Below are 57,671 nucleotides of genomic sequence, written 5' to 3'. Positions count from 1 at the left end.
TGAACGGATTTGACCATGGAAAACGATAAATTACTCGAGGATTCTTTTGGTCGCAAACACGATTATTTGCGTATTTCAATCACAGAGCATTGTAATTTACGGTGTACCTATTGTATGCCCGAAGAAGGGATAACCCTTACACCGAAACCCCATCTGATGACTGCAGATGAAATCATTGCGATTGCAAAAACTTTTGTGGAATTGGGAGTAAAAAAAATCAGGTTAACGGGAGGAGAACCTTTGGTCAGAAAAGATGCCAGAGAAATTATTTTGGCCTTGGGAAAACTAGCCATAAACTTGACCATTACAACCAACGGCATTTTGGTACACCATTTCACCGAAACGTTCAAAACAGCCGGAATCAGAACGATAAATATCAGCATAGACAGTTTAGTCAAAGATAAATTTAACACGATAACACGCCGTCATTATTTTGAAACAGTTCAGCAAAATATTGATTTATTGCTTCGGGAAGGTTTTCGGGTGAAGCTCAATATCGTTTTAATTAAAGGATTTAACGATGTTGAGATTATTGATTTTATTGCGCTCACGCAACACAAAAACATTCAGGTTCGCTTTATAGAATTCATGCCGTTTAATGGAAATCAATGGGACAAATCCAAATTAGTAAGCTATGCCGAAGTGTTGGAAACCATCCAAACACAATATAAAATCAGTAGTATAGAACGTTTGATAGATTCCGCGAATGACACCGCCAAAAACTTTAAAATAAAAGACTTTAAAGGCAGTTTTGCCATTGTTAGTTCGGTAACCAATCCATTCTGTAGTACTTGTAACCGCATTCGATTGACCGCAGACGGGAAGTTGAAGAATTGTTTGTTTTCCAATACGGAAACCGCTTTACTGGAGACTTTGCGCGCGGGCGAATCAATCCTTCCTTTGATTCATCAAAATTTGTCAAGCAAAAATGCCGTTCGCGGCGGAATGGATGACGATTTGAAATTTCAAAATCCGACACTTTTTTCACAAAATCGCAGCATGATTGCCATAGGTGGGTAATTGATTGTTTTTCTAGTTTAGAACCTTGTTAATAAGTTTGTTACGTCCAATTTGTGATTGGTGTTTTTCCTCGTAATTTTAAATGACTAACCAATCATGGTCATCCATGGTTTAAATCAAATCGTATGAGAAAACTATTCGCAGAATTTTTTGGGACTTACTGGCTTGTTTTTGGCGGCTGTGGCAGTGCTTTGTTTGCCGCCGGAATCCCCAACTTAGGTATTGGGTTTATGGGCGTTTCTTTAGCTTTTGGATTAACAGTTTTGACCATGGCTTATGCTGTGGGACACATTTCGGGCGGGCATTTTAACCCGTCTGTTTCTTTTGGACTTTGGGCTAGCGGTCGATTTTCGGGTAAAGATTTACTGCCTTACATTATCTCACAGTGTTTGGGTGGGATTGCCGCTGCCGGTACTTTGCTCTTCATTCTTACAGGAAAAGGTGTGGTGATTGATAATACCAAAGCCGGAGCCTTTGCGACCAACGGCTATGGGGCCTTTTCCCCTGATGGGTATTCGATGACTTCGGCTTTTGCGGCCGAATTTGTTTTGACCATGTTTTTCTTGCTAATCATTATTGGTGCTACAGATAAAATGGCGAATGGTAAATTTGCCGGTGTGGCCATTGGTTTAGGACTGACTCTAATCCACCTGATTAGCATCCCAATTACAAATACTTCGGTAAATCCGGCCCGTTCTACTTCGCAGGCCTTGTTTGCCCAAGGCGAGCCGTTGTCACAGCTTTGGCTGTTCTGGGTAGCCCCGATTGCCGGTGCTTTGGTTGGCGGATTTATTTATAAAATGCTTCTGAGCAACAAGGAAGTGTAATAAAATAACCGAACATTTTTTATAAAGAGAAAAGAGTGAAACATTCGTTTTTTTCTCTTTATTTTTGAAGAATGAATTCACTGTTTCCCAAAGAAAAAATAACTTTCAACCTTCCCGATGCGGATATTGAGTATTATCCCAGTTTTTTTGATGGCCTTCGTGCTGCTGAGTTTTTTGATAAACTGAAAAATGAAATTCCCTGGCAGCAAGATGAAATAACAGTTTATGGAAAGACCCATCCTCAACCGCGTTTGACGGCTTTGTTTGGTAATGAAGGGAATCCTTATAGCTATTCAAACATTGTAATGCAGCCCCATCATTGGACTCCGTTACTCATGTTTATTAAAAATGAAATTGAAGAGATTTGCCAAGAAAATTTCACCACAGTTTTACTCAATTTTTATCGTGACGGTAAAGACAGTAATGGTTGGCATGCCGATAACGAGAGAGAACTGGGCCGTAATCCTGTAATTGCTTCGGTGAGTTTTGGTGCGGAGAGAAGTTTTCAATTGCAGCACAATTCAATCAAAGATCAAAAACTGAAAATCAATCTGGAACACGGAAGTTTGTTGATAATGAAAGGAACTACTCAACATTTTTGGAAGCATCAGATTCCGAAAACCGCCAAGCCTGTTGGCCCACGAATAAATCTTACATTTCGGATAATCAAATAATTTCTTTCTTATATTAGAGATAAAATTGAACGAATGAACGATATAATTCAGTATTTCTCAACGATTCCTTCCTCGCACCGAGCTTTGATTTTGGCCGGAGGAATAGCTTTTTTCTGGTTGATTGAAACGGCTGTTCCTTTCATTAAATTCGGTTATAACAAATGGCAACATGCTGGAATCAATATTTTTTTTACAATAACCACAATGATTGTCAATTTTTGTTTGGCTCTGATTTTAATATCGACAGCCAATTGGACCAATGAAAATCGATTTGGAATTTTATATTGGTTACCCGTCAGAAATTTGTGGTTGCATACCATTCTGGGGCTCTTACTGATGGATTTAATCGGAGCCTATTTGGTTCATCTGATTGAGCACAAAGTACGTTTCTTATGGCGTTTTCATTTGATCCATCATACCGATACTTATATTGATACAACTTCTGCCAACAGGCACCATCCGGGCGAAAGTGTGCTCCGTTTTATTTTTACCACTTTGGGTGTTTTAGTTATCGGAACTCCAATGTGGATGGTGTTTTTGTATCAAACGCTTTCCGTAGTGGCTACACAATTCAATCATGCCAATATAGTATTGCCTAAACAATTGGATACTTTTCTGAGTTACTTTATAGTATCGCCCGACATGCATAAAGTTCACCATCACTATGTGTTGCCCTATACGGATAGTAATTACGGTAATATATTTGCTGTTTGGGACCGGCTTTTCGGGACCTTCAAAACCTTAGACCGAGACCAACTGATTTATGGTGTTGATACCCATATGAAGCCTGAAGAAAATAATCGATTGGGAAATTTACTGTCAATTCCTTTCCAGAAATACCGTTCGCCCAAATCGTAGGATTAAAAAAATAAGAGCCTGATTTGGGAACTAATTATTTTTTTTATTAATATTGAAATACAAATAAGTCAGTTGAAATCTATTTATTAAAATGCTTTTACAGAAATGAAAAAAAGTAAGCTAGCAGAATTTGACAACGAACAAATTGAAAGAGTTGTCAGCATGGCACAAGAGGAAAGAAAACCTTTTGAAGTGATTAAGGAAGAATTTGGGTTAACCGAGAATGAAGTGACCGAATTGATGCGAAAAAGATTGTCTAAAGATAATTTTGAACTTTGGAAAAAGAAAGCTGCCGGAAGCAAACCCAAACCCAAACCTATAATTGACGATTTCGATGATGAGTTAGATAGTAAATATTACATCAAAAATAAATTTGACTAAAAAGCGAAACTCCTGGAAACAGGAGTTTTTTATTGTACAATGTTAATCAAACCTCAAAAAAATAGGCCGATTGTAACTATTGGTTACATTTGTTGACTTATTTGAAAATTCAAACCTTTAGAAATGAAAAAACTAATTCTTAGTGCCTTTTTTGCTTTATCTGTTTTCAGTTTTAATGCAACTGCACAAAAAAAAGCTCCGGCTGCTGCCGAAGAAGTTAAAGTAGCTATTGACTTAAATCAGGTGAAAGACGATAAGGTAATGGTAACAGTAACGCCGCCAAAGTTGACGTCTAATGATATCGTATTTCATATTCCCAAAACAGTTCCGGGAACCTATTCTACCGATAATTACGGAAAACTGGTAGACGATTTAAAGGCCTTTGACAAAAGCGGAAAAGAATTAACGACTTCCAAAACCGATGATAATTCTTGGAAAATTAATAATGCTAAAACTTTAGCCAAAGTGACTTATTGGGTTAATGATACTTATGATGTTGAGGGAGGAGCCGGTTTCGGAAAAGAAATATTTTCACCGGCAGGGAGCAACATTTTAGAAGGCGCCAATTTTATGTTGAACAATCACTGTTTTGTCGGATACTTTGACAATAAAAAAGAAATTAAATACAATGTTACTATAAAACACCCAGCCACACTTTTCGGGGCTACTTCGATGGTAGATACAGACAAAAGTGATACTTCTGATAATTTTGTAGCGAATCGTTATTTTGACTTGGTGGATAATCCCATCATGTACTCCAAACCCGACTATCAAACTTTTACTGTGGACGGAATGGAGATTTTATTCAGTGTGTATTCTCCAACCGGGAAACATTCAGCCAAAACCTTGTTGCCTTATTTGGAAAAAACCATGCGGGCTCAAAAAGCTTTTTTAGGGTCGATTAATACCAATAAGCGTTATAGCGTTTTGTTGTATTTGTCTGATATGGAAAAGCCGGATGCGAAAGGGTTTGGGGCTTTAGAACACCATACTTCAACTACTGTTTGTTTCCCTGAAGCTATGCCGGAAGAATCTTTAGGCGAGCAAATCAAAGACGTGGTTTCTCATGAGTTTTTCCACACCGTAACCCCTTTGAGTATTCATGCCAAAGAGATTCAGTACTTTGATTATAACAACCCTAAAATGTCCAAACATTTGTGGATGTACGAAGGGGTTACCGAATATTTTGCCAATTTGTTTCAGGTTAACCAAGGTTTGATAGATGCAGATGAGTTTTATCAAAGAATGGCGGGTAAAATTAATAACGCTTCCAGCATGAACGATACCATGCCGTTTACTGAAATGAGCGCCAATGTTTTGGTTCAACCTTATAAAGATCAATACTTAAATGTGTATGAAAAGGGAGCTTTGATAGGCATGTGTATTGATATCATTATTCGTGAAAAAAGCAACGGAGCCCGAGGCGTTTTAGATTTAATGAAAAAATTATCCAAAGAATACGGCCCAAGTAAACCATTCAATGACGATGAACTTTTTGCCAAAATTACGGCACTTACTTATCCTGAAGTGGGCGAATTTTTGAACAAGTATGTAGCCGGAAAAGAGCCGATTCCGTATGACGTTTATTTTGCTAAAATGGGAGTGACTAAAGCTAAAATTGAAGTGCCGGGAATCCCGTTTCTCAAAGACCAGTCAACACCTTACATCTATGTAGACCAAAATAATAAGGAAATTAAAGTTCGCCCGGATATGGATTTGAACGCTTTCTTTACCACTTTGGGGTTGAAAGGAAATGATACTATTTTAGCCATCAATGATAAAGCCTATAATTTAGATAATATCTATGAAATGATTACCGAAAGTCAAGGTTGGAAAGACGGTGATGCCATTAGTGTCAAAATCAGAAGAGCCGGTGCAGAGCAAACACTCAATGGTACTGTAAAAACTACAACTATGGAAGTTGAAGGATACAAAATGACAGATACTTCTAAAGAAAAATTAAACACGGCTTGGTTGAAAGGCTAAACCGGTAAATAAACCTTTTTAAATCCTCAATTTGCCCGTCAGATTGAGGATTTTTTTAGTATTATTGCCAAAAAATTAACCATGTACAAATCATTGCTCGCTGTTTTTACAGTCCTTGTTCTAGCTTCTTGTTCCGAAAAAAAATCAACTAAAAATTTCGTGGTAACCGGAAACATCAAAGGATTGAAAAAAGGAACCTTATACATTCAACGTATAAAAGACACCACTTTAGTGGCAATTGATACAATCAAAATCAATGGGGATTCCCACTTTACCAGTGAGTTTAACTTACAATCGCCTGAGATGCTCTATCTGTTTTTAGATCGGGGTGTTACCAATTCTTTAGACAATAACATCTCTTTCTTTGCTGAAAAAGGGAAAATGAACATAGAAACTTCTTTAGACTTTTTTACTGCCGATGCCAAAATCACCGGTTCTAAAAATCAGGAATTGTATGATGAATATAAAAAAGTGATGTCTCGTTTTAATGATACCCAGTTGGAACTTATTGAAAAAAGAATAAAAGCCTACCAGTCCAAAAAGACCGACGAGCTTCCCAAATTAGAAGCACAGCAGGACAACAATCAAAAAAGAAAATACCTTTATACGATCAATTTTGCTGTAAACCATGGTGATTACGAAGTGTCTCCCTATGTGACTTTGTCTGATATATATGATGTCAATTTAAAATACCTGGATACCATCCAAAAAACAATGTCACCTAAAGTAGCTAAGTCTTTGTATGGTAAAAAACTAACAGCCTATTTTAACGCAAGAAAACAAGCCGGGAAATAATGTATTTTTGTTTATTAGCTGAAATAAATGAAAGACATTCTATTAATAACGCCTCCCTTTACCCAACTCAATACACCTTATCCGGCTACAGCATACCTGAAGGGTTTTTTGAATACCAAAAACATTTCGGCTTTTCAAATGGATTTGGGCATAGAAGTGATACTACAATTGTTCTCCAAACAAGGTTTGACGGATTTGTTTCAAACTACTGCAGCTAAAACCGAATCATTTTCTGAGAATGCGGCACGTATTCAGGCACTACAAAATGATTACATTAAATCCATAGAAGCTGTTGTCGAATTTCTTCAGGGAAAAAACCAAACCTTAGCACGCCAGATTTGCAGCGGAAACCTTCTTCCCGAAGCTTCCCGTTTCGAACAACTAGAGGATATGGAATGGGCTTTTGGTTCTATGGGGATGCAGGACAAAGCCAAGCATCTTGCCACACTTTATCTTGAAGACCTCTCTGATTTTATCGTTGAATGTGTTGACGAAAACTTCGGATTCAGCCGCTACGCTGAGCGTCTTGGCAGAAGTGCCAATTCTTTTGACGAGTTGTACGCTTTCCTCCAAAATCAAGCTACTTACATTGACCATATTACATTAAAAGTTCTTCGGAATCGTTTGGAGGAAGTACAACCCAAACTCGTATGTTTCTCAGTTCCGTTTCCCGGTAATTTATACAGTGCTTTCCGTTGTGCTCAATACATAAAAATGCATTATCCAAACATAAGAGTAGCTATGGGTGGTGGTTTCCCAAACACAGAACTCCGAAGTCTTAAAGACCCCAGAGTTTTTGAATTCTTTGATTTCATCACATTGGATGATGGCGAATTACCCATAGAATTACTATGGAAAACCGTTTGCCAAACGGATGCTGCAGAAACACTTTTTAAAAGAACGTTTCTTTTGGAAAAAGATAGAGTGATTTATCGCAATGATTCACCAAAACCGGATTACAAACAAATTGAAGTTGGTACACCCGATTATTCCGATTTGTATTTAGATCAATATATTTCAGTCATAGAAGTGGCAAACCCAATGCATTCTTTGTGGAGTGATGGTCGCTGGAATAAATTAACCATGGCTCACGGCTGTTATTGGGGAAAGTGTACTTTTTGTGATATTTCTCTAGATTATATCAAATTGTACGAACCTGTAGCAGCCAAGACTTTAGTGGATAGGATGGAAGAAATGATAGCGCAGACAGGTGAATCCGGCTTTCATTTTGTAGACGAAGCGGCACCACCGGCTTTGATGCGTGAAGTGGCTCTTGAAATTCTCCGTCGAAAACTGACAGTGACTTGGTGGACGAACATCCGTTTTGAAAAAAGTTTTACCCGCGATTTATGTCTGTTGTTACAGGCTTCAGGTTGTATTGCTGTTTCCGGAGGATTGGAAGTGGCTTCGGACAGGTTATTGGACTTAATCAAAAAAGGAGTTACCGTAGAACAGGTCGCTCAGGTGACCCGAAATTTTACGGAAAGCGGCATCATGGTGCATGCGTATCTGATGTACGGATATCCAACACAAACCGTTCAGGAAACAGTGGATAGTTTGGAAATGGTTCGACAACTTTTTGAGGCAGGGGTTTTGCAATCCGGATTTTGGCATCAGTTTGCCATGACGGCACACAGTCCGGTTGGGATGTCTCCTGAAGAATTTGGCGTGATTCCACTAATGAACGACATTTTATTTGCGAACAATGACATTGAGTTTAAAGACAAAACCGGAATCAACCATGATAAGTTCAGCTACGGCTTAAAAAAATCGTTATTTAATTACATGCACGGTATTGGTTTTGACTACGACCTGCAAGACTGGTTCGACTTTAAAATTCCAAATACAACTATAGCTCCTAATTTCATAAGTAATTCATTAGAATTCAAAGAAGCTTTAATCAGCAAGCCTTCTGCCAGAATTATTTGGCTTGGTTCCAAACCAAAAGCAACAATATTTAGCAAGTACAAAAAAGGCCACTCTTGGGAAATGATGCAATTTGTATTTCACAACAAAATAACCCCTTTTGAAATTGTCGTAACAAGAGAGAATGGCGAGTGGTTGATGAAGATATTTGATTGGGTAAATGTACAAAATGAAAAAAAAATAACCTTCGCTCAACTTAAAGAAGATTATGAAGTTCAACTTGATGATTTTGAGTTATTTTGGTTTTCAAAACCCATGCAAACTTTGAAGGAACATGGCCTGCTAAGCCTTTAGTTTTGTAGTAAAGCACCGCTGTTTTTTCGATTCTTAAAAAATCTTAAGAATTCTCAGAGTAGGGTTTTTTTATCGTTATTTGTTTTGCCAACATAAAATCGATACAAGATTAGTTGGCTTGTTTAAGGCTAACCATTTGAAACCAAATAAAGATGAAAAAATTTGTAAAAATCTTAGCCGTTGTAATTGTTATAGGAGCTGTTGGTTTTTTCTCCGCTCGTTATTATGCTTACCACGGAGGGAAAAGAGATATTCAATCGGAAACGGCCGCATTTAACATCACTTCAAAAAATATCGTGGCTGAGTTTACTGCTGACGCAGACAAATCCAACAAAAAATATTTAGAAAAACCGGTAGCAGTTTCAGGTACAATAACCTCAGTTAACGGCAAAGAAATAATATTAGATAATTCAGTGAATTGTAATTTCACTACCGCAGATGCCTCTGTAAAAACTGGACAAGATGTTACAGTTAAAGGACGTGTAGTAGGTTATGATGACCTTTTGGGTGAGCTGAAACTAGACCAATGCAACCTTAATCAATAATAAATAAACTCAAATGAAATTAATTAAAATTGCGAGCTCGGCCTTGTTATTATTGGCATTCAACATGAATGCACAAGATAACTTAATGAATGAACTCGATTCCGTGCCCAAAGAAAAACAAGCAGTTTCTGCTGCTTTTAAAGGTTTACAGGTTTGTAACATGCAATCAACCAAACTGGCTGCCAAAAACGAATGGTATTTTTTAGTTTCCCACCGCTTTGGTGATTTGAAACAGGGAATTAATAACTTTTTCGGTTTGGATAATGCATTAACGAAAATTGGAGGGATTTATGGTGTTACCGACTGGCTACAATTGAGTGTCTCCCGCCATACATACAATAAAACATTTGAAACAGCTGTAAAATACAGACTGGCCAATCAAATAGAAGGTGGTTTTCCGGTAACTATCGTAGGATACAATACTATGGATATCAACGCATCAAAATTTGATAAAACATTATATCCTGATTTCAAACAATCTAACCGATTCGCTTATTCAAGTCAATTGCTTATTTCCAGAAAATTTTCCGATGCATTCTCGTTAGAAATCGCCCCGGTTTATATACACAAAAACCTTTATGACTTGGAACCCGGAACCGACAGAAAAGACCAGTTTGTTGTTGGAATGGGAGGACGTTATAAATTATCAAAACGAATCAGTTTCAATTTAGAATATGCTGCCCGTGTCAATGCTATGGAGCATGAATACTATCACAATCCTTTAACAGCTGGTTTTGATATTGAAACCGGAGGCCACGTATTTCAATTGGTATTCTCCAGCGCACAGTCAATGAATGATGTTGCTTATTTTACCAACGGTACCGGTAGATGGGATGCAGGAGGAAGTCTTTATTTTGGGTTTAACATGTACAGATCATTTTAATTATTTATGAAAACAGCAAAGTTTATTTTAGCAATAGTATTGGGAATATTTTTGACCTCTTGTGAATCAAATACATATTCGGAAGTCTTAGGAGCAGTGCCCAATCCAACCTATGAAGCAAATATCAAACCGTTAATGAGCGCAAAATGTACTTCTTGTCATGGAGTCGGAGGCACTGAGGAAGGATCTAAATTGGATACTTATGATGATGTTACCGCTTATTCAGAATCGATTATTTGCAGAATGAATGGGAATAGTTGTGGACTGTTGATGCCAACAGAAGGAAAACTGCCAAGTGCCCAAATCAAGATGTTTGAAGATTGGGTAGCTCAAGGAATGATTCAACAATAATAAAAAGAGATATGAAAAAGTTAGCAATTTTGGTAATGGTACTTTTGGTAAGCAGCATTACATTTTCTCAAAAAATGATTGCCAGAGCCGGTGAAATCAAATTCGATGCTACGGTTCCGGGGGCTATGGATGAAGTTATCGGAACGAATAAAACGGTGTCAAGTATTTTTGATAAAGCCACAGGTGAACTTGTAGTACAGGCTATGGTAAAATCATTCAAGTTCAAATCTCCTTTAATGGAAGAACATTTTAATGAAAATTACATGGAAAGTGATAAGCTTCCTAAGGCTACTTTCAAAGGGAAGGTCATTAATTATGATGCTAAAGCCGGAAGTTATGATGTAGAAGGAGATTTAACGATTCATGGAGTAACCAACAAAGTGAAGACTAAAATGACAATTGCTAATGAAGGAGGGAAAGTTATAATCTCCGGAGTCTTTACGGTAAAACTCTCCGACTATAAACTAGAAGTTCCGGCATTAGCCAAAAAGACTTTAGCGGAAACTGCAAAAATTACAATCAAATTACCTTTAGAAAATAAATAATATCATGAAAAAGACTTTACTGAAAATAACAACTGTATTAATGTTGTTTTGTTTTATAAGCCAAGTGAAAGCACAGACTGCCGGAACACTGACATTTACCTATAATCAGCCACAGCCCACAAGCCCATCTTTAAATCAAGGGGTTAAAAATGTTTATGCGGTTTGGATTGAAAGCAGCACAGGGACTTTTATTAAAACAAAATGTCGTTACACTTCGGTAAGTACAGATGATCATTTACCCACTTGGTCCAGTAAATGTGGTTGTGCCAATACCACTGTGGCAACAGGGAGTGCCTGTAATGTCACAGATGCCTTGACCGGAGCTACCAGAACATCATCAACTACACCAACCGCTTTTGGTGCCAAGTCTATTACTTGGGACGGGAAAAATGTGGTGGGTACCACTAATGGGACTACTGTAGCTGACGGAACGTATAAAGTATGGGTTGAGAGCTCATGGAATGATGGGGCCAATAACATCCACAATGAAATCAACAGCTTTGCATTCACCAAAAGTAATGTAGCTACTCATGCTACTTTCGCAGGGGATACCTATTTAAACACCATTGTGTTGGATTGGGTTCCTTCTGCCCTTGGAGTAGAGGATGTAAAAGATAAAGAACCTGCAGTGATTATCTATCCTGTGCCTTCTTCAGGAATTTTCAATTTGGATTTGAAAAATCAAGTGAGTGATATTAAGGTTTTTAATCTTTTAGGACAGATTATTTATTCGGAAAAGGTTACTAATAGTGTAATTGATACTACGAAACAAATCGATTTGTCAAACTTTGCGAACGGAAGTTATGTAATCAGCTTAACCAATGAGTTTGGAACTTCAAATTACGAAGTGGTTTTACAAAAATAATTTTGTTTCTCTATATTTTTTAAAGCATCTGTGTGAACAGATGCTTTTTTTATTCCTCTTCAACTTCAGTAATTAAGTCCTTTATTCCTGGAGTTTCATAAACGCGGTAATTTCCTTTCTCATCAGAATAAATTAAATAGGCTTGCAATTCAGTGTGCTTTTTTAAAAATTCCTGAGCTTTTTCTAATCCCATAACTAAAATTCCGGTGGCATTAGCATCGGACGAAATACATTCTTTGGAAAAAACAGATGCACTAAGCAGGTTGTTTTTGGTTGGATAGCCGGTTTTAGGATCCAAATGATGTGCATATTTGACACCGTCTTCCACGATAAATCTTCTGTAATTCCCGGAAGTGGCAATAGCCAGATTTTCAAGTTTGGCAACCGCTTTCAACGGATTGTCTGAAGTTTTATTATCAATAGGCTTTTCGATTCCGATTTTCCAATTTTCACCGTTTGGTTTTTTTCCTCGGGCAAATACTTCTCCTCCGATTTCTACAATATATGAGGTTATTCCTTTGGAATTCAAAAACTCGGCAACTACATCAACCGAATATCCTTGGGCAAAGGCATTAAAGTCAAGCGCTACCCTCGGGTCTTTTTTTATTATTTTTTTGCCTTTTAATTCAATCAAATCAAAGCCAACAAACGCCAGTATACTGTCAATTTTTACTTTTTCAATTTTTTGTTTTTTTCCGGGACCAAAACCCCATGCATTGACCAGCGGGTAAACGGTCGGGTCGAATGCACCATTAGTGTTTTTCCAAACTTCTTTGGCTTTTTTAAAACAAGTGATAAAATATTTATCAACTTTTACATATGGTTGATTGGTATTTATTTTGGAAATGATAGAGTTAGGATTATAAGTTGAAACTGATAAATCGAATTTTAGTAAAAGTTCATCAATTTCAGCTTGCAGGTTTCTGTTTTTTTTATCAAAATAAGTGATGTGATAGGTCGTTCCTTGCGCTTTTCCTTCAATCTTAACGGGTTCATTTTGAGCGTTTATCGAAAAGATTCCCGATAAAAGTAAGAGTGTTAAAAAAGGTATTTTGTACATATGGTTTTTATATTTTCATTAAATTTAAAGATACAATATAAATCCCGAAAGCAGTTTGTAATCTGCTCTTTTTTCGAATTTAAAGTGTTATTTAAGAGAACTAATGACTTGATAACTTGTTAATTTCTTTTATATGATATCTGTGAAATAATACTTATTTGGTTTATTTTTAAAAAAATATAATATTCATTGAATGACACTTAAAAAGACATTTCCCAAAATTCTTTGGTTAATTATCTCCTCGAGTATATTTTTTATTATACTTTATTTTGCCTTGTTCTATTACACTAAAAAGGCAGAGAAACAAGTTTATAATAATTCTGTAGAGCAGTTTGAAAATGAGGTTAATAAGTTGCTCGAGGTCAATTCAAAACCAATTTTAGTTGCAATTAACAATGATACGAATTGGGATGAATTCGTTAGCTTCATAAAGACAAAAGACGCACATTGGTACAATGAAACCATAGGGAACGAGTTGAATATTTACGAAGCAGACTATTTAGGAGCTTATGATGCCGATAAAAAATTCATCATCCGCACACCAACACCTAAAATTAAAACGCTTGATTTTATTCCTCAACAGGAAATGGATTTACTTGATAAAAAGGGGATTAACCGCTTTTATATGAAGATTCCGGAAGGATTTGTTGAGGTTACCGGTGCTGCAATTCATCCTTCCAATGATCCGCTGAAAAATAAAACGCCGACCTCAGGCTACTTTTTTGCTGTTAGGTTAATGGATCAGCAGTTTCTAAAAAATCTTGAAAAGCTCACCAGTTCTGAAATTCAGTTGATGGATTCCAATCAGATTTTACCGGGAGAGAAAAATAAAATTCACTCTTTGTTTGATTTAAAAGATTCAGAGGGACGATTTGTAGGAGCGCTTTTATTCAAACGAAATTTTGATGTTTATTTTGAAAATACGACTAACCTGTTGTATGTTATTATTGTTGCTTTTTTTATAAATCTTTTGGTGAATTTAATTTATACCCGTCGATTGGTTTATTATCCGTTGGATTTGGTGAGAAGAGCTCTGGAAACAGGTAATCGTAAGGCTATCAGAGAATTGAAAAAAACTACCGGAGAATTTAGTTATATCGGAAATTTGTTCGAAGAGAACAGCAATCAGAAAATTGAATTAATCAATGCTAAAATCAAGGCGGAAGAAAGCGATCGCTTAAAATCCTCTTTTTTGGCCAATTTATCGCATGAGATTCGAACACCAATGAATGCTATCAATGGTTTTACAGAATTGATTATTAATACAGACGTTAATGAAACAGAGAAATTAGAGTATTTGAACGTGATTGAAAAAAGCGGAAAAAATTTAGTTTCCATCATCGATGATTTGATTGAAATGTCCAAAATTGATTCTAATCAGATTATCCCAAATTATGCAACGGTTAATTTGGAATCTTGTGTCAATGAGCTTTATGAAACCATTAAAATTACCATTAAAAACAAAGCAATTGATTTTAAACTGATAAAATCAAATAAACCGGCAGAGTTTAATATCATCACAGACGATATTAAACTGAAACAGGTAATCATTAATCTGCTTACCAATGCTATCAAATTTACAGATCAGGGAGAAGTAACTTTTGGATATGAAATTGATGAAGCGAATGAGTTAATCAATTTCACAGTAAGGGATACCGGTTTAGGAATTGACGAAGACCATCACAAAAATATTTTTGATCGTTTTAAGCGGGTTGACAGCGATATTTCTGTCAAAGTTGGTGGACTGGGTTTAGGTTTGGCTATTTCTAAGGCATACGTTGAATTGCTTGGCGGTACAATCAGTTTGTCATCAAAAGTAGGAGAGGGCTCTGTGTTTTATTTTTCTATTCCGTTGAAATATGCTAAGGTTGAGCATATTGTTGTAAAACAGGTAAATACCATCGAAACGAACAAGTCGGAAGAGCAAGTAATTTTGATTGCTGAAGATGATAATATTAATTTCTTACTGTTTCAAAAGATGATGCAAAATACTAATTTTAAAATCATCAGAGCTATCAATGGTCGGGAAGCGGTGGATATTTGTCTCAATAATCCCAACATTGATTTGGTATTGATGGATATCAAAATGCCGCTGATGGACGGTTTCGAAGCTTTGGAGCAAATCTTACCTATGCGGCCAACTCTACCAATAATTGCTCAAACTGCTTATTCTTCTTCAGATGATAAATTAAAAATTGAAGAAGCCGGATTTACAGATTATATCACAAAACCGCTTAACAGAGAACGATTGTTTGAATTGATAGATAAATACCTATACAAAGAGAAAAGACATGAAACTTAAAATCAGCACATTTGTTGTGATGATGAGCTTCTTTTCGAGCTTCTGTTTTTCACAGGAAAAAGAGTCAATATCTGACACAACCAATTTGGTTAAGGAAAAAAAGCTCGAATTAACATTGGACGTGGTCAGTCGATATCTTTGGCGGGGTCAGTGTTGGGGTGGTGATTATGTTGCTGTTCAGCCAACAATTCAATATGCCGTTACACCAAAATTGTCGTTAGGCTTTTGGGCAACCACTAATTTTAAGAAAGATTATTTTTATCCTGATGGCGAGACCGCATATAAAGGATATCAGGAAATTGATTTTTACGCGACTTATCAAATCAATGATTATCTGCAATTCCAGCTTTGGGATTACTATTGGCCTTCAGTAAGTAAAGTGGAAGGAGTGAATAACCGTTTTTTTAACTATGGGACAGATGGTGTAAAAACAGTAGATGCTATGCTCTTTTTTGATTTTTCGGAAGGTTATAAATATCCGTTTAACGCTACCATAAGTACATTGATTGCGGGAAATGATTATAGGTATGACAGTAACGGAGAAAACCCCAAACAGAATTTCACGACTTATCTGGAGTTGGGTTATACATTCACATTATTTGAAAAATCATCCGGGAAAGCGTTTCAGAATATCGAATTGTCACCGATTATTGGAGCGGTTCTTAATAATAAAGCCCAGTATTATTCGTATGCTGATACTGACGAAGTTTCCTTTGTGAATTTGGGAATCAAAGTAATGAAAGAAATTGATTTAGGGAAAGGCATCACCATGCCACTGTCTTTAAATTACATACACAATGGAGCCAAACATAATACGGAAACGTTTGGTAAAAACTTTTTAGTTGCCGGGATTAGTTTTTGTTATTAGTAAAAAAGCTCCGAACTTTAGTTCAGAGCTTTCATATTTTATACCGGTTCCCCATAAAGGTCAAACTCCGTAGCGTCCGTTATCTTTACATTGACAAACTCACCTGTTTTGACATAAAATTTAGCGGCATCTATTAATACCTCATTGTCAACATCCGGACTGTCAAATTCTGTTCTTCCAATAAAATGTTGTCCTTCTTTTCGGTCGATAATGCATTTGAAAGTTTGTCCGATTTTTTCCTGATTCAAATCCCATGAAATTTGAGACTGTAAATCCATGATTTCTGCAGCACGGGCTTGTTTTACTTCTTCCGGAACATCGTCTTCTAATGCATAGGCGTGGGTGTTTTCTTCATGAGAATAAGTGAAACAACCCAAGCGCTCAAATTTCATTTCTTGTACCCAATCGCGCATTGTTTCAAAATCTTCCTGAGTTTCTCCGGGATAACCAACGATTAATGTTGTTCTGATAGCCATTCCGGGAACCGCTTTTCTGAAGTCTTGCAATAACTTTGTCGTTTTCGCTTTGGTGGTTCCTCGACGCATTGATTTTAAAATAGTATCTGAAATATGCTGTAATGGAATATCGATATAGTTACAAATCTTTGGCTCTCGTTTCATCAAATCCAACACATCCATAGGGAATCCGGTTGGGAATGCGTAGTGCAATCTAATCCATTCTATACCATCCACTTTTACAAGGTTCTCTAATAATTCAGCCAGATTTCTTTTTTTGTATAAATCCAAGCCGTAGTAAGTCAAATCTTGAGCAATCAATATCAATTCTTTTACTCCGTTTTTGGCCAACCCTTCGGCTTCTTTTACTAATTTTTCAATGGATTGGGATACGTGTTTTCCTCTCATAATAGGAATGGCACAGAAACTGCAAGGGCGGTCACATCCTTCGGCAATTTTTAAATAGGCATAGTTTTTAGGAGTGGTGGTCAATCGTTCTCCAAGCAATTCGTGTTTGTAGTCCGCTCCAAGGGCTTTCAATAAAAGAGGAAGCTCTGTCGTGCCAAAATATTGGTCTACATTAGGAATTTCTTTTTCCAAATCAGGACGGTATCTTTCAGATAAACAGCCGGTAACAAAAACTTTGTCAACAATCCCTTTGTCTTTTTTATCCGCATATTCAAGTATGGTGTTGACCGACTCAGCTTTGGCATTATCAATAAAGCCACAAGTGTTAATCACAACAATGTTTCCTTCTTGTTCATGTACTACATCTTTACCGCTGGCTTTGAGTTGGCCCATTAAAACCTCACTGTCATAAGTGTTTTTGGAGCATCCCAGTGTGATAACATTAATCTTGTTTTTCTTTATGGATTTCGTTCTCATAGAATTGAAAATTGGAGAGCAAAAGTACTGTTTTATTTCAAATGAAATTGATCTCTTGACTATTAAAATAAAAAACCACTTCTTCAGAAGTGGTTTTTTATTTTAGAAATTAATAGAATAACTGATGACAATATTATTGTTATACCTGTTAATTCTCGCCGGATCAGACATTCCTGATGAAACTAGAAGTTGATTCATGGCTCTGTGTTCATAAGAATAAGCCAAGTCTAATTTGCTTTCGCCAAAATTATAACCAACTCCCGCAGAATAGCCGGTTAAGTCACCAAAGATTTGATCTGTTTTGTAGGGGCTTTGGTCAAAATGATACCCGCCTCGTAAAGAAACTTGCTTGATTTTGTATTCGCCGCCCACTCTGACTTCAAGAGCATTATCTAAATAATTGGCCATATATTGGTTGAGACCGTTTGGCCCCCCATAAGGATACTCATTTTTAGGTTTAAATCGCGTTACGCTATAATCCTTGGTAGAAACATCTATGCTTAATAAACCTCTCTTACCAAAAAGATAAGCCATACTTCCGGTCCATTTTGAAGGAGTTTGTACTTTATAAGGAGCATAAACATTAGTGATTTTAGGGTCAGCAACATAAGTATTGGTCACTGAATTATTGGTGTAATCTGCTTCCAAATATTGTGTCAATTCATCTGTCAGACGATACCAGGTTGGTGATTCATAGGATAAACCAACTCGGAACTGAGGGACAATCTTAACAATAGCACCTAAATTGAATGAAAAACCGGAGCCAAAGGTGTGGAGCTCATTGTCAAATCGAATATAGGAAACTCCTGTTGTGGCTTCGCTGTCATTTGACTCACGTAAAGAAGTTCTTTTGGTATAATCGGTAAAATGAGCATTAATGTTTAAACCTAGAAACAATAGGTCTTTGTATTGAGTGGCAAAATTCCCGACAATTTTCCCGTTGTAACCTGTTGAAGTGAGATAACTGTCTTGGTAATAATGGGCTGCAGAAGCATTACTGGTGTAACCATTTTGTCCGGGGTTAAATAAATAGGCAGTATAACCTAAATAGGCTTGTTGAGCCTGGAATCCTCTAACATTAGGATAGCTTGAATCGGGTAAGGTGCCTAAATAATCATACAAGTCATAAAAGCTTTCGCCTGGCTGATTTACCAATAATTCCAAAGGAATTCCGCCGTTTGTATTGGCTTGATTGACAAAATAATTTGCAATGGAATTGTAAGGATTGGCTCCTGCCGCTACCATGCTGTTGTTATAGTTATTTGCATTTTCATAATTGAAAGCAACGGCAATTTTTTTCCAATCAGTATTGCCGTTAGTATCATTAAATACAAAAACAACACCTGCTTGGTTCATGTCTAATGAACTGTCTGTGTCTTTCGTGCGTGATCCCCAATATAATGAGCTGTTTTTGGTATTATTGATGCTTATTGTAGCAGTCGCATAATTGTTGTTGAAGAAAAGTGAGCCGGCTGGGTTTTGATTTAAAGCTGACAAATCGCCTCCCAATGCTCCAAAAGCACCTCCCATTGCCCTGAATCTTGCAGTGCCGGTAATATTGTCAACAGCCAATCGTAAGGCATCTTCCGGAGTTGTCTCTTGGGCATGTAATGATAAAAAAGAGAACCCGGCCAACAGTAGTAAAAAGTTTTTTCTCATGGTTAATTTTAATCTGAATCGAATGCTGCTATTTTTTATCTTCTACCTCCGCCACCTGACGATCTTCCACCACCACCGTAGCTTCCACCTCCGCCACCATAGCTTCCTCCGCCATAATTGGAACGTCCTCCTCCTGAATTTGTGCTTGGAGTATAAGTACGAACCGGTGACGATTCTGTTCTAATTGAACTTCTTGGTGTTGAAGTGCTTTGATTATAAGTTCGGGGAGAAGGGTTTGAATAAGTGCGCACAGAAGAGTTAGAATTACTTCTGGTATTGTTATAATAAGTGTTTTGAGAACTTCTAGGCGAAGAGAATGAGCTGTTTCTTGCACCTGAAAAATTTGTAGAGGTTAGACGACTATTGCTGTATCTATTGCTGGCATATCGGTTGCTTATGCCAAAACCGTTTCCGTAAGCGCCACCTCTTCTTCCTCCGTTATAATAATGGTTGTAGTAGTTACCACACCAATTGTTATATCCATAATAACCGCCATACCAACTTGGTCCGTACCAACCCGGCCCGTACCAACCGCCCCAACCTATACTCCAGCTGGGTCCGTACCAACTGTTCCAACCCCAGCCCCAATAAGGACCCCAGCCCCAATAACTGCCGTACCAATAGTTGTTCCAATAGTTGTAACCCCAATTGTTATCATAAACATTAACGGTTACTGTTTGAGGATTGCTTCCCCAACTTGCATTATTGGCGTTATAACTTTCGGTTTTAGCTACAGTATCGTTTGCGGTGCTGTAGTTGTCAACATTAGTAACTATTTCTGGATTTTGGTTTAAATTGCTAAAGTACTCCTGATACTTATTACTTTGTGCGTTGTCTTTGTTAGAGGTGTTTTGCGCATTGCCATAAACACCATCTCCGTCATAGTAAGAACTGTTTTGATAGGATCCACATGAAGTAATGGCAATGGCAAGAAATCCAAGTAGGGAATAAATGGATAATCTTCTGCTGGAAAAATAATAAGTTTTCATATCTATAGCATTTTTATTGTTGGACTATACAAAAATAGTTAGTTTTGCCGAACTATTTAGTTAAAAAAAGTTAAACAATTTTTATGCCAAACTATTCATTATGAGTAAGAATTTAACAAAGAGAGCGGAAGATTATTCCAAATGGTATAACGAGCTGGTAGTTAAGGCTGATTTAGCCGAAAATTCCGGAGTCAGAGGTTGTATGGTTATCAAACCGTATGGCTATGCTATTTGGGAAAAAATGCAGGCAGAATTAGACAGTATGTTTAAAGAAACAGGACATAGTAATGCCTATTTTCCTCTTTTTGTGCCCAAAAGCATGTTTGAAGCTGAAGAAAAGAATGCAGAAGGATTTGCCAAAGAATGTGCTATTGTCACTCATTATCGTTTGAAAAATGATGAATCCCGTCCCGGAAAATTAATGGTAGATCCTAATGCTAAGTTGGAAGAAGAATTAATTGTTCGTCCCACTAGTGAAGCTATTATTTGGTCAACCTATAAAAATTGGGTGCAATCATACAGAGATTTACCTTTGTTAATCAATCAATGGGCTAACGTGGTGCGTTGGGAAATGCGTACCCGTTTATTTTTGAGAACAGCCGAGTTTTTGTGGCAGGAAGGACATACCGCACATGCCACTAAGGCAGAAGCCATTGAAGAATCGGAAAAAATGATGCAGGTATATGCTGATTTTGTCGAAAACTTTATGGCAATTCCCGTAATAAAAGGATTAAAGACCGAAACCGAGCGTTTTGCCGGAGCGGAAGAAACCTATTGTATCGAAGCATTAATGCAAGATGGTAAAGCATTGCAGGCGGGAACCTCACATTTCTTAGGGCAAAATTTTGCCAAAGCTTTCGATGTGAAATTTGCGAATCAGGAAGGAAAACAAGAGCACGTTTGGGGAACTTCTTGGGGAGTTTCAACCCGATTAATGGGGGCTTTAGTAATGACGCATTCGGATGATAATGGGTTGGTGTTGCCACCAAACTTAGCGCCAATTCAGGTGGTGATAGTGCCGATTTTTAGAACAGATGAAGAATTTGAAGCCATAACGGCTGCGGCTCATGATTTAATAGCTCAGTTTAAGAAGTTGAAAATCTCAGTTAAATTTGATAACAGAACCACACAAAAACCAGGATTCAAGTTTGCGGAATGGGAGTTAAAAGGTGTTCCGGTTCGTATTGCTATTGGTCCTAAAGATTTAGAAAACGGTACTTTTGAAGTGGCTCGTCGTGACACATTGACCAAAGAAGTCATTGCGAAAGAAGGAGCTGTCGCTTATATTAATGATTTGTTGGAACAAATTCAGAAAGATTTATTCAATCGCGCATTGGATTTCAGGAATGAACATGTCACTGAAGTGAATTCATTTGAAGAGTTCAAAGAAGTGCTTGAAAACAAAACGGGATTTGTATCTGCTCATTGGGACGGAACTCCGGAAACAGAAGAGAAAATCAAGGATTTGACCAAGGCTACCATACGTTGTATTCCTTTGAATCAGGTAAAAGAAGAAGGAAAGTGTATTTTTTCAGGAGGCAAATCGACTGGTAGAGTGTTGTTTGCAAAAGCCTATTAATAAAAAAACACAAAAAAATTGTTGCGCTCTTGCGGGATTGAAAAATAGTTGTATTTTTGCAACCGCAATTTTAAGCAAAGATGGCCCGTTCGTCTATCGGTTAGGACGCCAGGTTTTCATCCTGGTAAGAGGGGTTCGATTCCCCTACGGGCTACTAAATATCAAGGCTTAAAATTGGCCCGTTCGTCTATCGGTTAGGACGCCAGGTTTTCATCCTGGTAAGAGGGGTTCGATTCCCCTACGGGCTACAAATTAGTTGTAAATTAGTTTTATAAAATAAAAGTTCAGTGTCTCGGATTTTTGTTTTATTAGTTAAAACCAAAGTGATTATTTTAATTGTGGGAGGTTTTTCTTTTTTAACTAATATTTTATATTAATTACAATTAAATTAAAAGAAAATGGCAAATCATAAGTCAGCTTTAAAAAGAATCAGAAGCAACGAAAAGAAAAGAGTGTTGAACAGATACCAACACAAAACCACTCGTAATGCAATCAAAGCATTAAGAATGGCTACAGATAAATCTGAAGCTTCAGCAAAATTATCTGTTGTTATTTCTATGATTGACAAATTAGCAAAGAAAAATATTATCCATGATAATAAAGCTGCTAACTTAAAATCTAAGTTAACGAAACACGTGGCAAAGTTATAATCTGACTTTGTTTAACTCAATAAAAAAAGCACTCAATATTTGAGTGCTTTTTTATTTTGCGCATATTTCTGTGTTTTAGGCTAATTTTTCTTTGAGTTCTTCGAGCATTTCTTTGGTAATAGGTTTAGACATGAAATCCAGCACTACAGCGTACTTTTTAGCCATGTCTACGTCCTGCGGGTCAATAGTAGAAGAGAGCACAATAAACTTTGCTTCTTTAAAAATATCCGGATAACCGTTTTTCTGGTAGGCTTCTAAGAATTCCCAACCATTCATTATGGGCATGTTTAAATCCAGTAAGGTCAATCGCGGATAGGAATTGTCTGCGGGCTGCTGCTCTGCTAAGGAACTAAAATAGGCAATGGCTTCTTCGCCGTTCTGTGCGGTAATTATTTCTTTGGCAAATTCCACTCGTTCAATTACTTTTTTACAAAGCATGAGCGTTATGGCATCGTCATCTACACAAAAAATCTTATCTAACATTTACTTAATTGTTTTTAAAAATGATGGTGAAAGTGGTTCCTTTTCCTATTTCGCTTTCTACAGTAATGGTACCACCCATGGCTTCTACTTGTGATTTGACCAAATACAATCCCAATCCTTTGCTGTCCGGATGATTGTGAAAGCGTTGATACAAACCGAAAATTTTGTCTTTGTTGCGGTGTAAATCAATTCCAATTCCATTGTCTTTAAAGGTTAGTACCAAGTTATCGTCAACCACTTTTGAAGATATAGTGACTCTCAACTGCCGGTTTTCTGCTCTGTATTTTATGGAGTTGGTCAGTAAATTTAGAAAAATACTTTCTAAATACGATTTGTTGATATTTAAAATAGTGACTTCTTCCAAGTCGATTTTTAAAATTGGTTTGTGCAGGCTAATCAGGAAGCTCAATTGATTAAAGACATTTTCAAAGATCTCTTTGATTAAAACCTTTTCTTTTTCTATAGAAGGATTGTCTTTGATGATGACTACTTTCACCAAATCATTAATCGTCTCATTCAGCAAGTGGGTTGATTTAGAAAAACCACTAATGATTTCTTTCAATTCCGGATCTTCTATCGTCATGTCGTCCAACAGATTCAGCAATCCGGTTAAGTTGGATAGTGGCGCTCTTAGGTTGTGGGATGTGATATAAGAGAATTGTTTTAAATCTTTATTGTTTTGGGTCAGTTCTCGGATAAGTTGTTCTCTTTCTTTGTCTCGTTCCTTCTCTTCCGTAACATCTCGCTGTATCGAAATCCAGTGCGAGTGTTCGCCGTCTTTGTTGGTTACCGGAATCATAGAGAAATTCACCCAAAATTCTTCTTTGTTTTTTTTGTAACTGATGGTTTCTACAAAACATTCTTTGTATTCCTGAATGGCCGTTTTCAGTTTGTCGAATTCCATGATGTCCGATTTTGGACCAAAGAACATGGCCGGCGATTTGCCAATCACTTCCTCTGCCGGATAACCGGTCATATCGGTGAAGGCCGAGTTGACGAAGATGATATTCGGGATTACATTTTCTGAGGTATCAATATCGGTAATCATTACCGCATCTTTCGTTTGGGTAATCACCGTTTCCAACAAACGCAGTCGTTGCTCTTCTTCTTTTTGTTTGGTAACATCTTGAATGGCTCCAATCATACGAATGGGTTTGCCGTCTTTGTCTTTTACCAGAAATCCCCTGTCAAAAACATATTTGTAGGAACCATCGGCACACTGAAAACGGTATTCGTCCTGCCACTTTTCGGTTTTTTGTTCTAAAAACGAATACAGTTTTACCGACATCTTTAAGCTGTCTTCCGGATGGATGCGGTCGAACCACCATTTTGAAGTTTTACCAACATCTTCTTTCGCATAACCAAAAACGCCCTGAATCCCTTTGTTCCATAAAAAACTGTCTTCTTCAATTTTCCAGTCCCAAATAGTGTCACTCGTGGCTTTGGCTACAATATCATAACGTTCATTCGATTCTATAATCTCGTTATTGGTTTCCTGTAGTTTTTCAAATATCGATTTGTTTTTTTTATCGTTGTTGTACAGGATGTACTTGAAAAACAGACTTGAAAACAATATCAGCACTAAATCTTTGATGTAGCTGTATTTTAAAACAATTTTAGTCGTTTCTTCAATGGGAGTATTGGCTGAAAAACTGATTACAAATTTGTGACCTACTACAGCCACGAACAATAGTATAAGTACGTAGGTTAATGTTATTTTATTTGAATTGTTTTTCATCAGTTCAAATATATATATTTTCAAACTACTTTTAAAATTTGAATAAAAACTTATCAAGTATTTTATAAACTTCCATGGCTGCTTTATTAAAGTGTAAACTAATTTGTTATTGGTTTTTTATCTGAAAATAAAGTGTACCTTTGCACCCACAAAAAAGCACACATGGAATCTATCAGAAACATTGCAATTATTGCGCACGTTGACCACGGTAAAACCACCTTGGTTGACAAAATTATGTACCACTGCCAACTCTTTCGCGAAAACGAAAATACAGGTGATTTAATTCTTGACAACAACGACTTAGAGCGTGAAAGAGGAATTACCATTACCTCTAAAAACGTTTCGGTGGTATACAAAGGAACCAAAATCAATATCATCGATACTCCGGGACACGCCGATTTTGGTGGGGAAGTAGAGCGTGTATTGAACATGGCTGACGGAGTGTGTCTTTTGGTTGATGCTTTTGAAGGGCCTATGCCGCAAACGCGTTTCGTATTGCAAAAAGCCATCGACTTGGGATTAAAACCTTGTGTGGTAATTAATAAAGTAGATAAAGAAAACTGTACTCCGGAAGAAGTACACGAAAAAGTATTCGACTTGATGTTTGAATTGGGCGCAGAAGAATGGCAGCTTGATTTTCCTACGGTATACGGTTCGGCCAAAAACAACTGGATGTCTGACCACTGGGAAAATGTAACGACCAATATCGAGCCTTTACTAGATATGGTAGTGGCCAATGTACCGGCTCCTAAAGTATCCGAAGGGACTCCTCAAATGTTGATTACCTCTTTAGATTTCTCTTCCTTCACCGGACGTATCGCCATCGGTCGTTTGGAAAGAGGCGTGTTGAAGGAAGGAATGCCAATCTCATTAGTAAAAAGAGACGGTAAAATATTAAAATCAAGAATCAAAGAACTACATACTTTTGAAGGGTTAGGCCGTAAAAAAGTAACCGAAGTGATTGCCGGAGACATTTGTGCTATCGTAGGAATCGAAGGTTTTGAAATTGGTGATACGGTTGCTGATTTTGAAAATCCGGAAGCCTTGCAAACCATCGCTATTGATGAGCCAACCATGAGTATGTTGTTTACCATCAACGACTCACCGTTCTTTGGGAAAGAAGGTAAGTTTGTAACTTCACGTCACATCAAAGATAGATTAGCTAAAGAATTAGAAAAAAACCTAGCGCTTCGTGTTGCCGATACTGATTCTGCCGATAAGTTTATGGTATTTGGCCGTGGTGTATTGCACTTATCGGTTTTGATTGAAACCATGCGTCGTGAAGGCTATGAATTACAAATTGGGCAGCCACAAGTAATCATTAAGGAAATTGATGGAGTAAAATGTGAGCCAATCGAAGAATTAACCATCGACTTACCGGAGCACGTTTCCGGAAGAGCCGTAGAGTTTGTTTCGGTTCGTAAAGGCGAAATGCTTTCTATGGAAGGGAAAGGCGATCGTATGATTATCAAATTCAACATCCCGTCACGCGGTATCATCGGGTTGCGAAACCAATTGTTGACTGCTACTGCCGGAGAAGCCATCATGGCACACCGTTTTATTGGTTACGAGCCTTTAAAAGGGGACATTGCAGGCCGTATCAACGGATCGTTAATCTCTATGGAAAACGGAAAAGCCATTCCGTATTCTATCAATAAATTACAGGATCGCGGTAAATTCTTTGTTGATCCAAACGAAGACATTTACGAAGGTCAGGTAGTAGGAGAGAACTCCCGTGGCGATGATATGACAATTAATATCACCAAAACCAAGCAGTTGACGAACTTCCGTTCTGCCGGTGCCGACGATAAAAACAAAATCGTTCCGGCCATCAAGTTCTCTTTGGAAGAAGCCTTAGAGTACATCCAAAAAGATGAGTATGTAGAGGTAACGCCTAAGTCGTTGCGTTTGCGTAAAATCTATTTGAACGAAAACGACCGTAAACGTTTTAAAATATAATTGCAGTTGCAATAAAGAAAAAAGCCCCGAATTATCGGGGCTTTTTTCTTTAATTATTATAGTACTGCCGTTGCCATATCTCGGTATTAAAGTTCTTACCCATCATAAAAAAGTAATAGGCAAATACCGCAAACACCGATTTAAAGGCAAACAGAAAAATAATAACTGAAGCCATCGGTACCGATTTGCTCAATTTAGTTTCAGGAACCAATAAGGTTATCAGAATGCTCACTATAATGCTGAACAGTGTGAAATTCCACAAGTTCTTCAGCGGCAATACCAGTAATTTTCGGAACGTATTGATTTCTTTACCCCATTGGTGTACCAAATAGTAATAGTCATTTCCCATTGGTACAAACAGCAAAGGGTCATCGTAATTCAGCAAATGAAAAGCTTTACTTGGCGCAATAATTTTAAAACCTTCCAATGTGGTGTTGTGGTCCCGCTCCATTGCTCTGATTTTTGAAATGGCTTCTTCAGGTATGGTATTTTTAAAGAGATGACTGTCCAGAAACCGCAATCGGTAATCAATACAGATGGTTTTGATTTGTTCCAAATGAAAAATCTTATCGGCTTCCAGGAGTTCCAACTGCAGGACATTAGTATTTGTGGAACTTTTTGAATGTAAAGCCTCGGCAATTTGACGACGCTCGGTTTCATTTTCGGCCAAGATGGCGGCTACTTCTTCCAAAATTGCAGCTTCCGATTTAAATTTTTTACGGGCTGACAATAATTCTTTTTCCAAATGTAACGGATTCTTCAGCATGACTTGATACGGTTTAAGGAGTTGGCATGATGGAGGTTAGGAAGTCTAAAGTACAAAAATATGAGATAAGATAATCAAAACCAGGCTAGAAATTGGGGTGCTACAGTTGTTAAATTTTTATAAAAAAGAAGTGTTCCCAAAACCAAACCCGAAGTCCCGGCGTAAATGGCAATATAACTTTTAAAACACATCATTATGAAAACGAGAAATTTTTTAGCGACAGCCTGTTTTGCCCTGACACTACTTTTAGGAACAGCCTCTTATGCCCAAAAAGCCTCGAGCGTCAGCGAACAGGCGAAGCAAAAAACCGTAACCGTGGGCGGTGCCCCAATGTATCCGTCCAAAAACATTATTGAAAATGCGGTCAATTCCAAAGACCACACCACATTGGTAGCCGCTGTAAAAGCCGCTGATTTGGTAGAAACCCTGCAAGGGAAAGGCCCGTTCACCGTGTTTGCCCCAACCAATGCCGCCTTTGACAAACTGCCCAAAGGCACAGTGGAAACCCTACTGAAACCTGAAAACAAAAAAATGCTGCAAACCATCCTGACCTACCACGTGGTAGCCGGTAAAATGAATGCGGCCGATATCGCTGCCGCTATCAAAAAAGGAGGCGGAAAAGCGGTATTGAAAACGGTAAGCGGTGGTACTTTGACCGCCTGGATGAAAGGCGCTGATTTGTATATTACAGATGAAAACGGAAAAAGTGCCAAAGTAACCATTACCGATGTTAACCAATCCAACGGAGTGATCCATGTGATAGACGCGGTGGTGACGCCAAAGTCCTAATCCATTAGCAGCTTCCCGATTACTTTATATTTAAAAGCCCCACTTCCGGTATTAGGAGTGGGGCTTTTATTTTATCAGACCTGTTTAGGAGGCCTTGTGTTATATTTATCTCAAACTCGCACCGAGTTCGGTTTCCAGCTGCTTTTGCAGTTTGCTCATGATTTTGTCAATCTGCTCATCGGTCAGCGTTTTGGTCGTGTCCTGCAACGTAAAGCTCACGGCATAAGACTTTTTGCCCTCCGGAAGGTTTTTGCCTTGGTACACGTCAAATAGGTTCACGTCTTTCAGTAAGGACTTTTCGGTTTGACGGGCAATGTTGTAAATGGCTTCAAACGCAACTGCATCGTCTACCAAAAGAGCCAAATCTCTGCGCACTTCAGGGTATTTCGGAATATCGGTAAACTTGATTTTGTTCGATAACAATTTCAAGACCAAATTCCAGTTAAAGTCCGCAAAAAACACTTCCTGCTTGATGTCAAAATGTTTCAGGATGGATTTCTTCACAGTACCGAATTCTACCAAGGTATCATTTCCGCAAGCAATGGCTATCCCTTCGGCAAAAACATCCGAGGCTACGGGCTTGCTTTGGGTTTTGCAAACACCCAATCGGTTCAAAACCGAAGTCACATACCCTTTGAACAAAAAGAAATCAGATGGACGGTCGGCTGCTGTCCAGCTCTCAGCCATGCGGTTTCCGGTGGTGAATAAGGTGAGGTGTTTGGGTTCGTCGTATCCCGAAGGCAATTTGTGGTAGGATTTGCCAAACTCAAACAATTTCAAATCGCCGTTTCTGCGGTTGATGTTATAGGATACCGCCTCTAAGCCCGAGAACAACAATGATTGACGCATGGTAGCCAGGTCATTGCTTAAGGGGTTAAGCATGGTTACGTTATATTCTTCTTTGAGCATCGCAGACAGTTTGATATACTCACCAGTCGTCAAAGAGTTGGCCATCATCTCGTGAAAGCCCAGCGAATTCAACTGCGTAGCGATAATGTTTTGTACTTTATAATCTTCGGTACGGGCCGAGTTGGCTACCGTAGCGTTTAATTTTTTGGTGAAATTAATATTGTTGTAGCCGTACACACGGAGAATTTCTTCAACCACATCCACCTCGCGTTGTACATCTACACGGTACGACGGAATCACCAATCCCAAGCCGGCATCGGATACGCTGTTGACTTTAATGTCTAACGAAGCCAAGATTTTCTTGATGGTTTCTTTGGGTAATTCCTGCCCAATCAGTTTGGCAGTTTTATCAAAATGCAAAAACACCGGGAAGTCTTCTATCTTTTTCGGGTAAATATCAATAATGTCCGAAGTGATTTCGCCACCGGCTAATTCTTTAATTAACAAGGCAGCGCGTTTCAGGGCAAATTCGGTAATGTTCACATCAATACCTCTTTCAAAACGGAAGGAAGCATCGGTATTCAACCCATGACGTTTGGCCGATTTACGCACACTCACCGGATTGAAATAGGCACTCTCCAAAAAGATAGCGTTGGTCGTATCGGTAACACCTGATGATTTTCCACCGAAAACACCTGCCAGACAAAGCGGTCCTTTTTCATCGCAAATCATCAAATCTTCAGCGCTCAGGGTGCGTTCCACATCATCCAGAGTGGTGAACTTGGTGCCTTCGGCTACAGTTTTCACGATGATTTTACCACTAATTTTAGAAGCGTCAAAAGCGTGAAGCGGTTGCCCCAAATCATGCAGGATGTAATTGGTAACGTCAACGATATTGTTTTTAGGTGTCAATCCAATGGCTTTCAATCGGTTCTTCAGCCACTCAGGTGATTCTTTTACGGTAATTCCGGAAATGGTTACCCCACAATATCTCGGCGCTAACTTACTGTCTTTAACATCCACATCAATTTTCAACGTTCTTTTGTCTATTCGGAACGTACTTACAGATGGCGTAATCAACTCGATATTGCTGTTTTTTTGCAACAAACTCGCGCGTAAATCACGTGCTACTCCGTAATGCGACATGGCATCGGCACGGTTAGGAGTTAAACCGATTTCAAATACTTCGTCATTCTCTATATTAAAAACTTTGGCCGCCGGAGTCCCGGGTTTCAGTTTGTCGTCTAAAATCATGATACCGTCGTGACTGGTGCCTAAACCTAACTCATCTTCGGCACAAATCATCCCGTGGCTTTCCTGTCCGCGGATTTTTCCTTTTTTGATTTCAAATGCTGCTCCGTCTTTGTCAAACAGCTTGGTCCCGATGGTGGCTACAGGAACTTTTTGTCCGGCTGCTACATTGGCCGCACCGCAAACAATCTGTACCGGAGTCCCGTCACCCAAATCTACTTTAGTTACTTTCAGACGGTCGGCATCAGGATGTTTCTCACAGGTCAATACGTGTCCTACCACTACACCTTCTAAGCCACCGCGCACGGATTGGTATTTTTCCACAACCTCTACTTCCAAACCTAAATCGGTTAAGGCAGCCGCCGTGTCTTCTGATTTTAAATCTATTTTAATGAATTGTTTTAACCAGTTGTATGAAATCTTCATGAGTCTTAATTAAGGTCTGCAAATATAGGGATTGTAGCTTTTAGATTGAAAATTTTTTAGGGCAAAATGTGCGAGGATAATACGGTTATTCCATTGTTATATTCCTGATATTTTGGGGTAATTTTTTGATAATGTTCAATTTGTAACCGTTTAAATTTTCAGATTATCAAATTTGTGCTATAAAATGCGTAAAAAGTGCTACTCTGGGTTTCGGATTGAAATTACATTTGATTCAATCAAAAAATACAATTATGAGTAATTTAATTCAAAGACCGACATTCAAAGATAAGTATGATAATTACATAGGGGGCAAATTTGTGCCACCGGCCTCCGGGCAATACTTTGATGTGGTATCACCGGTAGACGGAAAAGTGTTTACCAAAGCAGCCCATTCCAATAAAGAAGATTTGACCTTAGCGGTTGATGCCGCTTACGAAGCGTTCAAAACATGGGGAAAAGTGTCCGTAACCGATCGCAGCAATATGCTGATTAAAATTGCGCAGGTTATGGAAGATAACCTCGAATACTTAGCAGCCGCTGAAACTGTAGATAACGGAAAAGCGGTACGCGAAACCATGGCGGCCGATTTGCCTTTGGCTATTGATCATTTCCGTTATTTTGCCGGCGTTATTCGTGCTGAAGAAGGTTCGGTGAGTGAGCTGGACGAGACCACAGTATCTTTAATTGTGCATGAGCCTATAGGGGTTATTGCTCAAATTATTCCATGGAACTTTCCTTTGTTGATGGCTGTGTGGAAACTGGCTCCGGCCTTGGCAGCAGGAAACTGCGTGGTTTTGAAACCGGCTGAGAACACTCCGATTTCGATTATGATTCTGATGGAATTGATAGGCGATATCATTCCGGCGGGTGTTGTCAATGTGGTTAATGGTTTTGGTTCTGAATTGGGAAGAGCTTTGGTGACCAATCCTAAAGTAGCCAAAGCAGCCTTTACCGGTTCTACCGCTACCGGAAGAATGGTGATGCAATATGCTACCGAAAATATTGTTCCGGTGACCTTGGAGTTAGGCGGGAAATCACCTAATATTTTCTTCCCTTCAGTAATGGAGGCCGATGATGAGTTTTTAGACAAAGCCATTGAAGGAGCGGTGTTGTACTGTTTGAACCAAGGGGAAGTGTGTACGTGTCCGTCGCGTTTGTTGGTACACGAAGATATCTATGATAAATTCATCGAAAGAGTACTCGAGCGCGTAGCCGCGGTAAAAACCGGAAACCCATTAGATCCTACTGTAATGATGGGGGCGCAGGCCTCTAAAGTGCAGAAAGACAAAATCATGTCGTATATCAACTTGGGGAAAGAAGAAGGTGCTGAGTTGTTGATAGGCGGTGATGAAAACAAACTGGGCGGTGATTTGGATAACGGATATTACATCAAGCCTACCGTTTTTAAAGGCACTAACAAAATGCGTATTTTCCAGGAAGAAATCTTCGGGCCGGTACTGGCCGTAACGACTTTTAAAACCACAGAGGAAGCTATAGAAATTGCCAATGATACGTTGTATGGTTTGGGTGCCGGGGTATGGACCCGTGATGCACACGAGTTGTACCAGGTGCCAAGAGCGATTCATGCCGGTAGGGTATGGGTTAACAGCTATCATGCGTATCCGGCAGGAGCTCCCTTTGGCGGCTACAAACAATCGGGGATAGGCAGAGAAAATCATAAAATGATGTTGGTGCATTACCGTCAAACCAAGAATATGTTGATTTCGTACAACAAAAACAAGTTAGGGTTCTTTTAATTGTCCTAAAACAATTGGTTAATAGTACCGCAAATCAACTTTTACCGGTTGGTTTGCGGTTTTTATTCTTAAAAACAAACATATGAAAAGAGTAACCGCAACAGCAGATGCTTTAGCATTGATACAAATGCTTAAAGAGAAATTCGGGGATTTAATGTTTTACCAGGCGGGAGGCTGCTGTGAAGGCACGCAACCACAGTGTTTTGAAAAAGGAGGCTTCTACATTCGGACGGGTGATGTGTGTATAGGTGAGGTAGATGGTTTTGCGTTTTGGCTCGACAAAGATTTATATGAATACTGGAAGCATGCGCATTTTACCCTGGATGTGACAGACGGTATTGGAGCGGGAGGGTTTTCTTTGGAAACGCCTTATGGTAAAACGTTTATCATTCACTACCGTTTGTTTACACCCGAAGAGTTGGAGCAATTGGAACCGGTTCGCTACAATAGCTACGATTAGTGCGAGGTGAAGTTCATGAGTTGGTATTGTTTCGGGGTGACGCCTTCGTATTTCTTAAATAAGCGGATAAAGTAATTGCAGTCTTCAAACCCGGTGGCATAGGACACTTCATTGACATGAATGTTGGGGTTGCTCAATAGTTTTTTGGCAAATTTTATCTTTTCATTCAGGATGTACTCTATGGGGCTCATGCCCATTTCGCGTTTGAAGTAACGGTAGAATGAGGTGGTGCTCATGCAAGCCTTATCACTCAAGTCTTTGAGGTTGATGGTTTCGCGAATGTTTTTTTTGATGAATTCTATCGATGGGGTGATGGGGCTGTTGCTGTCGATGTATTTTTCGGTGTCAAAACGCTTGGCGGTTTGGGTTTGTATGATGCGGATGATGAGTTCCTGTAGGGTCAAATCGGCAATGGCGTCCTTGGTGATGGAGTCGCCCATGCATTCTTTGATGAGTTTGTTGATGGTGCCTGCCAGTTCGACATTGTTGTAAAAAAAGTAATTCTCGTGGTCGAGTTTCCAAAGGTTGCTTTTGCCTTCTTTGGGGTACTTTTCGTTGAGAAAGTCGAGGGTATCGGTGATTATTTTATGGTCAATGGCCAAGGCAATGCATTGGGTAGGGTTTTCTTTGGAGGCTTCGGGGAAATCTATCTGCATTTCGACATTGGAAGGCACGATGACGGTTTCTCCGGGGAGGTATTCAAACTGTGGTTCGTCAAAAAGATGCATGATCTTTTTGCCGCGCAGCATACTGGTCACGACAAGGTCATTAAACTTTAAGGGCACTAACTCCGACCTTTGATAGGTTTCAAATATGTTCAGTTCGCAGTGGTCGAGTGAAAAAATGGTACGGTTTTCTACCAGTGTTTTCAACGACTTTTCGTGGGTTAGTGCGGGTTTGTTGAGTAAGTTTTTGACTGACATAAAGTATCCAATGGGAAGACTAAAATAGTGTTTTACCAAATAGGAATCAACAATGGGTATTGAATTGGGTTAAAATTAACAGCGTTATAGTATTTCTTCGACATGTTTCTTGATGTTTGACGCTATTTTGGCTGTAGGCAAATCGTTGGCGTCTCCGCCAAACGGGTCTTCAATTTCTTCGGCTATGAGTTCTAAGCTGGCCAGTACATAAAAGATAAAAACGACTACGGGAATGACGTAATAGCCCAGGCTGAAGCAGTAGCCAAAGGGGAGGGTCATGACGTAGAAGAAGATGAACTTTTTGATGAAGGCGCTGTAGGAGTAGGGAATGGGGGTGTTTTTGATGCGTTCGCAGGCGCCGCAGACTTCGGTGAAGGATTGCAGCTCGGTGTTTAGGATGATTAATTGTTCTGCGGAGAGTTTGCCTGATTGGTGCAGGTCGTGTATTTTTTGGAACAGGGCTTTGGCGACCTGATTGGGTTTGTGTTTTTGGAAGTTTATGTTTAATTGAATGTCTTCAAAGAGGAGTTGGCTTACTTCTTCGTCACTGAGGTGCTTGGCTAAGATAGAAGCATAGGTAGGAATGAGGAAGCGGAAGTATTTTCGGTCGTGCTCGTCTTGGAGCATTACGGAGAGTTTGAGTGCCAGGTTGCGGCTGTTGTTGACCAATGCACCCCATAGTTTGCGTCCTTCCCACCAACGGTCGTATGCGGTATTGGTGCGGTAGGCTAACAGTAAGGAGATGACAAAACCCAACATGCCGTGCATGATGGAGATGTTTTTGATGGAACTGTTTTCGGGTAAATGCCAATAGGTCATTTCGAGGTAACAGATTGCTCCTGAGTAGGCGCCGATGAGGAGCATCATGGGGAATAACTGCCTGAATGTGTCTGATTTGTGAAAACGAAAGATAAAGGTAATCCAGTCTTTTGGGTTGTATTGTACCATAATGCTTGTTGTAAACGGTATTCAAAAATAGGATAAAAAGTTGAATATGGTGCTGTGGATTGTTGGAGGTAGTCGTGTCTCCGAAACATGCTTGAAGTTGTTCGAAATGGGTTTGCCGGAGTCAGAAGATAGTTTCACGGATTCCGTTAAGTGATTTAGTGCCTCCGAAGTTGGTTCGCCGGAGTCCGAAGCCAATTTGATTGAGTCCGAAGACCGTTTGATTGAGTCCGAAGCCCGTTTGACGGCTGCGAGGCCTTGGAAATGCTGGGAAGTTGGTTTTCGTGGTTTTTAAAATACCACGCGAAAGATTGACTTGGTCGAACCTTGGGTTTCGCACGGTAGCGGGGGTATGTGAGACATTAATATATGCCGTTTCTTTTAATAAATGCTTCCAATTTTTTATATCCTTTGAATCTACATATTCTATTCCAAATGGTGTCTGAAGTATTATTTCGAATGAATATCATAGTTTCAATGCTTGAACAGCCTCCTTTTTTATTTAATTCACGAAGGTTTGATTCTAAAGTGATTAAATATTCTAATTCTTTATCGTTTACTAATTTTTTCTGATTGGCTCTACTTAAAAAAAAATTCCCATTTAATTTTTGGATTTTAATAGAATCAGCTTCTCCAGAAAAGCATCCGGCATATTCAAATTTAATTTTTAATATTTCTTTTTCTCTTAAATTTAGTATTTCACTTTGTTTAGTTTTCGTATTACTTATGTCTGGATTTAATATCACTTTATAGACTTTAGATTCGTCTATTGATATAGTCTTTGTTATCTTTTGTTCAAAATAATTATAATACTCAAGTTTGTATTTACCTGCAGTCAGTTTTTCTAATTCAATTTCATCTTGCGGATATGGTGGTTTTAGCATTGAGTATTCTTTGAATACTTTTCCGTCTTTATATATTTTCAAATATTCGTTATCAGTATCTTTTCCTTTGATTGTATCTTTTAATTGAAAGTGAATTTTCATTGTAGCCAAAACATTTTTTTTGCAACTAACAAGTGAAAGAAATAAAATTATAATGTAAATTATTTTCATGACGAGGGTTTGAAATTACTTATAATATTTTGCGGCTTTTTGCCAGTAGTTGGGACATAGTAGAGATATAGAAACTTTATTTTGTTCGGTTGTGGGGGATTAGCTTGTTTTTATTGGATTTGGCAGTTCTCTTTCAAATTTTCTATAAATGAAACTAGTACTGAATGTATTTCATTTAGTTGAGCTAAATCTTTAAATTTTTCTTGTTTAACGCAATACAGCATATACTTTCCTTTGCTTGGAACTTCTCCAAAATCTTCTTTATTAGTTATTTCTATTCGAATAGGATTGAACAAAATAATTTTTTCTAAAAGGGATTTGTCTTTTAAAATAGTTATTGTTTTTAATTCTTTATTACTTGTTATAAAAAAGCGTTTGTCAAAATCATTATTGCCAATTTTGATTTCTTTGTTTTTAAAAAATTTCACAATACTAGCAAACCAATCTTCTTTGGATATTTGAAGTTCGAGTTGAGTAGGATGATCAAATTCAGCCATTCCAACCATATAACTGTCACTAAAACCACCTCCTGCATTGGTGTAATTATAATTCTTAACTTTAAAAATGAAGTTTGAGTATTTATATTCTACAAATAAGTCGCCGCTTTCTGATTTGAGCGTTCCATTTTGTTGTTTGGCAAACTCATCCCAAAATGGTCTTTTACTTTTTCCAAACAAAGATTCAAATATTGTCATTTATATATTTTGGTTAAGCTTGCTGTTAACGTTCGAAGGCTTTATGCAGTAGCGGAACGTTACGTGATAGAGGTAAAGATAGGAAATTTCTTTTTTGGTTTTTAGCTATTGATATCAAGTTCTTCAAAGTCTTTGATGGTGGAGAGCTTGATGGGGTTGCCGGGGTTTATACTTTTCCAGGTTTCTTTGTAGCTTTCTTTTCCGTTGGGGCTTACTTTGATTACCTTTTTGATTTGCTTTTTTTTGGTGATGAAGTTGATGCTTGTTTCGTCAAACGTGACGTAGTCAGATTCAAAACTGCTGCGGTAGCCGGCATCGTATCCGATGAGGTCAAAATCGGAATGGTTGAATTTGAAGGTGTAACGCCAGTATCCGTATCGTCCGTGGCCGTAGTGTATGTATAGCTTTCCTTTTTTGATTTCCAGAGATAGCTCGGGGGGCATGTAGACGCCGCCGTCTTCATTTTCGGAGGCGAAGCAGTTGTAGTTTTTGAGGGCTGCTTGGTAGTTTCCTTTTTGGTTGAGCAGGACGATGAGTCCTCTTCGATTGCGGTCTACGATTTGGTCGTAGTCGTTAGTGACTATTTGGGTTTTGTCGGTGGCTTTGATGATGAGGATGCAATCTGTGAGGTGGTCGTTGTTTAGATCTCCGTAGATTTTTTCGAAGAGGACGTAGCCTTTGGGTATAAAGGCGGCTTCTTTTTTGCTTTGTGCCCAAACGGATAGTGTTATAACCAGCATGGTGAATGACAGTAGTGGTTTCATGGGGAGAAAATGGTTGTTATGCGAAGTATTGCTTCGAGCATTTATTTTTTATTAATTTTTATAGAAAAGTAGCCTACTAGGTAAACCAATAATCCTAACATCATAAGTGCTTTGGATAAACTATTGATTTTTAATGTGGATTCCTTTTCTATTACGATCGTAATAAGAAATGATATTGTTGCTATAATGCCTATAATTGCTCCTATGGTTTTTAATATGCCTGAAACTCTCATTTCTGTATTGGGTTGAATTTCCTTTGGATTGTGTTGTTTTACTATTTTGCGTAATATGCTATGGCTTTACGCAATAGCGGTAACGTTATGTGATAGATATAAAGATAGGAAAATTTCTTTTTGTGCTGGAGCGGGAGAAGGTTTTATGGTTTTTTTATTGTGTAAATCAATCCTTTTTGTTCGTCAAAACGGAACTCTTTTTCGTATTTCATGCCGAGTTTTTCCAACACTTTTATTGAAGCACTATTTTCTGCCATGGCTCTGCCTACAATCGTTTTCAGGTTTAGTTTTTCAAATCCGTAGTGTAGACAGGCTTTGGCGCTTTCTGTTGCGAAACCTTGATTCCAATATTCTTCAAAGAATCTGAAACCAATATCTGTTTCGTCGATTTCTGTATTGTATTTAAGTCCGCACCATCCAACAAACTTTCCGCTAGATTTATCAATCACGGCCCAACGCCCGTAACCATTCTTTTCATACTCTTTGTAGTTCCTTAAAAAGTTTTCTGCTTCCATAAGATTTTTGAAAGCTTTGTCTCCGGTAAATTTTATAACGTTTGGATTTAAGTTCAATTCATAGAAACTTTTGCTGTCTTGCATATTCAATTCTCGCAAAATTAATCGTTCAGTTTCCAGTATAATTTTCATTTGTTGCAGGATTTCTAAAAAGCGTACCCGTTACGTGCCGCGGCTTTGCGCAGTAGCGGAAACGCTAAGTGATAGAGGTAAAGATAGGGAAATATCTTTTTGGTTTTCCGTGGGGGTGCTGCTTGCCTTTTATAGCCCCTTGCGGAAATTTGTCAAATCAAGTATGTTTATTTAAGTTCGGAAAGCACTAACTTTTTTTGTTTGAATGTGTTCCTGATTGCTTTTTCTCTGACGATGGGGTCGTCACTGTTTATGAGGTCAAAATACGCAACCGGAACCACCTGCCAGGAGAGTCCGTATTTGTCTTTGCACCAACCGCAAGCGCTTTCCTGTCCTCCGTTTGCAGTTAATGCGTCCCAATAGTAATCGACTTCTGCTTGGTCTTTGCAATTGATCACAAATGAAACGGATTCGTTGAACTTGAAGAATGGCCCTGCCGCCAAAATATTAAATTCAATGCCATTGATTTCAATGGTTGCGGTTTCAAAATTTTCTCCTCCGGCTTCGGGCGGATTTTGGTATTTGCGGTGCTCTTTGAGTTTGCCGTCTTTGAATATGGAGAGGTAATAGTCTGCTACGGCTTTTGCGTCTTTTGTTTCGACCCAAAGGCAGGGTGTTATTTTTTGCGTAATCATCTTTTTAGTTGTTTTAGTGGTGTTGCTGGTATTTTCTCTAACGTTTTGTGGCTTAACGTAAAGAGGTTATTGTAAAGATAGGGAAATTTCGGTAATGAAAATAGATGAGGCGTTGTGGTTGATGGTTCGTAACCACGCTAGAGTACTCGCGCGGTAGCGTAGGGGTTGACTTCGTCGTCACGTGGTAGCGTAGGGAATAAAAAAGGGAGGCGGTTATAAACTCAATGTGCCCGCCAGTTCTTTAAGGCTGATTTCGGAGAGTTTGGCCTGGAATTGCGCATTGGTGTTGCGGACTTTGGCGTTGGTATAATTTAACTGTGCTGTGCGGAACTCTACCGGGGTAATGGTGCCTATTTTGAACTTGGCCAAAGTGATGTCCAAATTTTGTTTGGCTATGGCTTCGTTCTTTTCTTCGAGCTGCATCAGGGTCAAATTGGTTTGATAGGTTTCGTACGCCGTGGCCAATTGCGCCTGTAAGTTGGCTGTTTGTTGGTTGACGGCAAGCTTGGAATTTTCGATTTCTATTTGGGCTATCTTTTCGTTGCGGTGCTGTGCCCAACCGTCAAAGAGGTTGAGGCTGGCGCTGAAGCCATAGTTGAGCCCACGTGAGTAGGATGAGGAGGTGAATCCTAAACTGGATTGGCTTTCGGCAAAGTTGTAGCCGGTATTTACCTTGAGGGTAGGATAGCGGTTGGCTTTGACTTGCTTGAGTTGGAGTTCGGCCACTTTCTTGTTGATGATCTGAGCTTCTAATTCGGGGTTTTGCTTGAGGGCAGCATCGGTGAGTGCCGGCAGCAACAGGTTTTTGTCTACAGCTATGGTTCGGCTTACGGTAAAGGCGGTGGTGGCCTCGCGCGCCAAGAGTTGGTTTAGGAGGATTTTGGTATGGGCGAGGGTTTCTTTTTGTTTGAGTAAAGCGGTTTGGTCGGTATTCCAATCGACTTGCGCATTCAAGACTTCGAGTTTGGAGGCTTTGCCAATGCTGAAACGGTTTTGGGAGAGCGTTAACCGTTGGGTTGAAATAACGATGGCGCTGTCGAGAGCGGCTAACTGCTGCTGCTGTTGTACCAAATCAAAATAGGTGGTGTTGACATCGCTGATTTTGGTAATGATGGCGAGCTTTAGTTTGGCATCGCCCAGTTTTTGTAATTGGTCTAACTGATTCTTTTTGGCAAACATTTTAAAGCCGTCAAAAATGGTCCAATCGAGTCCTACGCCATAGGTGAGGCTGTTGTTTTTGGCATTGTTTAATTCGTTGACGGTACCGTCCTGACGGGTTTGCTTGCTGTATTGTATGCTGTTGTTATCGACTACATTGGCGGTTACTTTGGGCAACATGCCGGCATTTCCGACGGTGGCATTGGCTTGGTCTATTTTGAGATTGTTGGCGGCCATGCGGATGTCAAAATTGTTTTCGAGGGCTATTTTTACGGCGTCTTCGAGTGTAAGGACTTCCTGCGCTCCCATTTTTGGGATGAAGCTCAAACAGCATAGAAGAAGATATAACGATTTCATTTTCATAATCAATGGGTTTAGCTATGGTGCTGTTCGGTTTTTGCTGCCGATTCTAAGGCATCGATGTTGTCAAATTCGGGACGGTGTTTGCGGGCTTTGGACCACATGAGGTAGAAGGCCGGGATGACAAACAGGGTGAGAATTAACGAGAAGATGGTTCCGCCCACAATGACTACTCCCATACCGATACGACTGGTGGCCGCGGCTCCGAGCGATAAGGCAATGGGCAAGGCCCCGAGGGCAATGGCCAAACTGGTCATCAGGATGGGACGTAAGCGCGATTCTGCGGCTTGGATGATGGCGTCGTATTTGGACAATCCCTGCTCGCGAAGCTGGTTGGCAAATTCTACAATCAGGATTCCGTTTTTTGTCACGAGCCCGATGAGCATTACGGTACCGATTTGGCTGAAGATATTCCAGGTTTGGCCAAATAACCAAAGAGAGAATAGGGCTCCGGCCACTGCCATAGGCACGGTGAGGATGATGATGAGCGGGTCGACAAAGCTTTCAAACTGGGCGGCTAAAATTAAATAAATCAGCAGCAAAGCCAAACCAAAGGCAAAAGTGGTGTTGGAGCTACTTTCTACAAAGTCGCGCGATTCTCCGCCCAAATCGGTGGTGAAAGTATCGTCTAATACTTTGGCTTTGATGTCGTTCATGGCTTCGATACCGTCGCCCATGCTTTTGCCGGGTGCCAAACCGGCCGAGATGGTGGCCGACATGTAACGGTTGTTGTGAAATAACTGAGGCGGATTGCTTTGTTCGTCTACCCGAACCACATTGTCTAACTGGATGAGTTCGCCTTTGTTGTTTTTGACAAACATGGAAGTCAGGTCTAAGGGTTCGTCGCGGTCTTTTTTGTCAAACTGTCCAATAACCTGATACTGCTTGCCGTTTTGCATGTAGTAGCCAAAGCGCTGACCGCTTAAGGACAGCTGGAGGGTTTGGGCTACATCGAGTACGGAAATACCGAGGCTTTCCGCTTTTTCTCTGTCAATAGTAACGTTGATTTCGGGTTTGTTGAACTTGAGGTTCACATCGACATTGGAAAAGACGTCGCTCTTGTTGGCTTCTTCCATAAACAGCGGAATCTTTTCGCGCAGCTTTTCAAAGTTGGGTGCCTGTATGATGTACTGAATGGGCAGTCCGCCACGGCGGTTTACCGCTATGGTGGGTTGCTCAGAAACGGTGACTTTGGCCTGAGTGTATTTTTTGGTCCACTTGTTGAGGTTGTCGGCAATTTCCTTTTGGCCGGTGGTGCGGTCTTCGGGGTCTTTGAGTGCCAATCGCACCCTTCCGGTATTGACGGAAGACGACATAAAGCCGGGTGCTGTGATGACCAAAGCGATTTTCTTTTCGGGGACACTGTCGTTGATTAGTTTGGCCAAATCGAGCATGAAGTTATCGGTATACTCGTAGGAAGCGCCCTCGGGAGCGGTAACCCCCATGATGACTAAGCTTCGGTCGTCATAAGGAGCGGTTTCCTTAGGCAGTATTTTAAAGAATAGGACAATCAGCCCAATACAGATGATTACGATGGGGAAACTCAACCATTTTTTGCGCATGAAATTTTCAAGGGATTGCGCATAGCCTTTGTTCAGGGCTTCAAAATAGGGTTCGGTAAAGGTGTAGAATTTGGTTTTCTTTTGTTCTCCGCCTTTCATTAAATAAGCGTTTAACATTGGCGTCAACGTTAAGGACACAAAGGCCGAAACCAGCACCGCTGCCCCGATGACGACTCCGAATTCGCGGAATAAGCGTCCCACAAAGCCTTCTAGGAAGATGATGGGTAAGAACACGGCGGCGAGTGTGATGGAGATGGAAATGACGGCAAAGAAAATTTCGTTGGAGCCTTTGATGGCGGCCTCGATAGGCGTCATGCCTTCCTCTACTTTTTTGAAGATGTTTTCAGTCACTACAATTCCGTCATCGACCACCAAGCCGGTGGCCAGAACGATGGCTAAGAGTGTTAGCACATTGACTGAGAACCCGCAAAGGTACATGATGAAAAAGGTGGCAATCAGTGACACCGGGATGTCAATCAGTGGACGGAATGCGATGGCCCAATCGCGGAAAAACAAGAAGATAATAAGGATTACGAGGATAATTGAGACCAAGAGGGTCTCGGCTACTTCGACTACTGATTTTTTGATGAATACGGTGTTGTCTAAGGCGACATTCAGTTTGATGTCTTTGGGCAGGTCCTTTTTGAGCAGTGCGTATTGTTTGTAAAATTCTTTAGAGATATCGAGGTAGTTGGTTCCCGGTTGAGGTACCAAGGCCAGTGCGACCATGGTTTGGTCATTGGCTTTGAACTGGGTTTCCTGATTTTCAGAATCCAATTGCGCATGGCCGATGTCGCTGAGGCGAACGGTTTTGGCACCGTCAGCTACGATGATGATGTCGTTAAACTCTTTCTCGGTAGAAAGATTCCCCATGGTTTTTACGGTAAGCTCGGTATTTTTACCGGTTAGTTTTCCCGAAGGCAACTCTACGTTTTGTTTTTCGAGGGCGGCTCTGACATCTGAAACGGTCACACCATAGGAAGTGAGTTTGGCCGGGTCAATCCAGAGTCGCATGGAGTATCGTTTTTGTCCCCATATCTGTACGCTGCTGACACCGGGTATGGTTTGCAGGCGTTCGGCGATGACATTTTCGGCATAGTCGCTCAGGGCCAATACATCTTTGGTGTCGCTTTGTACGGTCATTGAAATGATGGCTTCGGAGTCGGCATCTGCTTTGGACACTACCGGCGGGGCATCAATGTCCTGCGGTAAGCTTCTGACGGCTTGCGATACCTTGTCGCGTACATCGTTGGCGGCTTCTTCTAAGTTTTTTTCGAGTTTGAACTCAATGGTAATGTTGCTCGATCCCTGGTTGCTGGAGGAAGTGATATTTCGAATTCCGTCAATGGAATTGATGGCTTTTTCGAGGGGCTCGGTGATTTGCGACTCAATGATGTCTGCATTGGCACCGGTGTAGTTGGTGCGCACCGAAATTTGTGCGGGGTCAATGGAAGGAAACTCACGAACCCCCAAATAGCTGTATCCAATGATTCCGAACAGAATGATGGTCAGATTGATGACAATCGTAAAAACCGGTCGTTTGATGCTTAAGGTCGATAAACTCATGGTCTTATTTTTGTTTTACTTTGATGTCGGCATCGTCTTTGAGCGACATCATGCCGGTCGTAATTAAACTGTCGCCGGCTTTGAGCCCCGAGGTAATCACGATATTTTTGTCGGTGCGGGTAAGGGCTTCGATTTTTACTTCTTTGGCTTTGCCGTTTTGGGCAATGTAGACTACTTTACCCTCTTGTACCGGTACTACTACTTCGGTTGGGATGATGATGGCGTCTTTGATATTTTTTAAAGGCAAGTCGACTGAGGCGAAGGTTCCCGGAAGTAATTTTCCTGCCGAGTTATTGATTAGGGCTCTGATTTTCAGGGTGCGTGTTGTCAATTCGATACCGGGTTCTAAAGCATAGATTTTGGCGGTGAATTTTTCTGTTATATTGGGAACGGTAAAGGTAATTTCGGAACCTTTGGTAATTTCGGTAGCGTATTTTTCGGGAAGCGAAAAAGTGATTTTTAAAGGATTGGTATTGACTAAATTGGCAATAACCGTTGCGGGGGTAACATAGGTTCCCGGTGAGATATTGCGCAAGCCTATTTTACCTGAGAACGGAGCTTTAATGCTGGTTTTCCCGATTTGGGCGTTGATTAATTGGGTTTGGGCTTTGGCCGTACGGTAATCGGCAGTGGCAATGTCGTATTCTTCCTGACTGATTGCTTCTTTTTGCAGTAATAGTTTTGCTCTTCTTTCATTTTCGGCTGCCAGGCTTTCCTTGGTCTTGGCTTGGGCCAATTGGGCGCGCAATTCGATGTCATCCACTTTTACCAATACTTGTCCCTGGCTCACCTGACTGCCTTCTGTAAAAGAAATGCTTTTCACAATTCCCGAAACTTCGCTGTGAATTTCAATTTGTTCATTGGCTTCAATGGAACCGGACAGCGTAATGGCATTGGTAAAACTTTGTGGTTCTACGACCATTGTACTTACGGTAACGGGTGGTTTTTTTCCGTTTTTATCGTTTCCTTTTTCGTTTTCGGCTTTGTTTTTGGTAATTCGGTAGGCTATCATGCCGCCCAGAGCTATAACAAGAATACTGATAATAAGGTGCTTTGATTTCATTTATACGAATGAATTTGGTGCTGTTGCGGTTTTCGGTACAAAACTACTTTTTACGAATGAAAACAGCATTAGGGTTAATTTTTATTTAACACTTGTACATACAACTATCTTTAGCTGATGTAGTTCCAAATGTTTTTCTTTTTTGAAAGTTCAAGGAAAACGGACTTGAGTGTTTGATGCTCGGGCAGGGCCATTGCCGGATCGCGTTTTAATAGTTTAATGGCTTCATTGCGGGCTACCAAAAGGATGTCTTTATCTTTGACCAAATCGGCAATTTGGAGATGGAGAACACCACTTTGCTGTTTGCCCATGATATCTCCGGGGCCGCGCAGTTTCAAATCTACTTCGGCAATTTCAAAGCCATCGTTGGTTTTACACATGGTTTCCAAGCGGATTTTGCTGTCGTTTGACAGTTTGAAGGAAGTCATCAATATGCAGTAACTCTGTTCGGCACCACGACCTACACGCCCGCGGAGCTGATGTAGTTGGGACAGGCCAAAACGCTCGGCGCTTTCAATAATCATGACGCTGGCATTTGGCACATTGACACCCACCTCAATTACAGTGGTGGCTACCATGATGTTGGTTTTTCCTTCGGCAAAGCGCTTCATTTCGGCCTCTTTTTCGGCTGGTTTCATTTTGCCATGCACAATGGAAATGCTGTATTGGGGCAAAGGGAAGTCCCGGGAGATGCTTTCGTACCCGTCCATCAAATCTTTGTAATCCATGGTTTCACTTTCTTTGATGAGCGGATACACGATATAGATTTGCCGCCCTTTGGCGATTTCGTCTCTGATGAATTTCCACACCTTGAGGCGGTTGCTGTCGTAGCGGTGCACTGTTTGGATAGGCTTTCGGCCCGGCGGCAACTCGTCGATGACCGAAATGTCTAAATCGCCATAGAGGCTCATAGCCAATGTACGCGGAATAGGCGTAGCGGTCATGACTAAAATGTGAGGAGGAATGTCATTTTTGGTCCAAAGCTTGGAACGCTGTTCTACACCAAAGCGATGCTGCTCATCAATAATGGCCAAGCCCAGTTTGTGGAACTGTACTTTGTCTTCGAGCAGGGCGTGCGTGCCGATGAGGATGTGTAAAGTGCCATTTTCCAGTTCTTCGTGGATGATTTTCCGTTCTGCCGGCTTGGTGGAACCGGTTAGTATTTTGATGTTGATGTTGAGGTCTTTGGCTAATTCGGTTAGACCGTTGAAATGCTGGGTGGCCAAAATTTCGGTAGGCGCCATGAGGCAACTTTGGAAGCCGTTGTCTAAGGCAATCAGCATGCTCATTAATGCCACGATGGTTTTGCCCGAACCCACATCGCCCTGCAGTAAACGATTCATTTGAGCGTTGGTTCCCATGTCATTTCTAATTTCCTTGAGCACTTTTTTTTGGGCATTTGTAAGTTCAAAGGGTAAATGATTCCGGAAGAACGTATTGAAATAATCGCCCACAACAGTAAAAGCATGGCCTTTAATCTTGTGTTTGCGGACCAGGTTTTTGGTAATCAACTGCAATTGGATGAAGAACAATTCTTCAAATTTCAAACGAAACTGCGTTTTGGACAAGAGTTCCTGACTTTTTGGGAAATGGATGTTGAACAAAGCCGCATTCTTTGGAATCAGTTTTAAGCTTTCCAAGAGATAGGGTGGCAGGGTTTCGGTAAACTTAGCCTGTGTTTCGATAAATAATTGCTGCATCATCTTGTTGATGACCCGGTTGGAAATACCTCTGTTGGTTAGCGTTTCAGTAGAGGGATAGACCGGTTGCATGGCCGAGCGCAGGTTTTGTTCGTGCTCGTTAAGCAGTTCCATTTCGGGATGAGCCATGTTGAACGTGTTTCCGAAAGAGGTGGTTTTGCCGAAAATCACATAAGGGACATTGAGTTTCAAACTATCGCGTATCCATTTGTGGCCTTGAAACCAAACCAGATCCATTTCGCCGGTATCATCAATAAAAGTAGCCACGAGTCTTTTTTTGGCTTTGCCGAATTCGACGGTTTTGATGTTGATGATTTTGCCGATGAGTTGAACTTCGCTGTCGCTTTTTTGCAACTCGTTGATTTTGTAATACCGTGTCCGGTCGATGTAACGATTCGGAAAAAAATTAACCAAATCCTCATACCGATGAATGCCCAACTCTTTGCGTAACAACTCACCGCGTTGTGGGCCAACACCTTTGAGGTATTCGATGGGAGTTTGCATAAGAGGGTAGGACATGGCAGCGAATTAGTGTAGCGAAGATAGTTTTTAATTTGAAGATTTAAAAATGAGTGAGTTTGAAAATGCTTATATTCGTATCAAATATTGTATTCCAATGCGTCACTTATTTTTTCTCCTCTTTACACTACTTTCTTTTGCTCAACAAACCCAAAAGGTTGATTTTATACAATGTGATGCCTTTATAACTCCGGATTTTCAATTGAAGCAAGTTACCGGTAGTGTACAATACCAGTTTAAGGTTCTATCAGCGATTGATACTATTCGGATTGATGCCAAAAGTATGGTTTTTGACAAAGTCATGATTAACGGGAAAAGCGTTCAATACAAGAATAACACGAAAGAACTACTGCTATTTGAAGGATTTAAGACCGGAAAAAACAAGTTGACTTTCAGTTACAAAGCCTCTCCGAAACAAACGATGTATTTTATTGGTGAGGGTGATAGTCGACAGATTTGGACACAAGGACAAGGGAAATATACCAGCCATTGGTTGCCGAGTTTTGATGATGTGAATGAGAAATTGATTTTTAACATGACTGTTACTTATGAGAAAGGGTTCAACGTTATTGCTAATGGTTTTTTAAAGAGTGTTCGCAATGCGGATATGACAAAAGATTGGTACTACAGTATGGAAAAACCCATGAGCTCTTATTTGGTTATGCTGGCTATTGGCGATTTTAACAATAAGGTTGTCGCATCTGCATCGGGTGTTCCGCTTCAAATGTTTATTCAGCCCAAAGACACTGCAAAGTTTGAATCGACTTATCGGTATTCCAAGGAAATTTTTGATTATCTCGAAAAGGAAATCGGGGTGAAATATCCGTGGAAAGTCTACAAGCAAATTCCGGTGGAAGACTTTTTATACGCCGGGATGGAGAATACTTCTGCCACGTTATTTGCACAGGATTTTGTGGTGGACGATTTGGACTTTAATGACCGAAACTATGTCAATGTCAATGCCCACGAGTTGGCTCATCAGTGGTTTGGTGATTTGGTAACCGCCAGCTCGGGAGAAAATCATTGGCTGCAGGAAGGATTTGCGACCTATTATGCTTTGTTGGCAGAGCGACAGGTTTTTGGCGAGGATTATTTTTACCATCAGTTGTATCGTTCCTCTTTACAGTTGCGTAATGCGGCTAAAAGTGATACCATTCCGGTGATGAATGAGAAAGCGAGTTCTTTGTCTTTTTATCAAAAAGGAGCATGGGCGTTGCATATCATACGCGAAGCTATCGGACCGAAGGCATTTCAGAAAGCAGTAAAAAGGTATTTGAAAAAATACCAATACAAGAATGTGAAGACCGATAATTTCCTGGCAGAAATCAGAAAGGTTTCCGATTTTGATACGGAGCAATTTGTCAAAATCTGGTTGTTGGATTATCATTTTCAAACCGAAGAAGCCAATGTCTTGCTGAAGAAGAATGCTTTTATGCAAAAGCTGTTTGAGACTCAGCAATTGCGTAAAAAGACCTTTGCAGAAAACAAAGAAACCTATAAGCAGCTGTTACAATCGAATGTATTTTATCCGGTTAAGACTGAGATTTTGTATCAAATCAAATACATTCCGTTTGAAGACAAAAAAGAGTTACTGCTATTGGCTTTGCAAACAAATGATGTGAAAGTGCGCCAATCTGTGGCAGAGTTTACAGAAGAAATTCCGGTTGAATTTAAAGCTCAATATGAAAGTTTGCTGGAAGATCCATCTTATGATACTAAGGAAATTGCTTTTATGAATTTGTGGAAAAATTTTCCGGAGAGCCGAAGTGTTTATTTAGCCAAAGCCCAAAACTGGATTGGCGGTAATGATAAAAGTCTGCGTATTTTATTCCTGACTTTTTCAGTCTTTTCTCTGCCAAGTGACAGTGTAGAAAAAGCCAATTATTACAAAGAACTGGTTGCATATACGTCACCCAAATATGAAAGTTCCGTGCGACAAAATGCCATTGTCAATGCACTTACCGTAAACGATAAGGATCCTGAGGTTTTGAAAAACTTGGTGAATGCCACTACGCATTTCAAATGGCAGTTTAGCAAATTCGGCCGGGACAAAATCAGGGAATTGTTGCAGTTGGAGGGGTATAGGGCTTTATTCGAAAACCTGAACGGACTTTCGGAAAATGAAAATGCACGGTTGCAAAAGCTTTTAAAAGAATAAGAGATGAGAGCTTTAGTGATTTCGGGTGGTGGCAGTAAAGGAGCCTTTGGTGGGGGAGTGGCGCAGTATTTACTTCAGGAAAAATTCCATAAATACGATATTCTTATCGGAAGTTCTACCGGTAGTTTGCTTATTCCGCATTTGGCACTGGGCAATGTAGAAAAAATACACGGGATTTATACCAGTGTTACCATGGGAAAGATTTTTGACATCAATCCGTTTGTAGTCAAACACAAAGATGGGGTGGATTTGGTAACCATCAACCACTTTAACGTGCTGTTGCAGTTTTTCAGAGGAAAGCGAACGTTTGGCGAAAGCCATAAGCTGTTGCATTATATTAAAGAAAATTTCACGGAAGCAGAGTTTACGCAACTTAAAAACTCTTTCTGTGATATAGTCGTTACAGTGACCAATCTTTCTAAAAACGATGTAGAATACAAGTCGATAAAAGATTTTGACTACAAAGAGTTTTGCGAATGGGTTTGGATTTCGTGCAACTACATTCCCTTTATGAGTTTGGTTACCAAAAACAATTGTGAATATGGAGATGGAGGATTTTCCAGTTTGGTTCCCATACGGGAAGCCATAAACCGTGGAGCGACTGAAGTGGATGTGGTGATTTTGGAAACGGAAATGCAAATCACGCCAAGAAAAGTGGGCAAAAATCCTTTTTCACTGATGATTGATTTGTTTCAAACATTGCTCAATCAAGTGGAGAAGCACGATATTACGATAGGAAAATTGGCAGCGAAAAACAAAAATGTAAAGCTCAATTTATACTATACTCCAACCACGCTGACCAATAATGCCTTAATATTCAACAAGGAAAAAATGAAAATTTGGTGGCAACAAGGTTATGATTATGCTAAAAACAAAAGTGAACTGATGAGTGATAATCTGCCGTGATTATACTTTGTAAAACAGCAGTTTGAAGGAGGTGCCTTCCCCGACCTTTGAGGAAACAGTTATAGTGCCGTTCAACTTTCTGACCAAACTTTGTACGGTGGCCAAACCGATTCCGGTACCTACATTATTAAATCGATCGGGTTCATCAGAATGCGTAAACATTTCAAAGATACTGTCCAGTTTCTCCTCAGGAATTCCTCTTCCATTGTCTTTGACTATGATTTCAAAGTGATTGAAAAAGTCTTGGGCTTCAATGGTAATCCGGCATTTTTCTTTGTCATTGTATTTGATGGCATTGCTCATCAGATTCATTATTATCTGTTTGAATGCCGGGCGGTAATGGTATAAGGTTATTTTTTCGGTAGGTAAAATAAATTCGTGTTCGTTTTTAAAATCAAGTAAAGAAATGCATTTTTTCAGTAGTTTATCTAATTCAAAATACTCTTTTTCTGCGGTTGATTTCGCGACGTTTTTATAAGATTTTAAAGTAATGTCAATATAATCTTTTAATTTTTCAATCGAATCTTTAATTTTTCCGACAAATAATTTACCGGTATCGCTTAATTCCTCTCCACATTCTTCAATTAAAAATTTAGAGAGCTCCATGATATTATTTAAGGGTGATTTAAGATCATGCGTGATAACATGTGAAAAATTTTCCAACTCATGATAACTGTTTTTAAGCTGTTCGTTTTTTTCCAGCAATTGGAAATTGGCTTTCTTCAGTTCGATGAGTTTGATTACCTGATGGCCTAAGATTTCCAAGGCATTTTTTTGGAAGGGAGTTAATACTTTGGGCTTCGTATCAATAACACAAAGGGTGCCTAGTGGAAGATTGTTTTTGTCAATCAGTTGGGTACCGGCATAAAAGACAATATTAGGACTCTCCAACACTAAAGGAGAATCATGAAAACGGTCATCATTACGGGCATCTTCAACCTGAAATAGATGCTCTTCGTTAATGGCATGAGCACAAAAAGAAATTGTTCTTGAAGTTTCGGGGATGGTGATACCAAAAGTTGACTTAAACCATTGTCGGTCTCTATCAACCAAGGAGACCAGAGAAATGGGAGTCTCACAAATTTCAGAAGCCAAACGAGTAATGTCGTCAAAATCTTTTTCATATTCAGTATCCAAAATATGATACTCTTCCAAGGCTTTTATTCTTTTGCCTTCTTTTGAATGTGGTTGCGGGGCTAACATATAAATTACTGCTTTTAATTGGGGGGTTCAAACTTACTCATTAATTTAACTTGATTGTTAAAAAGAAAGGTTAAAATTCGCTTATTATATTTGTAGAATAATACTTATATTTGGTATTCTAATCTTCTCATTATGTTGGTCAAAGTTTTTGGAAGTGCAGTATTTGGCGTAGAGGCAACTACTGTGACAGTGGAAGTTAATATTGATAAAGGAATTGGATATCATTTAGTCGGTTTACCTGATAACGCTATTAAAGAGAGTAGTTATCGTATTGCGGCTGCTTTGAAGAATAATGAATACTACTTTCCCGGTAAAAAAATAACCGTAAACATGGCGCCGGCTGATTTGCGCAAAGAAGGCTCGGCTTATGATTTGACTTTAGCCATAGGGATTTTGGCTGCTTCAGAACAAATAAAAGCGGATGTAGTAAATCAATATGTCATCATGGGGGAATTGTCTTTAGACGGCAGTTTGCAGCCTATAAAAGGGGCTTTGTCTATAGCTATTAAAGCCAAAGAAGAAGGATTTAAAGGCTTTTTTCTTCCGATTCAAAACGTAAAAGAAGCAGCCATTGTTCAGGAGCTTGAGGTGTATGGAGTTGAAAATGTTACTCAAGTGGTTGATTTTTTTGAAGGCAAAGGCACTCTTGAACCCACAATAATTAATACCAGAGAAGAATTTTACCAAACTTTAGACTTTCCGGAATTTGATTTTGCCGATGTGAAAGGGCAGGAGAGTATTAAGCGTTGTATGGAAATTGCTGCGGCGGGCGGGCACAATATCATTCTCATAGGTCCACCGGGCTCCGGTAAGACCATGTTGGCCAAAAGATTACCAAGTATACTGCCGCCTATGACACTGAAAGAAGCCTTAGAAACTACTAAAATTCATAGCGTAGCCGGAAAGATAAAAGACGTTGGACTGATGAATCAAAGACCATTCAGGAGTCCTCATCATACTGCCTCAAGTGTGTCCTTGGTAGGAGGCGGAAGTTATCCGCAACCGGGAGAAATTTCATTGGCACACAATGGCGTTTTATTTTTAGACGAATTGCCCGAGTTCAAGAGAGAAGTTTTGGAAGTGATGCGACAACCGTTGGAAGACCGGGAAGTAACCATATCCAGAGCAAAATTTACAATAACTTATCCGTCTTCATTTATGTTGGTGGCCAGTATGAACCCAAGCCCCGGCGGTTATTTTAATGACCCGAATGCACCTGTCAGCTCTTCACCGGCTGAGATGCAGCGTTATTTAAGTAAAATCTCCGGACCACTGTTGGACCGAATTGACATTCATATTGAAGTGACTCCCGTTCCCTTTGAAAAACTTACCGAAACGCAAGCGGCTGAAAGCAGTATCCAGATTAGACAACGGGTAACCAAAGCCCGTGAAATTCAGTCCAAACGATTTGAGGCTTTTGAAAACATTCATTACAATGCCCAAATGGGAACCAAGCAGATTCGAGAATACTGTGCTTTGGAAGAGACATCATTGCAACTTTTAAAAACTGCTATGGAACGTCTCAATCTCTCTGCCAGAGCTTATGACCGCATCCTTAAAGTAGCCAGAACTATAGCCGATTTGGATGTGGTAGAATCCATAAATTCCAATCATATTGCAGAAGCCATCCAATACCGAAGTCTGGACAGAGAAGGATGGTTGGGTTAACGGGTCTTTTTTTGCGGACCCAATGCTTTAACCAGCGCATCAGCTTTTTTACATCCTTTGATAAACCAATCATGTTTTTTTAATTGGTCGTCATATATTCTTTGAGAATGTTTTCCAATAGCTCTTTATCGATTGGTTTCGGGATGTAATCGTTCATGCCGTATTCAATACACTTCTCTTTTTCGCCCACAATAGTTCCGGCTGTTAAGGCAATGATAGGGAGCTTATCGGCATTGGGCAGTTTGCGGATTTCAGTTGTTGCTTCATACCCGTTCATCACAGGCATTTGAATGTCCATTAAGATTAAATCGGGCAGAAGGTTTTGTGCTTTTTCAAGGACATCTTTGCCGTTTTCAAATTCAAAAATTTCGGCATTGGGTAGTATTTGTTTTACCAAAGTCTTGGCCAGCAGCATGTTGATTTTATTGTCTTCCACAACATAAATCGTTTTACTTTCTTGTGAAATGATATGGGTTTGTGTGGCCACTTTATTATGGGAATCCATTTTTTCTGAGGGAGATACTTCATTGGAATAGGCAACCTCCAGCACAAAGCTAAAGTCGCTGCCTTTGTCAGATTCACTGGTGAGCTCCAGTTTGCTTTGCATTAAGCCTAATAGTTGGTTTGAAATGGAAAGCCCTAAGCCCGTACCGCCAAATTTTTTGGTGGTTGAATTATCTTCCTGAGAAAAGGCTTCAAAAATTTTTTGCTGGTTTTTCTTTTTGATACCGATGCCGGTATCTTTTACCGAAAAGCGCAATTTTATTTTGTCATTTTCAAGTAGCTGAATAGCTGAAATGCTGAGGTCGATGCTTCCTTTTTCAGTAAATTTCACAGCGTTGCTCAACAGGTTTATCAACACTTGTTTCAAACGGATGTAATCTATCCAAATGTATTTGGGAACATTTTCTTCAATATTCAGGTTGAGTTGAAGGTGCTTGTTGTCGGCTTCATATTTTATCAACTCCACCACTTGATTGGCGACATCGGTTACATTTACCTTTTCAATGTTCAGCTCTAGTTTTCCCGATTCAATTTTAGAAAAATCCAGTATGTTGTTGATGACTTCCATCAGAGCATTGGCAGACTGATTGATGGTGTTCATGTAGTTTTTCTGGATGCTTTCCAACTCGGTATTCATTAAAAGTTCTGTAAATCCTATGATTCCGTTTAAAGGAGTTCGGATTTCATGACTCATATTGGCCAGAAACTCTGATTTAGCTCTGTTAGCAGCTTCAGCATAATTTTTGGCTTTAATGGCTTCTTCGGCTTCCATTCTTTTAGTGATATCAATAAAGATACCCACGATATAAACAATTTCATCTCCTTTGAAAATAGGCTCTCCGAATTCTTCTACCCAAATATAATGCCCTGATTTATTAATGATGCGATAAATCAAATGAATTTTCTGTTTGTCTTTAAATAATTCATTTGCCTTAGCTTGCACTGTCTTGAGATCGTCCGGGTGTACCAAATCGATGTAGTGGATTTTATTTGACAAAAAATCCTCTTTCGGGTAACCGGTCAAAGTTTCAATTTCGTCATTCAAGTACACTTTAGACCATTTTTCATCATATTTTGATAAGTGTACTGTACCCGGGATATTGTTGGCCAATAACTTAAATTTTTCTTCACTTTCCTGTAGCATCGCTTCATTGATATTCCGCTCAATAGCATAGGAAATATTGTTAGTTAGGGTCAGCAAGGCACTGACTTCATCCGAAGACCATTCTCTTTCGTTAGTAGAATCATCAAAAACGATAAAGCCGTAGAAAGCCGATTTTATGAAAATAGGGATGAAAAGAATCGACTTGGTTCCTAATTGTTGCAAATACTCACGAGCAGCTTCATCCGGCATTTTTCTAACGATTGAAAAGTAGATGTTGTTTTTATTCATTTCCGCCGAAATGCTTGGAATAGCATCATGAGATACGTTAATCAGTTTAGGGTTTGGCGCCGTTGGTGCTTTACCATCAGCTGTCCATCGGTATTTTTGGGAATATGTTTTGGTTGCTGCATTGTTTTCAAAAAAGGAGAGTTTGTCCACATGGGTCACATTTCCGATAGTTTCTAAAATGCCGTTGAAAATTTCTCCGGTGTTTTTCGACAATAAGAACTTTTCTGTGTTTTTAATAATTTCAACCAGTATGTCACTTTTATAAGTAAGCTTCTTTTCAGCTTCAATGCGCATTTGTGATTCTATGGCAATGGCAATCAAATCACCAATGGATCGGGCAAAATTGATGTCCTCATTGTCCCATTCGACAGCGGTTTCAATTTTTTCAAAACACAGGATTCCAATTATTTTTCCATTGAGAAATATGGGAGTGTCCAATAGTGATTTGATATTGTTTTTGGGAAAATAGTCCAAACAAAGTTCCTGGGTGATATTGTTGTTGTACACGTTGGAAGCTACAATTTGGGCTCCGGATTCTATTTGTTTAAAATACTGTGGGTAATTTTCTATCCCCAGAAAAAAGTTCTTTTCGAATCGGTCACTTTGCAGGTAATACAAGCTTTCACAGCGCAATCCTTCAGCTACGTAGGACCAATAACTGACGCGGTCGATGCTGCAATTGGTTCCGGCGACTTTTAGAATATTTTTTAAAATCCCGTTAAATGTATCTTTGTTGGAATAGCTTTGTGAGGTTAGTTTTTTCAGTGTTTCATTGTGAACTCTTACTTTTTTACTTCGGTTGTAATGTTCGATTTCCAGATTCTTCACCAAGGTAATATCTCTGGCAATAGCCGAATAGCCAATAACATCTCCTTTTTCATCTTTTTTCAGAGTAACCTTTTGGGAAACCCATATGGCATCACCGTCTTTTTTCAATAACGGAAAAACCAAGTCACTGTACTCTCGGGCTTCTTTCGGAACGTCTTTGTAAAAATCGGTGACATAGTCCAAATAATCGTGGCGGATGAAACGGGAATAATGTTTGTTTAAAATATCTTCTCTGTTGTAGCCAAGGGTTTTTTCTGTGAAATGATTCACATAGGTCACCATGGAATCCAAATCAATTTCATAAATTAAATCAGCGGCCGATTCGATAAGACTTCTGTATTGGTCCTTAATATTGACCTGCTCGGTGACATCCTGTCCAATCCCGATACTGATATTGTCAGAGTACTTTTTATCTTTCCATTGGATGTATTTGTATTCACCGTTTTTAGCTTTCAGTTTTCGGACATGCAGACGGTTGTCGATAAAAGTATCATGATAAGCTTCCCCAATAAAATCTGGGTCTTCTGTCAATTCCCAAAAACCCATACCCAGCATTTCGGACACTTTATATCCCAAAATTTCCTCTACGGATTCACTGCAAAAAGAGACCTCTCCTTTTTTATTGGTCGTAATAATTAGCGAGTTTCCGTTATTGACAATGATGTCCGAAAAAAGAAATTTATTACGGGTTTCCAACAAAGCCAGGTGCCTGGAGATGTGTATGGCAATAATGGCGATGAAAGCACAAATGAGTAAAATAATTTGTTTGGGTTCGATAATTTCAAATCGATAGGCAATCAGTAGTGTTGAAAAAAATAGCAGAACAAAAAACCAATAATGAATGATGTTTTTAATAACAAAATAGGAAAGGAAGAGCCCCACAACCAGAGCAATGTATGACAATAATTCAAAAGGCTCAAAGAACACATTGTATACGACATAACCAAAATAAGCAAAGTAACAAGTAGGGAAGATGTAATTGATATACCGGTTAAAGTTTTGATATTTTGTGGATAAAAAATAAAAAACCAATAACAAAGCACCTACCGAAAAATTAACGGCTAAGTGATTGGATTGTCGAAGTTCAAAAACGTCAACTATAGTCTCAATCAGCGGGATGGTAATACCGAAAAAAAGAAAATAGATTCGGAACTGTTCCTCTTTAGGTTCGAACTCTGCATAATTGTTGCTGAGGTTTAACTTTTTTTGGAGTGTTTTGTTTATAGCAATGTAAAACAGGAACAAAATAATTGATAACAGACAAATAATTATATAACTATTTATGCTGGCAGAATAAACAGGGGTGTTCAAAGTCTTGTAGTTTTATACAATTAGACGATTCTTTTTAAATTAAAAATTTCTGTTACAATATACATAAAAAAATAAAAAGAAGTGAGGTATTTAAAGCGGCAATTTTTTGGATTTTATGAAAACCATTTTAAAATTTTTTTAATCAAAGCTGTTTTTCCTTTGTAAGGAGCATACCGGAATGACAAATCGAGCCAGTTGCCCTTTTTGATGACAGGTTTTTGATGGGAAAAAGTTTGAAAACCAAGCTTCCCGTGATAGGCTCCCATGCCACTGTGACCTACGCCGCCAAAAGGCAGGCGCTTGTTGGCAAAATGAATTACCGTATCATTGATACAGCCGCCGCCAAAAGAATACTCCCGAATGATTTTATGGGCAAACGAAAGGTTCGTTGTAAAAATATAGAGTGATAAAGGCTTTTCATACCGGGCAATAACAGTCTCAATATCTTTTGCCGTTGTGAAAGTCAATAATGGGAGTATCGGGCCGAAAATTTCACTCTGCATTACCGGACTTTCCGGACTCGGTTCCTCTAAAAGAGTAGGGGCTACATAATAATCTTCTGCCGTTGTTTTTCCACCAAAAAGAATCGTTTCGTTTGTTAACAAGGCTACTAATCGGTTCCAGTTTTTGGCATTAATGATACGGGCAAAGTCGGGAGAGGTTTCCGGATTTTCACCATAAGCCAGGGTGATTTCTGCTTTCAAACAAGCAATCAATTCGACCTTGACATTTTGATGCACCAAGATATAATCCGGAGCAATACAGGTTTGGCCCGCATTGATGAATTTGCCCCAAACGATTCTTTTTGCTGTCAATTTTAAATCAGCATTCTCATCAACAATACAAGGGTTTTTACCTCCCAGTTCCAAGGTAACCGGCGTCAGGTTTTCGGCTGCGGCCTTAGCTATAATTTTCCCAACAGCCACACTTCCGGTAAAAAAGATGTAATCCCAACGTTGCGACAATAACTGTTGTGCTACTTCGGCTCCGCCTTCTACAC

General features: G+C 39.4%; 47 protein-coding genes and 2 tRNA genes (2 of these 49 running past the window's edge). 27 read left to right on the top strand and 22 right to left on the bottom strand.

Annotated features, from left to right (window positions below):
* From moaCB to ACSVH6_RS09240, 14 genes are all read left to right on the top strand, one after another.
* Window positions 1-29, top strand: partial view of a bifunctional molybdenum cofactor biosynthesis protein MoaC/MoaB gene (gene moaCB, locus ACSVH6_RS09305; protein ID WP_438077772.1) — the end only. The gene continues 889 nt to the left of window position 1, outside the view; 29 of the gene's 918 nt are visible here — the last part of the coding sequence; the start codon falls outside the window, past its left edge; its stop codon occupies window positions 27-29.
* Window positions 16-1,020 carry a GTP 3',8-cyclase MoaA gene (gene moaA / locus ACSVH6_RS09300; RefSeq protein ID WP_438077770.1) on the top strand — a complete coding sequence of 335 codons (1,005 nt, stop codon included), beginning with the start codon at window positions 16-18 and terminating at the stop codon, window positions 1,018-1,020. Before moaCB ends, moaA begins: the two co-directional genes overlap by 14 nt.
* 125 nt (window positions 1,021-1,145) lie before the next feature.
* Entirely contained in the window at window positions 1,146-1,847 is a 702-nt protein-coding gene (gene aqpZ, locus ACSVH6_RS09295; protein WP_438077768.1) for an aquaporin Z, read from the top strand.
* A 71-nt stretch (window positions 1,848-1,918) separates the two neighbouring features.
* Window positions 1,919-2,521, top strand: coding sequence for an alpha-ketoglutarate-dependent dioxygenase AlkB family protein (locus ACSVH6_RS09290; RefSeq protein ID WP_438077766.1), 603 nt, complete (start codon window positions 1,919-1,921; stop codon window positions 2,519-2,521).
* Window positions 2,522-2,554: 33 nt separating this feature from the next.
* Entirely contained in the window at window positions 2,555-3,379 is an 825-nt protein-coding gene (locus ACSVH6_RS09285; protein ID WP_438077764.1) for a sterol desaturase family protein, read from the top strand.
* A 105-nt stretch (window positions 3,380-3,484) separates the two neighbouring features.
* Window positions 3,485-3,760 carry a TIGR03643 family protein gene (locus tag ACSVH6_RS09280; protein ID WP_438077762.1) on the top strand — a complete coding sequence of 92 codons (276 nt, stop codon included), beginning with the start codon at window positions 3,485-3,487 and terminating at the stop codon, window positions 3,758-3,760.
* 123 nt (window positions 3,761-3,883) lie between these two features.
* On the top strand, window positions 3,884-5,746 hold the full coding sequence (locus tag ACSVH6_RS09275; RefSeq protein ID WP_438077760.1) for a peptidase M61: 1,863 nt from the start codon (window positions 3,884-3,886) through the stop codon (window positions 5,744-5,746).
* A gap of 81 nt (window positions 5,747-5,827) precedes the next feature.
* Entirely contained in the window at window positions 5,828-6,541 is a 714-nt protein-coding gene (locus tag ACSVH6_RS09270) for a DUF4369 domain-containing protein (RefSeq protein ID WP_438077758.1), read from the top strand.
* A 27-nt stretch (window positions 6,542-6,568) separates the two neighbouring features.
* The gene (locus ACSVH6_RS09265) at window positions 6,569-8,761 is read left to right on the top strand and encodes a B12-binding domain-containing radical SAM protein (protein ID WP_438077756.1); all 2,193 of its coding nucleotides are present in this window, start codon (window positions 6,569-6,571) and stop codon (window positions 8,759-8,761) included.
* 152 nt (window positions 8,762-8,913) lie between these two features.
* Window positions 8,914-9,306, top strand: a complete 393-nt coding sequence (locus ACSVH6_RS09260; protein WP_438077754.1) for an OB-fold protein — start codon at window positions 8,914-8,916, stop codon at window positions 9,304-9,306.
* Window positions 9,307-9,319: 13 nt separating this feature from the next.
* On the top strand, window positions 9,320-10,189 hold the full coding sequence (locus ACSVH6_RS09255; protein WP_438077752.1) for a DUF5777 family beta-barrel protein: 870 nt from the start codon (window positions 9,320-9,322) through the stop codon (window positions 10,187-10,189).
* A gap of 6 nt (window positions 10,190-10,195) precedes the next feature.
* The gene (locus ACSVH6_RS09250; protein ID WP_438077750.1) at window positions 10,196-10,540 is read left to right on the top strand and encodes a hypothetical protein; all 345 of its coding nucleotides are present in this window, start codon (window positions 10,196-10,198) and stop codon (window positions 10,538-10,540) included.
* A gap of 11 nt (window positions 10,541-10,551) precedes the next feature.
* Entirely contained in the window at window positions 10,552-11,085 is a 534-nt protein-coding gene (locus ACSVH6_RS09245) for a YceI family protein (protein ID WP_438077748.1), read from the top strand.
* Between the two features lie 4 nt (window positions 11,086-11,089).
* A complete protein-coding gene (locus ACSVH6_RS09240) occupies window positions 11,090-11,950 on the top strand; it encodes a T9SS type A sorting domain-containing protein (protein WP_438077747.1) in 861 nt (286 codons plus the stop codon).
* Between the two features lie 49 nt (window positions 11,951-11,999).
* Here ACSVH6_RS09240 and ACSVH6_RS09235 read toward each other — a convergent pair whose 3' ends face one another.
* On the bottom strand, window positions 12,000-13,010 hold the full coding sequence (locus tag ACSVH6_RS09235; RefSeq protein ID WP_438077745.1) for an FAD:protein FMN transferase: 1,011 nt from the start codon (window positions 13,008-13,010) through the stop codon (window positions 12,000-12,002).
* Window positions 13,011-13,203: 193 nt separating this feature from the next.
* On the opposite strand from ACSVH6_RS09235, the gene ACSVH6_RS09230 reads away from it, so the two are divergent.
* Both ACSVH6_RS09230 and ACSVH6_RS09225 read left to right on the top strand, forming a co-directional pair.
* The gene (locus tag ACSVH6_RS09230; RefSeq protein ID WP_438077742.1) at window positions 13,204-15,312 is read left to right on the top strand and encodes an ATP-binding protein; all 2,109 of its coding nucleotides are present in this window, start codon (window positions 13,204-13,206) and stop codon (window positions 15,310-15,312) included.
* Window positions 15,302-16,180, top strand: coding sequence for a TorF family putative porin (locus tag ACSVH6_RS09225; protein WP_438077740.1), 879 nt, complete (start codon window positions 15,302-15,304; stop codon window positions 16,178-16,180). The genes ACSVH6_RS09230 and ACSVH6_RS09225 overlap by 11 nt, the downstream gene beginning before the upstream one ends.
* A gap of 38 nt (window positions 16,181-16,218) precedes the next feature.
* Here ACSVH6_RS09225 and rimO read toward each other — a convergent pair whose 3' ends face one another.
* The 3 genes from rimO to ACSVH6_RS09210 all read right to left on the bottom strand — a co-directional run bounded on the left by rimO (window position 16,219) and on the right by ACSVH6_RS09210 (window position 20,168).
* Window positions 16,219-17,520 (bottom strand): 30S ribosomal protein S12 methylthiotransferase RimO, encoded by a 1,302-nt coding sequence (rimO, locus tag ACSVH6_RS09220; RefSeq protein ID WP_438077738.1) that lies wholly within the window; start codon window positions 17,518-17,520, stop codon window positions 16,219-16,221.
* A 102-nt stretch (window positions 17,521-17,622) separates the two neighbouring features.
* Window positions 17,623-19,179 (bottom strand): OmpP1/FadL family transporter, encoded by a 1,557-nt coding sequence (locus tag ACSVH6_RS09215; RefSeq protein WP_438077736.1) that lies wholly within the window; start codon window positions 19,177-19,179, stop codon window positions 17,623-17,625.
* A gap of 35 nt (window positions 19,180-19,214) precedes the next feature.
* Window positions 19,215-20,168, bottom strand: coding sequence for a hypothetical protein (locus ACSVH6_RS09210; RefSeq protein ID WP_438077734.1), 954 nt, complete (start codon window positions 20,166-20,168; stop codon window positions 19,215-19,217).
* Window positions 20,169-20,268: 100 nt separating this feature from the next.
* Between ACSVH6_RS09210 and proS the strand changes: the two genes are divergently transcribed.
* The 4 genes from proS (at window position 20,269) to rpsT (ending at window position 22,397) form a co-directional block, all read left to right on the top strand.
* Entirely contained in the window at window positions 20,269-21,747 is a 1,479-nt protein-coding gene (proS, locus tag ACSVH6_RS09205) for a proline--tRNA ligase (RefSeq protein ID WP_438077732.1), read from the top strand.
* 82 nt (window positions 21,748-21,829) lie between these two features.
* Window positions 21,830-21,901: transfer RNA gene (locus tag ACSVH6_RS09200), tRNA-Glu, on the top strand.
* Between the two features lie 22 nt (window positions 21,902-21,923).
* A tRNA-Glu gene (locus tag ACSVH6_RS09195) sits at window positions 21,924-21,995 on the top strand.
* Between the two features lie 150 nt (window positions 21,996-22,145).
* The gene (gene rpsT, locus ACSVH6_RS09190) at window positions 22,146-22,397 is read left to right on the top strand and encodes a 30S ribosomal protein S20 (protein ID WP_131475973.1); all 252 of its coding nucleotides are present in this window, start codon (window positions 22,146-22,148) and stop codon (window positions 22,395-22,397) included.
* Window positions 22,398-22,472: 75 nt separating this feature from the next.
* Here the strand turns inward: rpsT and ACSVH6_RS09185 are convergent, their stop codons facing one another.
* Both ACSVH6_RS09185 and ACSVH6_RS09180 read right to left on the bottom strand, forming a co-directional pair.
* Window positions 22,473-22,880, bottom strand: coding sequence for a response regulator (locus ACSVH6_RS09185; RefSeq protein WP_438077730.1), 408 nt, complete (start codon window positions 22,878-22,880; stop codon window positions 22,473-22,475).
* A gap of 4 nt (window positions 22,881-22,884) precedes the next feature.
* The gene (locus ACSVH6_RS09180; protein WP_438077728.1) at window positions 22,885-24,618 is read right to left on the bottom strand and encodes a PAS domain-containing sensor histidine kinase; all 1,734 of its coding nucleotides are present in this window, start codon (window positions 24,616-24,618) and stop codon (window positions 22,885-22,887) included.
* Between the two features lie 162 nt (window positions 24,619-24,780).
* Between ACSVH6_RS09180 and typA the strand changes: the two genes are divergently transcribed.
* Window positions 24,781-26,577 carry a translational GTPase TypA gene (gene typA, locus ACSVH6_RS09175; RefSeq protein WP_438077726.1) on the top strand — a complete coding sequence of 599 codons (1,797 nt, stop codon included), beginning with the start codon at window positions 24,781-24,783 and terminating at the stop codon, window positions 26,575-26,577.
* A 49-nt stretch (window positions 26,578-26,626) separates the two neighbouring features.
* Here the strand turns inward: typA and ACSVH6_RS09170 are convergent, their stop codons facing one another.
* Entirely contained in the window at window positions 26,627-27,343 is a 717-nt protein-coding gene (locus ACSVH6_RS09170) for a hypothetical protein (RefSeq protein WP_438077724.1), read from the bottom strand.
* Between the two features lie 195 nt (window positions 27,344-27,538).
* Between ACSVH6_RS09170 and ACSVH6_RS09165 the strand changes: the two genes are divergently transcribed.
* Entirely contained in the window at window positions 27,539-28,132 is a 594-nt protein-coding gene (locus ACSVH6_RS09165; protein ID WP_438077722.1) for a fasciclin domain-containing protein, read from the top strand.
* A 105-nt stretch (window positions 28,133-28,237) separates the two neighbouring features.
* On the opposite strand, the gene pheT is transcribed toward ACSVH6_RS09165, so the two are convergent.
* A complete protein-coding gene (pheT, locus tag ACSVH6_RS09160) occupies window positions 28,238-30,658 on the bottom strand; it encodes a phenylalanine--tRNA ligase subunit beta (RefSeq protein ID WP_438077720.1) in 2,421 nt (806 codons plus the stop codon).
* 251 nt (window positions 30,659-30,909) lie between these two features.
* On the opposite strand from pheT, the gene ACSVH6_RS09155 reads away from it, so the two are divergent.
* Both ACSVH6_RS09155 and ACSVH6_RS09150 read left to right on the top strand, forming a co-directional pair.
* Window positions 30,910-32,415, top strand: a complete 1,506-nt coding sequence (locus tag ACSVH6_RS09155) for an aldehyde dehydrogenase family protein (RefSeq protein ID WP_438077718.1) — start codon at window positions 30,910-30,912, stop codon at window positions 32,413-32,415.
* Window positions 32,416-32,497: 82 nt separating this feature from the next.
* A complete protein-coding gene (locus tag ACSVH6_RS09150) occupies window positions 32,498-32,875 on the top strand; it encodes a DUF779 domain-containing protein (RefSeq protein WP_438077716.1) in 378 nt (125 codons plus the stop codon).
* Here the strand turns inward: ACSVH6_RS09150 and ACSVH6_RS09145 are convergent.
* From ACSVH6_RS09145 to recG, 11 genes are all read right to left on the bottom strand, one after another.
* The gene (locus ACSVH6_RS09145; RefSeq protein WP_438077714.1) at window positions 32,872-33,798 is read right to left on the bottom strand and encodes an AraC family transcriptional regulator; all 927 of its coding nucleotides are present in this window, start codon (window positions 33,796-33,798) and stop codon (window positions 32,872-32,874) included. The genes ACSVH6_RS09150 and ACSVH6_RS09145 overlap by 4 nt on opposite strands.
* Before the next feature lie 84 nt (window positions 33,799-33,882).
* On the bottom strand, window positions 33,883-34,746 hold the full coding sequence (locus ACSVH6_RS09140) for a bestrophin family protein (RefSeq protein ID WP_438077713.1): 864 nt from the start codon (window positions 34,744-34,746) through the stop codon (window positions 33,883-33,885).
* Between the two features lie 359 nt (window positions 34,747-35,105).
* The gene (locus ACSVH6_RS09135; protein WP_438077711.1) at window positions 35,106-35,798 is read right to left on the bottom strand and encodes a hypothetical protein; all 693 of its coding nucleotides are present in this window, start codon (window positions 35,796-35,798) and stop codon (window positions 35,106-35,108) included.
* A gap of 110 nt (window positions 35,799-35,908) precedes the next feature.
* The gene (locus tag ACSVH6_RS09130; protein ID WP_438077709.1) at window positions 35,909-36,493 is read right to left on the bottom strand and encodes a hypothetical protein; all 585 of its coding nucleotides are present in this window, start codon (window positions 36,491-36,493) and stop codon (window positions 35,909-35,911) included.
* A gap of 101 nt (window positions 36,494-36,594) precedes the next feature.
* Window positions 36,595-37,257, bottom strand: coding sequence for a hypothetical protein (locus tag ACSVH6_RS09125; protein ID WP_438077708.1), 663 nt, complete (start codon window positions 37,255-37,257; stop codon window positions 36,595-36,597).
* A gap of 376 nt (window positions 37,258-37,633) precedes the next feature.
* On the bottom strand, window positions 37,634-38,137 hold the full coding sequence (locus ACSVH6_RS09120; RefSeq protein WP_438077706.1) for a GNAT family N-acetyltransferase: 504 nt from the start codon (window positions 38,135-38,137) through the stop codon (window positions 37,634-37,636).
* A gap of 167 nt (window positions 38,138-38,304) precedes the next feature.
* A complete protein-coding gene (locus tag ACSVH6_RS09115; protein WP_438077704.1) occupies window positions 38,305-38,772 on the bottom strand; it encodes a VOC family protein in 468 nt (155 codons plus the stop codon).
* Window positions 38,773-38,985: 213 nt separating this feature from the next.
* On the bottom strand, window positions 38,986-40,293 hold the full coding sequence (locus ACSVH6_RS09110; protein WP_438077703.1) for a TolC family protein: 1,308 nt from the start codon (window positions 40,291-40,293) through the stop codon (window positions 38,986-38,988).
* Window positions 40,294-40,304: 11 nt separating this feature from the next.
* Window positions 40,305-43,418 carry an efflux RND transporter permease subunit gene (locus tag ACSVH6_RS09105; protein ID WP_438077702.1) on the bottom strand — a complete coding sequence of 1,038 codons (3,114 nt, stop codon included), beginning with the start codon at window positions 43,416-43,418 and terminating at the stop codon, window positions 40,305-40,307.
* Window positions 43,419-43,422: 4 nt separating this feature from the next.
* Complete coding sequence (locus ACSVH6_RS09100) at window positions 43,423-44,481, bottom strand: efflux RND transporter periplasmic adaptor subunit (RefSeq protein WP_438077700.1); 1,059 nt, start codon at window positions 44,479-44,481, stop codon at window positions 43,423-43,425.
* Between the two features lie 110 nt (window positions 44,482-44,591).
* Window positions 44,592-46,700, bottom strand: a complete 2,109-nt coding sequence (gene recG / locus ACSVH6_RS09095) for an ATP-dependent DNA helicase RecG (RefSeq protein ID WP_438077698.1) — start codon at window positions 46,698-46,700, stop codon at window positions 44,592-44,594.
* 49 nt (window positions 46,701-46,749) lie between these two features.
* On the opposite strand from recG, the gene ACSVH6_RS09090 reads away from it, so the two are divergent.
* A complete protein-coding gene (locus ACSVH6_RS09090; RefSeq protein ID WP_438077696.1) occupies window positions 46,750-48,858 on the top strand; it encodes a M1 family metallopeptidase in 2,109 nt (702 codons plus the stop codon).
* A 3-nt stretch (window positions 48,859-48,861) separates the two neighbouring features.
* Window positions 48,862-49,764 carry a patatin-like phospholipase family protein gene (locus ACSVH6_RS09085; protein WP_438077694.1) on the top strand — a complete coding sequence of 301 codons (903 nt, stop codon included), beginning with the start codon at window positions 48,862-48,864 and terminating at the stop codon, window positions 49,762-49,764.
* On the opposite strand, the gene ACSVH6_RS09080 is transcribed toward ACSVH6_RS09085, so the two are convergent.
* Entirely contained in the window at window positions 49,765-50,967 is a 1,203-nt protein-coding gene (locus ACSVH6_RS09080) for a sensor histidine kinase (protein WP_438077692.1), read from the bottom strand.
* A 132-nt stretch (window positions 50,968-51,099) separates the two neighbouring features.
* Between ACSVH6_RS09080 and ACSVH6_RS09075 the strand changes: the two genes are divergently transcribed.
* On the top strand, window positions 51,100-52,635 hold the full coding sequence (locus tag ACSVH6_RS09075; RefSeq protein ID WP_438077690.1) for a YifB family Mg chelatase-like AAA ATPase: 1,536 nt from the start codon (window positions 51,100-51,102) through the stop codon (window positions 52,633-52,635).
* 79 nt (window positions 52,636-52,714) lie between these two features.
* On the opposite strand, the gene ACSVH6_RS09070 is transcribed toward ACSVH6_RS09075, so the two are convergent.
* Complete coding sequence (locus ACSVH6_RS09070) at window positions 52,715-56,671, bottom strand: PAS domain S-box protein (RefSeq protein ID WP_438077689.1); 3,957 nt, start codon at window positions 56,669-56,671, stop codon at window positions 52,715-52,717.
* Window positions 56,672-56,784: 113 nt separating this feature from the next.
* Window positions 56,785-57,671 carry the 3' portion of an aldehyde dehydrogenase gene (locus ACSVH6_RS09065; RefSeq protein WP_438077687.1) on the bottom strand. Its footprint extends 445 nt past the window's final position, so the window shows 887 of its 1,332 coding nt (coding positions 446-1,332); its start codon lies off the right edge, out of view; its stop codon occupies window positions 56,785-56,787.

Source organism: Flavobacterium sp. XGLA_31 (assembly GCF_051547105.1).
GTDB lineage: Bacteria > Bacteroidota > Bacteroidia > Flavobacteriales > Flavobacteriaceae > Flavobacterium.
This window is presented reverse-complemented; position numbering and strand designations above follow the sequence as displayed.

Excerpts from the sequence above, each read along its gene's own strand:
- ACSVH6_RS09090 (WP_438077696.1), top strand. The coding sequence starts at position 46,750 with ATGAGTGAGTTTGAAAATGCTTATATTCGTATCAAATATTGTATTCCA.
- ACSVH6_RS09165 (WP_438077722.1), top strand. The coding sequence starts at position 27,539 with ATGAAAACGAGAAATTTTTTAGCGACAGCCTGTTTTGCCCTGACACTA.
- ACSVH6_RS09120 (WP_438077706.1), bottom strand. The coding sequence starts at position 38,137 with ATGAAAATTATACTGGAAACTGAACGATTAATTTTGCGAGAATTGAAT.
- rpsT (WP_131475973.1), top strand. The coding sequence starts at position 22,146 with ATGGCAAATCATAAGTCAGCTTTAAAAAGAATCAGAAGCAACGAAAAG.
- ACSVH6_RS09155 (WP_438077718.1), top strand. The coding sequence starts at position 30,910 with ATGAGTAATTTAATTCAAAGACCGACATTCAAAGATAAGTATGATAAT.
- ACSVH6_RS09225 (WP_438077740.1), top strand. The coding sequence starts at position 15,302 with ATGAAACTTAAAATCAGCACATTTGTTGTGATGATGAGCTTCTTTTCG.
- ACSVH6_RS09275 (WP_438077760.1), top strand. The coding sequence starts at position 3,884 with ATGAAAAAACTAATTCTTAGTGCCTTTTTTGCTTTATCTGTTTTCAGT.
- ACSVH6_RS09185 (WP_438077730.1), bottom strand. The coding sequence starts at position 22,880 with ATGTTAGATAAGATTTTTTGTGTAGATGACGATGCCATAACGCTCATG.
- ACSVH6_RS09080 (WP_438077692.1), bottom strand. The coding sequence starts at position 50,967 with ATGTTAGCCCCGCAACCACATTCAAAAGAAGGCAAAAGAATAAAAGCC.
- rimO (WP_438077738.1), bottom strand. The coding sequence starts at position 17,520 with ATGAGAACGAAATCCATAAAGAAAAACAAGATTAATGTTATCACACTG.
- ACSVH6_RS09240 (WP_438077747.1), top strand. The coding sequence starts at position 11,090 with ATGAAAAAGACTTTACTGAAAATAACAACTGTATTAATGTTGTTTTGT.
- ACSVH6_RS09110 (WP_438077703.1), bottom strand. The coding sequence starts at position 40,293 with ATGAAAATGAAATCGTTATATCTTCTTCTATGCTGTTTGAGCTTCATC.
- ACSVH6_RS09130 (WP_438077709.1), bottom strand. The coding sequence starts at position 36,493 with ATGACAATATTTGAATCTTTGTTTGGAAAAAGTAAAAGACCATTTTGG.
- moaA (WP_438077770.1), top strand. The coding sequence starts at position 16 with ATGGAAAACGATAAATTACTCGAGGATTCTTTTGGTCGCAAACACGAT.
- typA (WP_438077726.1), top strand. The coding sequence starts at position 24,781 with ATGGAATCTATCAGAAACATTGCAATTATTGCGCACGTTGACCACGGT.
- ACSVH6_RS09265 (WP_438077756.1), top strand. The coding sequence starts at position 6,569 with ATGAAAGACATTCTATTAATAACGCCTCCCTTTACCCAACTCAATACA.
- ACSVH6_RS09140 (WP_438077713.1), bottom strand. The coding sequence starts at position 34,746 with ATGGTACAATACAACCCAAAAGACTGGATTACCTTTATCTTTCGTTTT.
- ACSVH6_RS09280 (WP_438077762.1), top strand. The coding sequence starts at position 3,485 with ATGAAAAAAAGTAAGCTAGCAGAATTTGACAACGAACAAATTGAAAGA.
- ACSVH6_RS09215 (WP_438077736.1), bottom strand. The coding sequence starts at position 19,179 with ATGAGAAAAAACTTTTTACTACTGTTGGCCGGGTTCTCTTTTTTATCA.
- ACSVH6_RS09115 (WP_438077704.1), bottom strand. The coding sequence starts at position 38,772 with ATGATTACGCAAAAAATAACACCCTGCCTTTGGGTCGAAACAAAAGAC.
- ACSVH6_RS09230 (WP_438077742.1), top strand. The coding sequence starts at position 13,204 with ATGACACTTAAAAAGACATTTCCCAAAATTCTTTGGTTAATTATCTCC.
- ACSVH6_RS09105 (WP_438077702.1), bottom strand. The coding sequence starts at position 43,418 with ATGAGTTTATCGACCTTAAGCATCAAACGACCGGTTTTTACGATTGTC.
- pheT (WP_438077720.1), bottom strand. The coding sequence starts at position 30,658 with ATGAAGATTTCATACAACTGGTTAAAACAATTCATTAAAATAGATTTA.
- ACSVH6_RS09145 (WP_438077714.1), bottom strand. The coding sequence starts at position 33,798 with ATGTCAGTCAAAAACTTACTCAACAAACCCGCACTAACCCACGAAAAG.
- ACSVH6_RS09170 (WP_438077724.1), bottom strand. The coding sequence starts at position 27,343 with ATGCTGAAGAATCCGTTACATTTGGAAAAAGAATTATTGTCAGCCCGT.
- recG (WP_438077698.1), bottom strand. The coding sequence starts at position 46,700 with ATGTCCTACCCTCTTATGCAAACTCCCATCGAATACCTCAAAGGTGTT.
- ACSVH6_RS09210 (WP_438077734.1), bottom strand. The coding sequence starts at position 20,168 with ATGAAAACTTATTATTTTTCCAGCAGAAGATTATCCATTTATTCCCTA.
- ACSVH6_RS09285 (WP_438077764.1), top strand. The coding sequence starts at position 2,555 with ATGAACGATATAATTCAGTATTTCTCAACGATTCCTTCCTCGCACCGA.
- ACSVH6_RS09250 (WP_438077750.1), top strand. The coding sequence starts at position 10,196 with ATGAAAACAGCAAAGTTTATTTTAGCAATAGTATTGGGAATATTTTTG.
- aqpZ (WP_438077768.1), top strand. The coding sequence starts at position 1,146 with ATGAGAAAACTATTCGCAGAATTTTTTGGGACTTACTGGCTTGTTTTT.
- proS (WP_438077732.1), top strand. The coding sequence starts at position 20,269 with ATGAGTAAGAATTTAACAAAGAGAGCGGAAGATTATTCCAAATGGTAT.
- ACSVH6_RS09150 (WP_438077716.1), top strand. The coding sequence starts at position 32,498 with ATGAAAAGAGTAACCGCAACAGCAGATGCTTTAGCATTGATACAAATG.
- ACSVH6_RS09245 (WP_438077748.1), top strand. The coding sequence starts at position 10,552 with ATGAAAAAGTTAGCAATTTTGGTAATGGTACTTTTGGTAAGCAGCATT.
- ACSVH6_RS09135 (WP_438077711.1), bottom strand. The coding sequence starts at position 35,798 with ATGAAAATAATTTACATTATAATTTTATTTCTTTCACTTGTTAGTTGC.
- ACSVH6_RS09075 (WP_438077690.1), top strand. The coding sequence starts at position 51,100 with ATGTTGGTCAAAGTTTTTGGAAGTGCAGTATTTGGCGTAGAGGCAACT.
- ACSVH6_RS09180 (WP_438077728.1), bottom strand. The coding sequence starts at position 24,618 with ATGAAAAACAATTCAAATAAAATAACATTAACCTACGTACTTATACTA.
- ACSVH6_RS09255 (WP_438077752.1), top strand. The coding sequence starts at position 9,320 with ATGAAATTAATTAAAATTGCGAGCTCGGCCTTGTTATTATTGGCATTC.
- ACSVH6_RS09085 (WP_438077694.1), top strand. The coding sequence starts at position 48,862 with ATGAGAGCTTTAGTGATTTCGGGTGGTGGCAGTAAAGGAGCCTTTGGT.
- ACSVH6_RS09290 (WP_438077766.1), top strand. The coding sequence starts at position 1,919 with ATGAATTCACTGTTTCCCAAAGAAAAAATAACTTTCAACCTTCCCGAT.
- ACSVH6_RS09125 (WP_438077708.1), bottom strand. The coding sequence starts at position 37,257 with ATGAAACCACTACTGTCATTCACCATGCTGGTTATAACACTATCCGTT.
- ACSVH6_RS09270 (WP_438077758.1), top strand. The coding sequence starts at position 5,828 with ATGTACAAATCATTGCTCGCTGTTTTTACAGTCCTTGTTCTAGCTTCT.
- ACSVH6_RS09235 (WP_438077745.1), bottom strand. The coding sequence starts at position 13,010 with ATGTACAAAATACCTTTTTTAACACTCTTACTTTTATCGGGAATCTTT.
- ACSVH6_RS09260 (WP_438077754.1), top strand. The coding sequence starts at position 8,914 with ATGAAAAAATTTGTAAAAATCTTAGCCGTTGTAATTGTTATAGGAGCT.
- ACSVH6_RS09100 (WP_438077700.1), bottom strand. The coding sequence starts at position 44,481 with ATGAAATCAAAGCACCTTATTATCAGTATTCTTGTTATAGCTCTGGGC.